The organism is Desulfatitalea tepidiphila, assembly GCF_001293685.1.
Classification (GTDB): domain Bacteria; phylum Desulfobacterota; class Desulfobacteria; order Desulfobacterales; family Desulfosarcinaceae; genus Desulfatitalea; species Desulfatitalea tepidiphila.
The window spans coordinates 1499462-1557132 of sequence record NZ_BCAG01000003.1; the positions used below are offsets into that span (position 1 = coordinate 1499462).

Consider the following 57671-nt stretch of genomic DNA (forward strand, 5'->3'; position numbering starts at 1 on the left):
ATTGGTTCTCCAATGTGTTCAAGGAGGCGGTATCCGTCGCGGAAAGGGCAGACTGTGCCAAAGACTTGGCGGAGGCGATCAGAGAGGTGATGGCTTCCACGCCGTCGTTGGCAGAAGCAATCAACTGGATCGATTCGGCCATTTCGTCTTTGCGCACGGCAAGGTCGTCGGCGCGTTGGGTGTGCTCCAGGGCGGTAAAGTAGTTGACCGGGTCGTCGACCGCCTTCTGTACACGCTGTCCAGTAGCCAGACGGGTTTGGGTGGTTTCCAGCATGTTCTGGGTTTTCTGCAGGCTGAACAGGTTTTTTCTCATGCCGGAGGTAAGGGTAATTGGATTAGCCATGGTGTTTCTCCTTTTCTAGGATGTGTTGTCGGCCTTCTGGCCTATTAAGTGAAATTAGTTATGCCAATCGAATCTTTGCTCAAATCAGGTGGCGCATGCTCTCAACTGCCGCGTCGCCTCCTTTCCCGCTCGGATTGCGCCTGACAGCATAGATATCGGCCGTCGCCAGTGGGACTTGAGTACTATTTTCACTTGAGTTGAAATTATCTGGGGTTTGTGGTTTTGAGGAGACTAAAATATGCAATATGCATATTGCAAAATTAATTGCCGTTAAGTGTCACGATTCATTTTGATAGTTCGGATGGAGCAGGCCAATATTTTGATCATTTCTCCATTAACGAACTATAAAAATATATATTTCAAATAAATAAACATAATTTTAATCGTATTATGTCAACATGGATAGTATGATTTTAAAGGGTGGAGCGCACATGGCCTAACGGGAGAATCATCTGATTTGACCGTTTTGAATTTGCAATATGCAAAACGTTTTTGGAGGGCTCCTCTCTCTTTGACTAGGAATATCAATTCGCTCGAACTGTTCTACGCATTTTTTTTCATGTCCGAAGTCTTGTTGTCATTAGAAAAATTGAATATCTAAAAAGGTGTAACCAAACCCTAATAGAATAGGCAGAGTTTGATGGCATATGCCTTGCTAAGCCTAAGCCCGTTATCCCATCCAGCATCCATAAAACCCGAACCAGATGGAGGGCGAGCGTGCAAAACGGGGCAGTTTGTCCAAATGCCGGCGCAGAGACCGGCAAATGCCATTGCGATGATTTGGCTCATGGCGGACCTGCGGAGCGAATCAGTTTTCACGGCGTTGTTGGGAAAAGCCGGTCCATGCAGAACGTGTTCAAACTGATCGAACGAGTGGCCGATAGCGACAGCACCATCTTGATCAATGGTGAAACCGGTACCGGCAAGGGGTTGGTGGCCAAGGCCATTCACGCCAGCTCCTATCGAAAAGACAAACCGTTTGTCGCCATCAACTGCGGCGCCATACCGGAAAACCTGCTGGAAAGCGAACTGTTCGGGCACGTGAAAGGGGCCTTCACCGGCGCCACTTCCGCCAAGGTCGGGAAATTTGAAGTGGCCAACGGCGGCACCATCTTTCTGGACGAGATCGGGGACATGAGTCCCGATCTGCAGGTCAAGGTGCTCAAGGTTCTTGAAGAGCGTGAATTCGAACCGGTCGGCGGGTGCAAGACGGTGAAGGTGGACGTGCGCATCATCGCCGCCACCCATCGCGACCTGGAAGAGGCGGTTCAAAAGAACAATTTCCGCGAAGATCTGTTTTACCGATTGTATGTCATCCCCATCCAGCTGCCCTCCCTGAAAGATCGCCAGATGGATATCCCCCTGCTGACCAATTTTTTCATGAGCAAGCTCAACCGCGAAAAGAGAACGCAGGTAGAGAACATCACGCCGCGCGCCATGGAAGCGCTCATGCGACATGCCTGGCCGGGCAATGTTCGGGAATTGGCCAACATGCTCGAACGCCTGGTTGTGTTGAAGGGCGAGGGCACTCTGGACGTTGAAGACCTGCCCACAAAAATCAAGCCATCAGGAGAGTTCCAGCCGATCCCGGCAATGGACATGGCGATGCCGGACCTATGCCGGGAAGGGATTTGTCTGAACACTGCGGTCAGTGAATTCGAAAAAAACCTGATTTATCAATCGCTGGAGCAGACCGACTGGGTGAAGAACAAGGCGGCCAAACTCCTGCAGGTCAAGCGAACCACCCTGGTCGAGAAGATAAAGCGCTACGACTTGCAAAAGTGCGCTTAAGCCGGATCGAACCGGATCGAACTGACGCATCGACAACGAAAGGCGGGCCGCATTTAGCATGGAAAAGGCAGACCCTCGTAAGGGCTCGGTTGGGCCGTGTGTGTTTCGCACCTTATCAACTCCAACTCGAGAGGCTTCGTTTGACAGTGCTGCTACCGGAGATGGGGACGGATCCGTTTGCTTCAGGCCCTCCTGTTGGTCTGACAGCCGCAATGAGGGTAAAGCCGACCCACTCAATGGAAAAGACCTGGCGGTGCACCTCGAGGAGGTGCAGCAGCTGGCATTCCAACGCGGCTTGGGCAGCGGCCGGGAAGAAGCCTGCCGCATGGCCCAGGCTTCTGTTTTGCCACACCTCAAATCCCTGATCCAGAGCTTGAGCGGCTTAATCCACCAGATCAAAAACGCAGAATCTCGTACCAGCGCCAACGCGGTCTCTCTGGCGGCCGACATTGTTGAACGAGTGATCGGGGTCTCATCCGGTTCGTATGATTTCCAGGGATTGAAAAACGATTTAGGTCAAGCCGTAGTGAAAGCCAATCAGTTTCGAATTCGATTGAACCAGGAGGATTGGACCTACCTGAAAGAGTTGTTGGAAAACGAACGACTTGCCTGGCCCGAGCATCCCTGTGTCGTTTTTCAGGCAGATGCCGAGATCGAAAAAGGGGATTTTCGGATTCAGGACACGGGCGACGAGCGCGAAACAATCGATAGGCATGTCGCCCGGCACTTCGCTACTTCACAGCGTCCAAACACCAGTCCAGCATGACCCAAGCACTTCACCGACCCATCAGCACCAACCTGTGTTGCGTCAACAAAGTGACAACCTTACAAGCCACCTCACTTGTTAAAGGTCGACATTCTTCGATTTTGACCCATTCTTTATCCCGTTTTGCAGCTGGCATGTTTATTGCCAAAATCCATTAATCGTCGAATCAGAAAATTATTGACGGCTATGTAAAAAGTCGGGAATTCGCTCTTCCCGTCATCCCGGCGGAAGCCGGGATCCATTATTTTCAATAGGTTCTGGATGCCGGCGTTCGCCGGCATGACGCCTCTGCGACTTTTTACGGTTTTATCATTATTGACGCCTTAAAATGGATGGCTACGTCAAAAGCTGTTGTCGGCCTTCTTGCCGTGTCGTCAAAATGGGTTTGAATCAAATTGATATCAGCCAACGATCATGAATGAAACTTGCGGCAATTTGATTGCCAGCACAGAAGGCATGCGGCGCCTGCTCGAAATGGCCAACCGTATTGCCCCCTCGTCCGCGACCGTATTGATCCAGGGCGAGAGCGGAACCGGTAAAGAGATACTGGCCCGGTATGTCCATGCCCGCAGCGGACGGGGCGATCAACCCTTCGTGGCCATGAATTGCGCCGCATTGCCCGAGAACCTGGCCGAGAGCGAGCTGTTTGGATATGAAAAAGGGGCCTTTACCGGTGCCGTATCCCAACGCTGCGGGCGCTTCGAGCGGGCCAACGGGGGGACGCTTTTGCTCGACGAGATCAGCGAGATGCCGCTGCCGCTGCAGGCCAAGCTGTTGCGCGTGCTGCAGGAAAAAGAGGTGGAGCGGATCGGCGGCAGTGGCGTGATCTCTGTCGACGTGCGCGTGATTGCCACCACCAACCGTGATCTTGCCGAAATGGTCAGGGAAGGGGCGTTCCGCAAGGACCTGTTTTACCGGCTCAGAATCGTTCCATTGACCCTTCCGCCGCTGCGGGAACGGCGCGACGATATCCCGCTGCTCATCGATCATTTCATTCAAAAATTTCAATCCGGCCGTTCAGGGGATATACCGAGATTCATCGACTCAGCGATGGAGACCCTGTTGAAGTGGCCCTGGCCGGGCAATGTCCGCGAGTTGGAAAACACCGTGGAGCGGGCGTTGCTGCTTCGCGGCGGTGATGTCATGGGGCCGGAATTGTTGTTGCTTGATACGGATATGACGGACGGCCCGAGCGAATCGACGGCTCTTCTGGTCGGCATGACCGTCAGGGAACTCGAAGAGCGGCTCATCTGCCAAACGTTGAAGCACGTCAACCAAAACCGCACCCATGCGGCTGAAATGCTCGGCATCAGCATCCGCACCCTGCGCAACAAGCTCAGGGAGTACCAGACAGAAGGCGAAGCCATGGCGCAAGACGGCAGACCTTGACCGCAGGTAGGCAAGCTTTGCCGCACCTGTCGGCTGAATGACACCGGCAGTCCTGTCGACGAATCTCTTCAAAGTTAAAATAGTCATAACAAATCAATCAGATAAGCCCATGCGGGAAGATGCCTTTGCGATTGGTACATAAATTGCTCAAGCTTGAAAAACGATTGGAGGCACATCAAATATGGACACCCATACGCTTTTCGACAAGACCATTGACCTGGCTCAGCGAGCGCTCGACTTACGTTCCCGGCGTCATGAAGTGCTCCTTTCAAACATCGCCAACGCCGACACACCAGGCTACAAGGCGTTTGACCTGATGGTGGAAGAGGCGCTCTCCAGACAAACGCCCAAACAGGGGCAGCTTCAGATGCGTCGAACAGATGAAGGCCATCTTCCGGCCGGCGGTCCTGACTCGTCAACAGCGGTTCCCCGCAAAGTGGCGCTTACTCCCCAAGTGACCTTGAGGGGCGATGGCAATACCGTGGACATGGATCGCGAGATGTCGGCCCTTGCGGCCAATCAACTCCAATACCGGATGTCCACGCAGTTGATCGCAAAGAAATTCCAGTCGCTACACAATATCATCAAGGGGGATAGGCAGTAGATATGAGTTTTCTGGATGCCCTTCAAACCAGTGCCAGCGGCCTTAGCGCCCAGCGCCTGCGAATGAATCTCATCTCCAGCAACCTGGCCAATGTCAATACCACGCGCACCGAAGACGGTGGTCCTTATCGAAGAAAAGACGCCGTTTTTCGGGCCACAGAATCGCAGGCCCCGTTCGGGGATCAATTGAACCGCAAGTTGACAGGAAATCGGCTGGAACAGGCCAATGTCGGTGTGGAGGTGACAGAGATCAGGGATGACTATCGCCCGCCGATCCTCAAGTTCGACCCCAATCATCCGGACGCCGATGAGCAGGGCTATATATCCTTGCCCAATATCAATGTGGTCGAGGAGATGGTGAATATGATTTCGGCCACCCGCAGTTATGAGGCCAACGTGACGGCGATTAAAGCCTCCAAGGACATGGCTTCGGACGCCATGGATATAGGAAGGTAATCGATGAGCTTGATAAATTCCATACATACCAGCGTACTGCCGCCATCCCAAAACGGCATCGCATCGGCGGCCCTGGAGAAGAATGATTCAAAGGCGACCTTCGGTCAATGGCTCGAGCAATCCCTTGGCGAAGTGAACCAACTCCAACAGGCATCCAACGATGCCATGCAAAAACTGGTCGCCGGCGAGACTCAGGATATCCACGGCACGATGATCGCCATGCAGAAATCGAGTATCGCCATGGAGTTGACCGTTGAAGTGCGCAACAAGATCATCAGCGCTTATGAAGAGATCAAGCGCATGCAATTCTAAATTGTACATGGTCTTCCAGCCGAAAAACGGCCGGAAAAAAATCCCCGATGGCGGATCGCTAACTGAACGCATCAACGCTACGACAAACGAGACGGTACCATGCCCAACTCCATTGCTGAAATTCTCAAGCAGTTAAGAGCCATCCTGCAAACCATGTCCGCCGGTAAGATGATGGCCCTGTTTCTTCTCGTCGCCACCACCATCGCCGGCCTGGTGGTCCTGATCAGTTGGTCGGGACGCCCGGATTATGTTCCCCTCTACAGCCATATGTCGCCCGAAGATGCCGGCGAAGTCGTTTCCCTCCTGCGGGAAAAGAAGATCGCATATCAACTGTCCCATGACGGCGGCACGATTCAAGTGCCCCGCGAAAATATCTATGATTTGCGTCTTGACCTGGCCTCCCAGGGGCTTCCCCGTGGTGGAACGGGATTCGAGGTGTTCGACAATACCAAGTTGGGCGTCACGGAATTTGTTCAGAACATCAACTACCAGCGGGCCCTGCAGGGGGAACTGAGCCGGACCATCAACGGCTTGTCGGAAGTGGAAAGTTCGCGGGTTCATATCGTGATGCCCGATCGCTCCCTTTTCATTGAAGAGGAAGAACCGGCCAGCGCATCGGTGATTCTAAAGCTGCGCCATGGCCGATATCTCAGCGAAGATCAGATTCAAGGCATCGTTCACCTGGTCTCTTCGAGCGTGCCCCGGTTGCAGCCCGGACAGGTCACCATCGTAGACCAGAATGGCAAGATGCTGGCCGGTTTGGAAGACGAACCCTCCATGGCCAAAGTCAGCGCCGATCACTTGGAGCTTCAACAACGCAAGGAACGGTCGCTCGAGAAGCGGGTCCTGACCATGCTGGAAAAAGTGTTAGGCAAGGACAAAGCGATCGTGCGGGTGGCATGCGATCTGGATTTTATTCAACAGGAACGAACCGAGGAAATGTACCTGCCCGATAACCAGGTGGTGCGCAGCGAACAGATATCCAGTGAGGCATCCTCCAAGGCAGATGCCGGCGCCATCGGCGTTCCCGGACTAGCCAGCAACATCACCCAGTCGCAGAATGAACCCGGCCAAACAGTGCGGAAATCGGGATTCGAAAAAAATGATGCCACCCGCAACTACGAAATCGGCAAGACGGTCAGCCGCAAAGTGATGCCGGTGGGAGATCTGCAGCGACTTTCCGTGGCCGTTGTCGTCGATGGCACCTACAAGACGGTGACGGTCGGCAAGGGCGACAAACAGCGCGAGGAGAGTCAGTATGTGCCGCGCACGGCCGAAGAGATGGCCGCATTTGAAAACATCATCAAAAGTGCGGTCAATTTCGATGCGAATCGGGGAGACAAAATCGAGGTGGCCAATATCGCTTTCAACAGCGAACCGCTGATGGCCGATACGGCGGATACTGCGGCTCGATGGCTCGATGGCGTCCGGGAGTACAGCGGCATTTTCAAATATCTGATCGTGGGCATTTTCGTGCTGATTACCTTCCTTTACGTGATTCGTCCCCTGATCAATTGGTTGACGGAAACCGCCTGGGAAGACGTCGATCTGCTCGAGCATCTGCCGCGAACGCTTTCAGAAATCGAAGGGCAGTATGCCAGCCAGGGCGGCATCGACTATGTTCAACAAGCGGCCAACATGATCAAATCCAACCAGAACGATACCGGCCGGTTGATGCAGCAGTGGTTGAAAGAAACATAGGCCATTAATAGGTTTTTATAACACCCGGACAGCGCGACGGCACAGGACATTTTCTCGAACGACACGAGCGAAAACAGTCACACATGGACCCCAAACAACTCAAAGGTTCTGTAAAAGTGGCCATCTTGACTATGGCGATCGGTCGCGAGGCGGCCGAGGCGGTCGTCGGCCGGTTTTCCCAAGATGAACGGGCCTTGATTTCGAGGCTGCAATCACGCTTGGGTTCGGTGCCCCAATCCTTGATCAATCACGTGGCCCAGGAGTTCATCGAAAAGTCGGGATTACCCCTACAACTCGACAATACGGCCGGCGGCGATAAAGGAGATGAAGGGGGCGACAAAGAGAGTAAAAAAATTCCCAAGACGACACTGGAGGCCGTTCAGAGCATCGACCCCAACCAGTTGATTCAACTGATCAAGGACGAACACCCCCAGACCATCGCATTGATCCTGGTTCACCTGGACCCCTCCGTGGCAAGCGCGATCCTGGGCCGTTTGCCGGAAGAGATCATTCCCGATGTCGCATACCGTATCGCCAATTTAAACAATGTGTTGGCCGGTATGGTCAAAGAGGTGGACAAGGTTTTCGAGGAGATTCTGAAAAACAAGGATCATGTCTCCACGCAGGAGGCGGGCGGTGTCGGTCGGCTGGCAGAGATTCTCAACCAGATCGACGGGACCATCGTAGAACAGATCATCGAAGAGATAGAGGAAAACGACCCTGATTTGGCCGAAGAGATCAAACAGAAGATGTTCGTCTTCGAAGACGTTGTCCTGGTAGACGACAAGGGACTGCAAAAAGTGCTGCGCAGTGTGGAGTCCCAGGAACTGGCGGTGGCATTGAAAGCGGCTTCGGAAGATGTCAAAAATAAGATTTACCGCAACATGTCCCAGCGTGCGGCGGAAATCCTCAAAGAGGAGATGGAGGTCCTCGGATCGGTGAGGATGAAAGACGTCACCGACGCCCAACAGAAGATCACCCGCATCATCCAGGATATGGAGCGCAAGGGCGAGTTGATCATCACCGGTCGCGGTGGGGAAGAGTTCGTCGGATAATGGCACGAAAGGACCCTATGGACCTTTATTGTTTTCCAAAAATAAAGGGGGCTGCCGACGGTAACGGTGAAGACCTCGATGGGCGACATGAAAGCGGCGAAAATGCCGTTGCCCAGAAAATCGCCGCCGTAGAAGCGCAGGCATTCGAAGATGGCTTCAAAAAGGGATGCAGTCAATCGCTTGGCCCTGAAAAAGAGAAGCTCAGCCATTTGAAGGAGATGCTCGATGCGGCCGCCGCTTCTATCCATGAGCGAACGGCAGCCATCAGGGACAATTGTGAAGACGATATCGTACGGGTTGCACTCGCGTTGGCCGGACACGTGATTGAGCATGAGATTGAACTGCAGCCTGAATTGACCGCAAGCATTCTGGGACGGTCCCTTGAAATGGGAATCGGCCAGGAAAAGCTGAAAATCAAGGCCAATCCCGAGGACTGCCGTCCTATCCAAAACTTTTTAAAGGCAAAGGTGCCGGATCCCGAAACCTATGGACGCATTCAGATCAACGCAGATCCCTCGATCAGCAGAGGAGGGTGCATGATCGAAACCGATTTTGGTGTGGTCGATGCCCGTATCGAGCAACAATTGGAGACTATTGCCGAGCATTTGCGTCCGGTGCTCTCAGAGAGCAAGGCCCTCTTGCGTCGGTCCAATGACGGCCATTCAAGCGTGGAAAGCTACCGCCAACGCATCAAAAGTGCGGTGCCTGTCAAAACATATGGCCATGTCACCCAGGTAGTTGGATTGGTCGTAGAGGCCAATGGGCCGGCCGTCAAGTTGGGGGCGGTCTGCGATATCCAGTCCAGTCCAAATGATCCGCCCGTGTCAGCGGAAGTGCTGGGGTTCAGGGATCGGACCGTCTTATTGATGCCGTTGGAGGAAATAAGGAGCATCGGTCCGGGCAGCAAGGTGGTGGCCCGAGGCCAAAAGGCCGCCATTGCCGTCGGGCCAGAGCTTTTGGGCCGCATTATCGACGGCCTGGGAAATCCCATCGATGGAAAAGGGGCGGTGCGCACCGATGTCGATTATCCGATCTACGCCCAACCGATCAATCCGCTGCTGCGCCAAAGAATTAAAAATCCCCTGGATCTGGGTGTTCGCGCCATCAACGGCCTGCTGACGGTGGGATGCGGCCAGCGCATGGGCATTTTTGCCGGTTCGGGGGTCGGCAAGAGCGTGCTCATGGGCATGATTGCCCGGGAAAGCAGCGCCGACGTCAACGTGATCGCTCTGATCGGTGAACGCGGCCGCGAATTGAACGATTTCATCGAGAAGGAGCTGGGGGAAGAGGGGCTTGGTAAATCCGTGGTGGTCGTTGCCACCTCCGACCACCTGCCATTGGTACGCGTCCGCGGCGCCTTCGTGGCCACGGCCATCGCCGAGTATTTTCGTGATCAAGGCAAGACGGTCAACCTGATGATGGATTCCCTGACCCGCTTCGCCATGGCCCAGAGAGAGATCGGGCTGGCCCTGGGGGAACCGCCGACGACCAAGGGCTACACGCCATCGGTGTTCACCATGCTGCCCAAACTGCTCGAACGCGCCGGCACTTCGGATCATGAGGGAAGTATCACCGGTCTCTACACGGTGCTGGTGGAAGGCGACGACATGAACGAACCCATTGCCGATGCGGCGCGCTCCATCCTGGACGGCCATATCGTTTTGAGCCGGGAACTGGCCCACCAGAACCACTACCCGGCCATCGATGTGTTGAAAAGCATCAGCCGGGTGATGGAGGATATCGCGTCGCTTCAGCACAAGCATCATGCCAAGCGCCTCAAGGAGTTGCTGGCGACCTATCGTAAATCCGAAGATTTGATCAATATCGGCGCTTACGTGAGCGGCAGTAATCCGTCCATCGATCGGGCCATCGCAAAGATCGGTCAGATCAATGCGTACTTGCGGCAGGATATCGGCGAAAGCGTGGGTTTGGAAGAGAGCCTGCAGCAACTGGAACATCTGATCAACAGCAAGTGATGAGGCCGACATGCCCTACACCTTCAAATTGGAAGCACTGCGTCAGTTCCGTGAATTTGAAGAAGAACGGGTGCAACGCGAATTTTCCCAGGCCCAGCGGATTCTCGAGGCAGCTGCATCGAAGCTGGCGGAGCAAATCGCTGTACGGGACAAAACCGAAACCGAGTTTGCCGCGCATCAAGATTCGGGGACTGCCTCGCAATGTGCCATGTATAGGGGCTTTTTGCAGCGATTGGCCGAAGAGATCGAACTGCTTAATCAACGATTGCGGGTCGCCGAAAGAGATTGTGAAAAAAAACGACAGGCGCTTTTGGCTGCCGTTAAAAATCGAAAGACCCTGGACCGATTGAAGGAGAAGGACGAGCAGGCCTATCGCCATAAGCAGGACCAGGAGGAAGGCAAGTTCATCGACGAAATGGCCATCAATCGATTCCAGCTCAACCGTGGATAAAGGAAGTCAACCATGCAGTTTGCGATGAAACTATTTGAAATTGCGCCACAAGGGCTCGCCAACGGTGCAGGCACTCAAAAAGTGGCGGTGAAAATGCCGGCCCAAGGCGCCTGCGGAGGCACCGACGTCGAAGCGCGTTTTGCTGACATCATGGCGGCACTTTTCGGCATGCCTTCGGAGCAGTTGGAAGACTCGCTGGCCCACTTGGAAACGATTTCCGCTGCGGATGCCGCCGAGGAGCGGGTGCCGGTCATCGACCTGACACAGCTGATGGGCTCAAGGGTCGCATCTTTCGCCGGTGAAGACGATACGACCCGCGTCGATCCGGAAGGTATCATGGATGCCTCCGAAATTTCGCGGCGCCTCGACGAGTGGATAGCCGCGGGCGTGGTGTCGGAGGAGAGCGCCAATGGGTTGGCTCCCTTGCTGGAAGGCGTTGGTGTTTCAACCGAGGTCGATGGCCTGGATCTCACCGCAAAGACGGTGATCGAGCAACTCCTCGACACGGCGCAACAACCAGTCGATGGGGCGATGCGGTCTGACGATTCGTCCAAATTGGCCCAACCGGGCACCGGGACATTGGCCCAGCTTTTGGCCGCAGTTCAGCGCCGCGACAAGAATGCTTTGCAGATGCCCACGGAACGCGCTGAACAGGTTCAGGCCGACACGGCTTTAGGCGCTTCCGCGGATCTCGGCGACGAGGCCGTCGAGGCCGATGCTTTTCCGCCGATGATCGATGAAGGCGCTCCGAAAAAGAATGGTATGGCCGGTCCGGCCGCAAAATCGGTCGATTCGCAAGCATCCGGAAATTTTGGCGAAATGGTATCTTCGGCTGCCAGACAAAAACCCGAATCTATGGAAAAGGCACCAACCGAGACCAAACTGAGCGAAGTCTCGTTGAAAGAGCAGATTCGGCCTCAACATGATCATCAGGCCGGCCCACAGCTCCCGAACAGTGCGTCCCAGGGGAATAGCACGGTTCAACAACAGGCGGCTCCGCAGGAGATGGTCGCCGCCAACATCTCCACCGCTACACCCGCACCTGAATCTAAATTCGACAGCGCGGTTCATGCCAGTCATCAAACCCCTGAGGCGCCGAGCGACGCCAAGGAGATGCAGAGCGATGTCATCCGCCAGATCGTTCAGCGCATGACATTGCGTTCGGACGGTCGCCAGTCTCAGATGCAGATCCGGCTCAAACCGGAATTTCTAGGCAATCTGCGCATGGATGTCATTACCGAAAACCGTCTCGTCCTGGTCCGCATGACCGCCGAGAGCCACGCGGTCAAGGAGATGATCGAACAGAACATCGGTTTGCTCAAGAATGAGCTGCAGCAGCACGGTCTTCAGATTCAAAAAATCGATGTGACGGTCTCCACGGACAACACCCCATGGCAGAGCGGGCAGCAGCAGGCGGCTTTCGATCAAGCTCGACAGCGCAATTGGCAGGGACATAACGGACGTCGTGCCGGCAGACAAGGGGTGGAGCAGGGCGGCGTCAACGCCGTCGACAGCGCCCAACCCACGACAAAGGCGCATGCAAAAACCAGCGAAGTCGATTTCTTCGCATAGCGAATAGATCCGGGAGGATTGCTCGATGACTATTTATGGACTGGAAAACGTCTCGTCGGCGGGTGCCCAGACCACGACGACTTCCAAAAACGATATAATGGGCAAGGATGACTTCCTGCGCCTGCTGGTGGCCCAGCTCGAGGCCCAGGATCCGCTAAATCCCATGGAGAGCACAGATTTCACCGCCCAATTGGCCCAGTTCAGCTCGTTGGAACAACTTCAGAACGTCAATACCGCACTGGGCAACATCGGCACCTCCCAATCGGTGATGACCAACAGTCAGGCCGTTGGTTTTATCGGGAAAACCATAACGGCACTGGGCGACACGGTGGAGGTTCAATCCGGTCAAAGCCAGGATGTCCAATTTACGCTCAATGAGCCAGCGGCCGGACTCTATGTCCGGCTCTACGACACATCCGGCAACTTCATCCGCCAAATAGAGGGCGGGGCAATGGAGGCCGGAGAAAACCAGGTGGAATGGGATGGTTTGGACTATCTGGGAGGAAGGGTCCCGGACGGCGCGTATACTTACGAGGTCGCTGCCATCGATGAGCTCGGCAACTCGGTCCGCGCCACCACCTTTGCATCCGGCATCGTCACCGGTGTCAGCTATAAAGACGGCGTTGCCTATTTGCAATGCGGCAGCCGGGAGATTCCCATGGGTAGTGTGATCGACGTGACATCGCCAGAGAATCCGGAAAGCTAAAGATAGAGAAAAGCATCGGGGAGCGCTATCGCAGCTTCAACAATAGACGATTTGTACGAGAAAAAATCAACTCACATAAAGAGGGAGTATCATCATGATCGGATCGCTTTATTCAGGTATTTCGGGCTTGAAAGCCAACACCAGCGCCATGGCGGTCATCGGCGACAACATCGCCAACGTCAATACAACCGGTTTCAAGACGTCACGGGTTGAGTTCTCCAACATCTTCAACGCGACTTTAGGCCAGAGCAAAACACAGATTGGACGCGGCGTTACCATGAGCGGCGTCTCCTCCAACTGGAACTCGGGCACCATGGAGACGACCAACACGGCCACCGACCTGGCCCTCAACGGTCCGGGCATGTTCATCGTGCGGAATACGGCCAACAACGGTCAATACTACACCCGGGCTGGGCAATTCGAATTCAATGCCGACAACCTGCTGGTCAACGCCGATGGACTGGAGGTTCAAGGGTATGCCATCGATGCCGCGGGAAACACCGGTGCCTTGGGCACCATCACTTTACCCAGCGGTATCAGCACGCCTCAACCCACCACAGAGCTCACCATGGGCATCAATTTAGATGCCGGCGCCGCCGTGGGAGATACCTTCGACACCACCATTTCGGTCTACGACTCGCTGGGCAACTCAGTGGAGCTCAATGTCAATTTCACCAACACAGCTGCGGGTGCCTGGACCTGCGCGATTACCCCTTCAGTGGGCGCGGCAACGATCACGCCTGCCAATTTCACCTTTGATGTCAATGGTGAATTAACGGCACCGGCCACCGACCCTGTCATCGCGGTCACAGGGCTGGCCGGCGATGATTTGTCAATCGATTGGCTTTTGTCGGGCGCGAGCGCCAGTCACGGTGCGGTCACAGGCTATGCCGGTACTTCGGTCAAGACCTCCCAGACCCAGGATGGCTACCCGAGCGGCATGCTGCAGGGAATTTCCGTGGATGAAGACGGCATTTTCACGGCCCTCTACTCCAACGGCACCATGTCGCCCTTCGCCCAGATCGCCGTGGCCGATTTCGCTAGTTATGCCGGGCTTTCCAAGCAGGGTTCCAACCTGTTCACTTCTTCCCTGGCTTCCGGTCAGCCGGTCATATCGGTACCCAACACCGCCGGCGTAGGGGCCATTGCACCGAGCAGCCTGGAGATGTCCAACGTGGACCTGGCCCAGGAGTTCGTCTCCCTGATTACCACGCAGCGTGCCTTTCAGGCCAACTCCAAGGTGATCACCACCAGCGACGAGGTGCTTTCCGAATTGATCAATATAAAACGATAGTAAGCCGGCTTCGGCGGTACTAAAAAAAAGGGTAAAGTGTGAAGTGTAAAGTCTTAAGTGAAGGAATTCTGTCGATTAGACGGATATTTACGTTGATCCTATAGGGTTCGATACTTTAAACTCTATCTGTAAATGATGTGATTTTGCGGGTGCCCCTGGTTATTGCAGATGGGGGCACCCCTTCTCAACCCCCCTGTCAAAGCCTTGACTCGCAGTGATGAAATTTGACGAGAAGCTTTCTATCCAACTGCGATGGTCGTTGGCGGTTTTTTTATCATCTCTCTTTGCCTCCCCGATAAATTACGAAAAGAACAAATATTTTAGATAGATATTGGCATACTCGTCATAGGCGGGCACTGTTCGCCAACGCCCTGCCTTGTGGCACACTCCATGCTAACCTCTGAAAACTGGTTGGAGATTGGTCGTATCAGCACCCCTGGAGGAAGCGTTGGATTTAGCCACATTACTCGGAATTGTCGTCGCCGTCGGCCTGGTTTTCTTCTCCATTGTCATGGACGGATCCGCCACGTGGTTCATCAACTATCCTTCCCTGATGATCGTCCTGGGCGGGACAATGGGTGCGACACTGATCAACTATCCGATTTCCGACGTGGTCAGCATGTTCAGGGTCACAAAAAACGCCTTTCGTCAGAGAACTCCCAATCCGCTGGGCATTATCCCGGTCATGGTCGATTTTGCGAAGCGCGCCAGGAAGGAAGGGGTCTTGGCCTTCGAGAAGTACATCAGGGAGATCGACGATCCGTTCTTGTCAAAGGCCATGCAGATGGCGGTCGATGGACTGGGCAACGATGCCATCGAAGAGGTGCTTAACACGGAGATCTTGTGGCTGGAAGAGCGCCATCGCCTGGGAGCCGAGATCTACGCCACCATGGGCACATTCGCACCGGCGGTGGGGATGCTGGGAACGATCATCGGACTGGTCCAGATGCTGATGCAGATGAAAGACCCCTCCGCCATCGGCGCCCCCATGGCCGTGGCCTTGTTGACCACTTTCTACGGTACGTTGCTGGCCAACTTTCTCTTCTTGCCGATCTCGGGCAAGCTCAAGGTGCGCAGCCGCCAGGAGATCCTGGCCAAACAGATGGTCGTGCAGGGTATCCTCGCCATTCAGGCCGGAGACAACCATCGTATCGTATCCGAAAAGCTCAAGGCTTTCTTGTCGCCCACGGCGCGCCTGGCCGAAGAGAAGGGGGTTTGACCGCATGGCGGCTCGCTTTCCAAAAGCAGGTCTTCAACACCCGGCGGCCGGGCAAGCCCGGGAGGGCTGGCAGATCGTCTATACCGGATTTATCCTGATCATGCTCTGCTTCTTTATCATGCTCACCTCCTTTGCTTCCCTGGACCCATCGCGCATCACCCGATTCGTTAATTCTTTCAACCACGCGGTCAACGTGCTGAGCGGCGGACAGAACATCGAAGAAGGAGACGCCATCGTCGATGAGCAGGTCAACCTGCTGGCCAGAGAGGACCTGCGCGCCAAGCTGTTTGAGAGCGTGCATCAGGCCGCCCGCGATGAGGGCATGACGCATATCGAAATCTCGCAAGTGCCCACAGGTGTCGTGCTCCGCCTGAAAGAGAAGCTGTTGTTCGATAGCGGCGAGGCGGTTCTGACGGAAGAGGCCAGGGAGCAGTTGGATCCGGTCGGTCGAATCATTCAGCGCATCGGCGCTCCTGTGGAGATTCAGGGGCATACGGACGACCGGCCGATTCGCGGCGGTCGATTCCCCTCCAACTGGGAACTGTCCACCGCGCGCGCCATCAGCGTGCTTCGCTTTTTAAGTGCCTCGGACGGGGTGGAGAGCCGGTTGCTGTCCGCGGTGGGCTATGCGGAATTCAACCCCCTGGCGGACAATTCCACGGACGAGGGCCGCGCCACCAACCGGCGGGTGGATGTCGTGTTCCAAATGGAAATCGAATAGGGGCCGAGATGATCCGACGACGGACATATGCACATATCCTGGAACAGGCCCCGGCCCACAATCGTTGGCTGACCACCTTCAACGATCTGATCACTTTGTTGATGGTCTTCTTTGTGCTGCTATTCTCCATGGGACATATGGATGCCGAGCGTTTCAGCTCGTTTCAAAATGGCATGCAGAGCGCCATGGGAATATTGAATGCCGGACGCTTCGGCGATGAGGGGCCGATGGGCGATGCGGCCTCATCGTTCCAGGCCGAATCCGAAACGGCCGGGCAGTTCCTCGAGGGGTTGCCCGATGCCACCGGTCTGGAGGCGGAGTATACCCCCAAGGGTATCAAACTCACCCTTAATGACGACCTGCTCTTTGATTCGGGTAGCGCCGACATCACCGGCAACGGCGTCGAGCTGCTCGAAACGGTTGGCCGGGTCATCAAGCCCGCACGCCGACACGTTCGGGTGGAGGGCCACACGGACGATCGGCCCATTTTCAACAACCGCTACCCATCCAATTGGGAATTGTCGGCGGCCAGGGCGGTCAATGTGGTCAAACTTTTGATCGATAGCACCGGTATCGATCCGACCCTGCTGTCGGCCGCCGGATACGGATCATTCAAACCCAAGACCGCCAATGACACCGAGGCGGGGCGTGCCGCGAACCGGCGCGTGGAAATCATACTGGGCCGGGAAGCACTCGAAGGCTCCGAAACAAAAGAATAATCATAGGGACACGACGGACTGGAGGAAATCAGCATGTCCACAAAAACGTTGGTGATCGTTCTGGCGGCAGTCGTTTTGGTAATCGCGGTGATGGGCGGCGGCTTTTTTCTCATGTGGACCAAAATGAACACCACTCTTGCCCAGATGCAGATGCAGAACGCGGCCGAAAACGAAGCCGAGGAGACCCCCAAAGAGGAAGAAGTCACCATCGGCCCCATCTACAAAATGGAGACCCTGATCGTCAACTTGGCCGATCAGGGCGGCAAACGCTACCTGAGAATCACCATGGAACTGGAGCTGAGCGCACCCGAGGTGATGGAGGAAATCAACAACAGAATGCCTCAGCTGCGCGATGCCATCCTCATGGTCCTGCCCAGCAAGCAATATTCGGATATCGGCAGCACCGAAGGCAAAATCGCCCTGCGCGACGAACTCATCGCCAAGATCAACGGCATATTGAAAAAAGGTACGGTCACCACCATCTACTTCACGGAATTCGTTGTCCAGTAACAGGAGCGATCATGGCCGAACAGATACTATCCCAGGAAGAGATCGATGCCCTGCTCAATGCCATGGACAGCGGCGAAGTGGATGTCCAAGAGGAGGTGCAACCCAAGGCCAGAGCCGAGGCGCGCGCTTACGATCTGACCTCTCAAAGCCTGATGCTGCGGGATCAGTTCGATGCCCTGGACGAAGTCTACGATAAATTCGTCAACCTGCTCAACGTGGCCCTGACCAGTTCGCTGCAGCGGGCCATCGAAGTGAAGCAGATATCGAAGGAGATCGTCAAATTCGGCGAATTCCTGCGGGCGTTTTCCAACCCGACCGGGTTCAGTATCTACACCATGGAGCCCTTGATCGGTTCGGCGCTGCTGGCGGCCGAACCCAACCTCTGCTTCGCCCTGATCGACAGCATGTTCGGCGGCGTCGGGCGACCCCTGGCCAAGGTGCGCGAATTTACCCAGATCGAACAGCGCATGCTCACCCGGTTTTACTCGGATGTGCTGACCGAACTGGAACGGGCCTGGCAAGTGGCCTACAACATCAAGGTGGTGCAAAAGAAGACGGAAACCAAGCCCGAGTTTGTCAACCTGGTCAGTCCGGCGGACCTGGTGCTGATCTTCGTCTTTTCCATCGCCGGCGAGGAGTTTGTGGGCAACATTCATATCTGTACCCCGTTTCTCATGCTCGAACCGGTAAAAGACAAGCTCTCCTCCCGGTACCTGCGCGAAAAGGATCGCGCCCACGCATTTCGCGGCCAGTTGTCAGTCCTGTTGCAGGATACAAAGGTGAAGATGGTGGCCGAGCTGGGCAAAACCGTCTACACCATCGGCAACATCCTCAAACTCGAAAAAGGGGATGTGGTGAAAATCAATTCCGGACCGCAGGACCCGGTCGTTCTCAAGGTCGAAGGCACTCCCAAGTACCTGGGGATGCCCGGCACCCTGAAAGGAAACCGGGCCGTGCAGATTTCCACGCTCATCAAGAAGGAAGAAGGAGTATAGGGTACAATGGCAGCTGATAAACCACAGGCCAAAGGCGGCACGCAACCTAATACCGGCACAGCGGGCGGACCCGCTCATCCGCCTGTGAATTCCGGCGCCCAGGCCGGTCAATCCCCCCATGCCTTCTCCGGATTGAAAGGCCAGGCCGAAGGCGGCAAACCGGCCAATTTGGACTTTATCCTCGATATCCCCCTTGAAATCACCGTAGAACTGGGGCGCACCCGCATGTTGATTCACGATCTGCTAAAGCTGGGGCAGGGCTCGGTGATCGAGTTGACCAAGCCGGCCGGCGATACCCTGGAAATTCTGGCGAACAATCGTCTGATCGCCAAGGGGGACGTCGTCGTGATGAATGACAAATATGGCATCCGCCTGACCGAGGTGATCAGCCCGGTGGAGCGACTGGAGAAGCTGAAATGAATGAAGCCCCTGATCTGACCCTGGCGGCCATCAAGATGGTGCTCTCCCTGGGCCTGGTGCTGGCTATCCTGTACCTGGCCTATCGCTGGACGCGCCGTTCTCTGCCGGCCGGCACCGTCGGCGGAAGAGGCCGTTTGATCCAGGTGTTGGGCAGCCAATACCTGGGCGTCAAAAAATCCATCGCGGTGGTCCGGGTGCCGGGCAACATCCTGGTTCTGGGCATCGGGAACGAGCAAATCAACTTGTTGACGAAGATCGATGATCCGGAAGTGATGGCCGCCTTCACCTCGGAATCGGAGCTTAATGTCAAGGGGGGCGGAGGGTTCAAGGATCAACTCCAGCGTATGTTGCGTCCCATGCAAACGCGTTGCGACCGGGGCGCTGCCAACGACGCTCCATCTGAGGTATCCCGCTGATGGTGTTTCGCATGAGACATGTGAATTGGGTTGTGGCGGCCCTGCTGATCGGATGGTTTTTTTCGGTGTGGCCCATGCTGCCGAGACCGGACCCGGCCTGCTTCAGATCGATGTGGCCCAGGGGGAAAATCCGGGCAAGATGGGCGTAGTGCTGCAGATTTTCCTGTTGCTGACCATCCTGAGCCTGGTGCCGTCGATCCTCATCATGGTCACCTGCTTTACCCGCATCGCCATCGTGCTTTCCCTTCTGCGCCAGGCTATCGGGGCGGCGCAACTGCCGCCCAACCAGATCATCATCGGTCTATCGCTCTTTTTGACTTTTTTCGTCATGACACCGGTCTGGCAAAACGTGCACCAGAACGCCCTGAAGCCTTACCTTGACAACCAGTTGTCCTCGGCCGAGGCGCTCGAACGGGCGACAACCCCCATTCGCGGTTTCATGATCAAGCAGACTCGCGAAAAAGACCTGGCCCTGCTGGTCGGTATCGCCAAGATGGAACGCCCCAAAAACATCGACGATGTGCCGACCACGGTGCTGATTCCGGCCTTCATGATCAGCGAATTGAAAACGGCGTTTCAGATCGGTTTCATGCTCTATATCCCATTTTTGATCATCGATATGGTGGTGGCCAGTGTGCTGCTCTCCATGGGCATGATGATGCTCCCGCCGGTCATGGTCTCCCTGCCGTTCAAACTGATGATCTTCGTCTTGACCGATGGGTGGTTCCTGATCGTGGGCTCGTTGATCAAGAGCTTCAAGTTTTAACCTTCAACCCTTTTACCGGACAGCATCCAGGAGGCGTAACGAATGACCCCCGAATTTATCACCGGCTTTTTCCTGCAAGCCATTAAAACGGCCATCATGCTGGCAGGTCCCATGTTGGCAGTGGGTCTGGTGGTGGGCATCCTGGTGAGCATGTTCCAGGCCGCCACCCAGATCAATGAAATGACCCTGGTTTTTGTGCCCAAGATGTTGGGCGTCGCTGTGGCCCTGCTGGTCTTTTTCCCCTGGATGCTGCGGATCATTACCGAGTTTGCCAACCGGTTGTTTACGAACATACCCATGTATTTGAATTAAAGTAGTTTTAAGTTTTAAGTGTAAAGTTTTAAGTGAAGGTTGTCTCTCTACAACTCAGGGCCATTCCCCATGCTGCTGCTCAATTTACCGCTCGATCAGATTCAGCTTTTCATGTTCGTGCTGGTGCGCGTGGGGGCCATTCTCTTTTCGATCCCTTTCCTCGAGGCACGAAATGTCCCCGTGCTGGTCAAGGCCAGCCTGACCATGGCGGTGAGCCTCATGCTCATCCCAATGCTGCCCGTGTCCGGCATGTCGCTCGTGGGTGACCCGACTCAACTGGTCCTGGGGATTGCGGGAGAGATCGCCGTCGGATTGATCATCGGATTGACGGTGCAACTTATTTTCGCAGGCGTCCAATTGGCAGGGCAATTGGCCGGATTTCAGATGGGGTTTGCCATCGCCAATGTGGTGGACCCGGCATCCAGCCTGCAAATTCCCATCCTGTCCCAATTTCTCAACCTGTTCGCCCTGATGATCTTCTTTGCGGTCAACGGCCACTACTATTTTATCAAGGCCCTGGTCGACTCGTTTACGTTGATTCCTCCTTTCGGCGTTCATATGGACGGCCAGATATTGAATTTTATCATGATGATGGCAGCCAATCTCTTCACGATCGCCGTAAAGGTCGGTGCGCCGGTCATGGTCGCCCTCCTGTTGACCCAAACCGCACTGGGGCTTACGGCACGCACCGTTCCCCAGATGCAGATATTTGTCGTCGCCATGCCGCTGCAAATCCTTCTGGGGCTTCTCTTTTTAGGGATTTCGTTGCCATTTTGCATGGTTTTTTTCGAAAAGATCTTCAAACAATTGGGCCTCAATATCATCGCTCTGATCAGCTTTTTTGGATAAACAGGACTTCGCATGGCGGAAGAAAACGACCAGGAAAAATCAGAGAAGGCAACCCCTAAGAAGCGCGAAGACGCGCGGCGCAAGGGGCAAGTCGCCAAGAGTCGTGAAATTCCGTCGGTGCTGGTGCTCCTTGGCTCGCTGTCGGTCTTTTATTTTGCGGGCAGTTGGATGTTCAATCAGCTCACCGAAATCATGCGATGGGTGTTTGACCAGACAGTTCATTTCCAACTGGGCGGAGAAAGCACCCATGAGCTGCTTTGGCAGCTGTTTCTCAAAATCGTCGTGGTGCTGGCACCCCTGGTGGCGACCGTGGCGGTGGCCGGTATTTTGGGAAACATCGCACAGACGGGCTTCATGTTGACCGGCGAAACCATGACGCCCAAACTCTCCAAGCTCAATCCGCTCAAGGGGATGAAGCGCCTCTTTTCCATCACCTCCCTTGTGGAATTGATCAAGTCCGTGCTCAAGGTGATCATCATCGCCGGCGTCTCCTACAGCATGTTGCGCGGAGAGATGGAGAGCATCCCGGCGCTGGTGGAGTTGGAGATTCCGGCAATCCTCGCCTTTTTCGGACGAGTGGCCTTGAAGCTGGGATTCTATACCTGCCTCGTATTGATTATTCTGGCCGCATTGGACCTTTTCTTTCAGACCTGGAAGCATGAACGCGATCTGCGCATGACCAAACAGGAGGTAAAGGACGAGTTCAAGCAGCGTGAAGGTGATCCGGCGGTACGCGCCCGCATCCGAGCGGCCCAGCGTGAAATGGCCATGAAACGCATGATGGAGGCTGTTCCCGGTGCCACCGTGGTCATTACCAACCCCACCCACTTGGCCATTGCCCTGAAATTCGAACGCGACATGCCGGCGCCGGTGGTTGTAGCCAAGGGCGCAGATCACATCGCCGCCAAGATCCGGGAACTGGCCGTCGCCCACGATGTTCCCATCATCGAACAAAAACCCCTGGCCAGGGCCATTTATAAGGATGTGGAGATCGGGCAGCAGATTCCGGTGGATCTCTACCAGGCCGTCGCCGAGATACTGGCCTATGTGTACCGCTTGAAAGGCTTGGTCCCCACCGCGTAATGCCGCTCCTCAAAGGGTTCCGGCGAGATTTTGACGCTCCGACGAATCGTTGGATGAATGAGCGAGGGTGCAGGGACGTCCAAGCCCTTTCCAGGAAGATAATCCTTTGAAATCCAATACGAAATAAAATTTCTAAACGCACCTGAAAGGTCACCGGCCTCAGGCATGGAAAATGCAGATCCAGCCATCGTCACGCGCAACCCCACGGAGTTCAAACAACCATATGACGGAAATCGCCGGAACCAGCACCCTGAGCAATCGACTTTCCATCGTCTCCAAAAACACGGATGTGATGATGGGGTTCGGGATCATGTGTATTCTCATGGTCATGATCATTCCGATTCCGCCCATGCTGCTCGATCTGTTTCTGACCTTCAATATCACCTTCGCCTTGATGATTCTGCTGGTCGGCATGTATGTGATCAAGCCGATCGATTTTTCCGCCTTCCCAACCGTATTGCTGCTGTCCACCCTTTTCCGGCTGGCGCTCAATATCGCTTCGACCCGCTTGATATTGCTGCATGGCGAAGGGGGAACCCAGGCGGCCGGTAAAGTGATCAGTGCCTTCGGCAGCTTTGTGGTCGGCGGCAATTACCTGGTCGGCTTGATCGTCTTCGTTATCCTGGTGGTGGTCAACTTCGTGGTCATCACCAAGGGCGCCGGGCGCATCGCCGAGGTTGCGGCCCGCTTTACCCTGGATGCCATGCCGGGCAAGCAGATGAGCATTGATGCCGATCTCAATGCCGGTTTGATCGACGACCAGGAGGCCCGTAATCGCCGTCAGCAAGTGGCCCGCGAGTCGGAGTATTATGGGGCCATGGACGGTGCCAATAAATTCGTGCGCGGCGACGCCATCGCAGGCATCATCATCACCCTTATCAATATCATCGCCGGGTTTGCCATCGGCGTGTTTCAAAACGGCATGTCCTTTGCCGATGCGGCCCAGAATTATACCTTGCTCACCGTTGGCGACGGTCTGGTCAGCCAGGTGCCGGCCCTGATCATCTCCACGGCAGCCGGCATTGTGGTCAGCCGGGCCGGTTCGGAAAACAACCTGGGCCTGGAGATTGGTTCACAACTCTTCGTCAAACCGCGCGCCCTGGCCGTAGCCGCGTTCATCCTCTTCGCCTTTGGTGCGATCCCGGGCTTGCCGACAGTTCCCTTTTTCATCCTGGCGCTCTTTGTGGGCGGCGTCGCCTATCTGTTATTCAAGGCCGAGCGTCAGAAGGCCGCCCAGCAGGTCGTGGAAAGGGAAAAGAGCGAACCCGAAGACGGTGGGGAGACCGCACAAATATTCAGGCCGTTGCCGCCCCTGGACATTCTCGCATTGGAAATCGGCTACGGGTTGATCCCGCTGGTCGACAGCCAGCAAGACGGCGAATTGCTCGATCGTATCAAGTCGATTCGTCGTCAAATCGCCCAGGAAATCGGCATCGTCGTGCCATCGATTCATATTCAGGACAATATGCAACTCAGACCCGGCGAGTATGTCATCAAGCTCAAGGGCAATGAGATCGGTCGGGGTGAGTTGATGCTGAACCAGTACCTGGCCATGAACCCCGGCAATGCGGACGATTCTATCCATGGCATTCCCACCAAGGAACCCACCTATGGCATCGACGCCATGTGGATCAAAGAGACGGTGCGCGAAGAGGCCATCGCCAAGGGATTCACGGTCGTTGATTTGTCCACGGTGATCACGACCCATCTCTCCGACATCATCCGGCGCCATGCTCAGGAATTGCTCGGCCGCCAGGAGACCCAGCAGTTGCTCGATGCCCTCAAGCAAACCCATCCCAAAGTGGTCGACGAGCTCGTGCCGGGGCATCTCTCCCTTGGCGGTGTGGTACGGGTTCTTCAGAATCTGCTGAGCGAACAGGTATCGATTCGTGACCTGCTGACCATCATCGAGGCCATGGCCGATTGGGCACCATCGGTCAAACAACTCGATGTATTGACGGAACATGTGCGCCAGGCCCTGGCACGGGCGATCACCCAGCAATATCTCTCGCCCGAAGGCGATCTGGTGGCGATCTCCCTCGGTCAAACCGCCGAACGGCGTATCGCCGAGTCGATCCAGCGAACCGACCAGGGAGATTACCTGGCGATCGAACCCCAGGCCGCCCAGCGTTTGATCCATCATCTGGCCGGACAGTTGGACCAATTTACCCAGCGTAACCTGCAGCCGTTGGTTTTGTGTTCCGGTCAGATTCGATCCCATTTCAAAAAGCTGGTCGATCGTTTCATCCCCAACCTCGTGGTGCTGGCCTATGAAGAGATTTTACCCCATATCAGAATTCAATCCATTGGAGTGGCGGAGCTGAAAGATGAAAATTAAGCGTTTCGAGGCCTCCAGCATGTCCGATGCCCTGCGCATGGTCAAAAAGGATTTCGGTGAAGAGGCGGTGATCCTGTCGGCAAAAACCGTAAGCAAATCAAGCCGGATTTTTGGCAAACGTTCTGGAGGAAAAGTGATCGTTACCGCCGCCATTGACGAGGCGTTGCCTGGAACGGAAGCGAAAAACAGTGAAACGTCGGGTCAGTGGCAACTGCCGGACCTCTCCGATGTGTTACCGGAAGCATCCCCGAAGCCTCTGGAAGCCAACCGCACGATTCTCGAACGCTTTACCCCCATCACGCGCACCGGGAAACAGAAACTCGGGCCCAAGCTGGTGCGGTTGATGACCGAATCCAAAAACATAACCGAACCATCGAAAAAGAGTGTGGACATGACCCTTTATCCATTCCTGTCGGGCCAGGGTCTCGATGAAGAGCTGGCATCGGAACTGGCGGCCTTGACTGAGGAGATGCTGTCGCCGGAAAGCTCGCAAAGCGAGCAGATCGAGGCGCTTGCCCAGGTGATCGAAACCAGGGCGTGGGTCGCTCCGACCACCCAACTTGGCATCAAAAACCGTCGCGTCGTCGTTCTGGTCGGCCCGGGCGGCGCAGGCAAAACGGCCACCGCCGCCAAACTTGCCGCCCATGCGATCCTGTCCCTGGAACAGACCGTAGCCCTTCTCAGTCTCGACAACCAACGGGTCGGCGGCACCGATGAACTGGCCCGTTTTGCCGCCGTCATGGGTCTCGATCTGGAGGTGGCCATGGATCCGGGCGAGGTGTCGACCGCCATGGAACGCATGGCTCAGGCCCAGCTCATCGTGGTCGATACGCCGGGACTGGTCCCCGATGATACGGCGGGCCGGTCACGGCTCGAGCAGATGATCGCCGCCCTGCCGGATCCGGAGGTGCATTTGCTGATCAACGCAGGCTGCCAGGAGAGGGTCATTTCCAAAGCCTTCCATTTCTATAAGGCGCTGGGGATCGACCGGCTGCTGCCGACGCATCTGGATTGGAACGAGCAGATCGGTCCTTTTGTCAACCAATTGTCGCGTTTCACGTTCCCCATGACCTATCTTGGATCAGGCATCCGGGTTCCTGAAGATCTCCATACAGCCAGCTCCCGGAATCTGGCCATGCGGCTGCTGGGGCTGGTCCCCGAAGAAGCGAAGGTTTCCGAGCCGGATCCCGAGGTGATGGTGGTGCCGCGGCGAATGGCCCTCGGTGAAGCCGGGCCGAAATATGTGGCCAATCGAAACTCCGACATTTTCCATCAGACCGACTGCAAATCGGTCCAACGCATCAGTGAAGCGAATGCTTTGATATTCAAGGATTCAAACGAAGCCCTGGCACAAGGATTCAAACCTTGCCGCATGTGTTGCAGCGAGCACATCGTTCATAAACCCATCGATCGCCTGGCACGCACCCGCTATGCCGGCAGCAGGAATTGACGCAATGATAGATAAAGAAACGACATCGAAAATCATTCGCCTCAGGGACCGTAAAAACACGACATTCGCTAGAAGCCAGGATGAGCATCGCTTTCCCAAAATCATCTCGATCACCAGCGGCAAAGGAGGCGTCGGCAAGACCAACATCGTGGCCAATCTAGGCTACACCCTGAGGCGATTCGGCAAGAAAGTTCTCATTCTGGATGCGGATCTGGGGCTTGGCAATCTGGATGTGCTGCTCGGCTTGACGCCGCAATACAACCTCTCCCACGTGATACGCGGTGAAAAGCAGGTGTCCGAGGTCGTGGTCACCGGCCCCGGCGGCATGCAAATTCTTCCGGCCGCGTCCGGCATCCAGGATCTGACGGCGCTGACCCAGCAGGAACGCTATCTGGTCTTCAGCCAACTGGATGCGTTCATGAAAGACTTCGATATCATGCTCATCGATACGGCGGCCGGCATTTCGGCCAATGTGCTCTACTTCAATATCAACTCCGACGAAATTCTTGTCGTTGCGACACCGGAACCCACCTCGATTACCGACGCCTATGCCATGATGAAGGTGCTGTCGGTCAAGCACGGCACCGACCGCTTCCACCTGGTGGTCAATGCCGCTGCCAGCATCCAGGAGGCCGAGGACGTGTTCCGCCAATTGAGTCTGGTGGCGGATCGTTTCCTCAATATTTCAATGGAATATTTCGGATGTATCCTGCTCGATGAGAATGTGCGCAAAGGGGTCCGCCAACAAAAAGCGGTCACCGAGATGGCGCCCCTGGCCAAGGCGAGTCGCAATTTCATCGATCTGGCCAAGAAAATTATCGCATCACCGAACTCGAACCGCACGACGCGGACGCCGGAGTGGCGCTTGACCGAGATGCCGAATTGATTCGAATTCAATGCCGATGGGGGAAAACAATGGCTGGACTGGAATCCCAACTCAAAAATCTGGATAAAGAAGATCACACCCTTCGCAATGAGATCATTGCCGAGTATCTGCCCTACGTGAATCGGATCGTCAATCGCATCGCGACCCATCTGCCGCCCACGGTCGAGGTCGATGACCTGGTCAATGTCGGCATCATCGGTTTGATACAAGCCATCGAGCGATACGATCCCAATCGCGACAACAAGTTCATGACCTATGCGGTTTTCCGGATCAAAGGGGCCGTGTTGAGTGAATTGCGATCCAGGGATTTTCTGGGAAGGACCACCCGCAAGAAAATCCGCAGCCTGGAGAAAGCCTACATCCGATTGGAACAGAAACTGGGCCGCGAAGTTCAGGATGAAGAGTTGGCCGAAGAAATGGACATGGACCTGGATCAACTCTACCAGGTCAAACGGATGTCCAGCATCTCTTTCGTCAGTTTCGAAGAGATCGGCGCAGGCTCGAAAAACGAAAAAGAAAACATCATCAGCTACCTGCTCAACGATGAAGACAGCGATGCGTTGTCATTGACCACCATCAAGGAGATCAAGGCGACGCTGGCCAATCACATCGAACAACTGCCCGAAAAGGAGCGTCTCGTCGTTTCCATGTATTACAGCGACGAGATGACGATGAAGGAAATCGGCATGGTCCTGGATATCACAGAATCGCGGGTTTCACAGATCCATTCCCAGGCGGTCCTGCGTCTGCGCAGCAAGCTGCGCAAGGATGGTTTTCTCGAAGAGTAAGGGGAAGGCTTCGAGCCGACAATTCGAAAAAAGGAGAGATATATGCTGAGTATCACCATACCCGTGTGGCTCTTGTTCGCCGTGGCCGGCCTGCCCACATTGCTCTTGCTTGGCCTGGGCATCCGACTGATGCGCCTTAAACGCCATCGAAACAAGCAGCAGGAGAAGCAAGTGCCGGAAGCCCGAATAGGGTTGTCGCCGGAAGGTTTCGATCGACAGATGAACCAGGCGATTCTGCAACAGCAGATCGATGCGGTGTTCCATGCGATGTTGACCATTCTCCAAACCGAACAGATCAAATTGAAGGCCCTCGTGCAGCAAGTCCACACCGCCCCCAACACCATTGAAACCACCGATGCGCAGACCCAGGTGCTATGTAAAATCGAACCGGAGCAGCGTGCCGAGAATCAACCGCGTTCCCCGGAGCCGCGTCCCAGCGTTGCGGAAATGATCAACAATGGGTTGAAGACCGAAGAGATTGGTCGGCGACTGGGCCTGTCGCAAAGCGAGATCGCGCTGGCGATGAAAATTCATGCCGGCCGAAACGGGAACGGCACGGAGCGGGTGGGGAGGGTCGCCTAGCGGCAAGATATCATCGGCAGCCGGGCAATCATTGCCGGGTAGTTGACGCGGCAGGGCGCTGCCTTTCCCTAATATTCTGAAATCATAATACATTCAAAATCAATAGAAGTGGCACGGCAGTTGCTAAATGTACAGGGGAAAGCAGAGAAAGGACGATCATGAGCGGAGCCATCTACCAAGCGGCATCCGGTGCCTTGTTACAGCAAATGCGCATGGATATGCTTTCCAATAACCTGGCCAATGTCAACACCTCGGGCTACAAGGCAGACAAGCCCATCTTTCGGCTCGAAGCGCCTGACGCTCCAGAAGGCGGTGCGGTCGAAATACCCGGTCGACTCTCTCCATATGCCCCACCCATGGAGGCCCTGACGGATTTTGGGCCGGGGCCGATGATACGAACCGAAAATCCCCTGGATATCGCCATCGTGGGAGGCGGTTTTCTGGAGGTGCAGGCTCCGGAAGGCGCGCGTTTCACGCGCAAAGGCAACCTGACCATCAATGAACGCGGGATTCTAAGCACCTCCGAGGGCTGGCCGGTGATGGGGCAGGGCGGCGAAATCGCCGTCGACGGCAGTAAAGTCGACATCAGTTCGCATGGCGAAGTGTATGTGGACGGTGAAGCTGTCGATGTGCTTCGAGTGGTGACCTTCGATCAGCCGGAACAGCTGACAAAGACGGGCAATACCCTTTTTGCGGCGCCCCAGGGCGTGGCCGGAAATGTCATGGACGAAGACCAAGTCCAGGTCGCCCAGGGTTTTCTGGAAGGATCCAACGTGGATGCCGTTCGCACTATGACCGAGGTGATCGAGACCATGCGCATCTTTGAGGCCTACCAGCGCATCATCCGCTCCGTGGACGAAACCACGTCGAAAGCTGTCAACGAAGTCGGTAAAAATGTTTGATTCGGTTTGCAGAGAACTTAACAAGGAGACCCGGCGATGATTCGCAGCCTATGGACGGCCGCTTCAGGCATGCAGGCCCAATCCACCCATATCGATGTCATTTCCAACAACCTGGCCAATGTGAACTCAACCGGTTTTAAACGCAGCCGGGCCGAGTTTCAGGATCTGTTGTACGAGACCATGCGGCCTCCCGGTGTGAATGCGGCCGGCGGCAATCAGGTGCCCACCGGCATCCAGATCGGCCACGGTACCCGGACGGCCGCCACGCACAAGATTTTTATTCAGGGCGATTTTCAACACACCCAGAATGAACTCGATATCGCCATCGAAGGGCAGGGCTTTTTTCAAATCATCCAACCCAATGGCGATGTGGCCTATTCCCGTGCCGGCAACTTCAAGATCGACAGCGATGGCCGAGTCGTCACGTCCGACGGATTTCTCATGGAACCGGAAATCACCATCCCCACCGATACCCTCGCGGTCTCCATCAGCACCGATGGCACCGTATCGATTCTGCAGCCGGGCGATGGGGCACCCACCGATATCGGTAATATCGAGCTGGCCCGCTTCGTCAATCCGGCCGGCCTGAAAAGCATCGGCCGCAATCTTTTCGTACAAAGCGATGCCTCCGGCGATCCGATAACCGGCACGCCGGGCGAAGAGGGATATGGCACCCTTGCCCAGGGATTCCTGGAAATGTCCAATGTCAGCGTCGTCGACGAGATGGTCAACATGATCACCGCCCAACGGGCCTATGAAATCAACAGCAAGGCCATTCAAACGTCGGACGAGATGCTGCAGCAAGCCAACAACCTGAAGCGTTAACCGACTGAATCATGAATCCGTACACCCGGAAAAAACGGATCGTTTGGCTCTCGCTGGGGTGGCTCGTTAGCGTGGCGCTGCTTCTGCCCACGCCGGCACCCTGCGACGCCACCGTTCGGATCCACCTGTCCCAGAAGGCCAAGGTGGACGCCGAAACCATCACCCTCGGAAATGTGGCCGACATTCTTGGCCCGGACCCGCAGCAAACCGATGCCATGGGCGGTATCGAGCTGGGCCGATCGCCGTTGCCCGGGCAATCCGCATGGGTGCATCCCGGCCAGGTCGCATCGGCGCTTAAACAGCACGGTTGGGCCCAGGATCAGTATGCAATTACCGGTTCCGGACCGGTCAAGGTCGTTCGCAGTTACGCCGCCATTTCCCCTGAAAGAATCCGCTCCGCGGTGGTCGAATTCATCGAACGCCATGCGCCCTGGGATGCCGATCAGATGAAAATCAGGCCGATTCTCTACAAGCAATCCCATCAGTTGCCGCCGGGCGATGTCGCGTTACAGGTAACGGCACCCAAACATACCGATTGGCTCGGTGCCGTTCCGTTTAAAGTCAACTTGCTGGTGGATGGGCATTTGGTCCAACGCACCAGTGTCCCGGCCTATATCGAGGTGTGGCAGGATGTGGTTCTGACGGCAAAGCCTCTGGGGCGAAACCAGCCGATCACATCCGGAGATATTCAGACCCAGAAAATGAACCTGGCGCGCGTGCCGGCCAAGGCGGTGGTACGATCGGACCAGGCCATCGGCAAAAGGGCCAATCGATCCATCGCGGTCAACAGCATCCTGCGCACCGACCAGATCGAAGATCCACTGATGGTTCGCAAGGGCGATATCGTTCAGGTGTTGGCCGAATCACAAGCACTGCGAATCGCTACCCAGGCCGTGGCCAAAGAAAATGGTGCGCTTGGGGATAATATCCAGGTGATGAATTTGCAGTCCAAAAAAAATATTTTCGCACAGGTCGTGGATGCCCAGACCGTAAAAGTGGATTTTTAAAACCGCTTTGAACAATGACGCGGCATCTTGTGCAATCCTTGAAAATATCGAGGAAACCGAAAAATGCAACAACAACGCTTATCGGCTAAAGGAAGCATCCGCATAAAGGGCCTGAGCCTTGCAATCCTGGTGCTCGCTGCGGCATGGGGCTGTGCCGGCCCCATGCCGCAACGGCCCGACCCCGCAGCGACGGCCGCCCAGGGACTGCCTTCACATCGTACCATGGTGGAACCAGCAAAGCCCACTGATGGATCTTTGTGGAGCGAAAATGGTGAGTTGGTCGAAATGTTCACCAATCCCAAGGCACGGCGGATCGGTGATATACTGACCGTCAAAATCGTAGAATCGTCCAGCGCCACCAACAAAGCCAGCACGACCACCGATCGCTCGTCGGGCATGTCCGCCAAGGTGGATGGCTTTTTCAACCTGGAAAAGGACTTTCCCGCTACCCGCTCGTTTTTCAACCCGTTTTCGGGCGTGAACGGCAATATCAGCAGCGACTTCGAGGGAACGGGCGAGACGGAGCGCAGCGGTGCCTTGAACGCCTTTATGACGGCCATGATTGTGGATGTGATGCCCAATGGCAACATGGTCATCGAGGGCAATCGTGAGGTGCGGGTCAATGCCGAAAACCAGATGATCACTCTCACCGGTCTCGTCAGGCCGAGGGACATTTCGGCCGACAACGTCATCTTGTCGACTTACATCGCCGATGCCCGCATCTCATACAGCGGCACGGGCGTTCTCAATGACCGTCAAAAACCGGGATGGTTGACGCGCGCTTTGGACAAGGTATGGCCGTTTTAAAGATAGTTTAAAGTTTAAAGTTTTAAGTTATGGAAAACCATTTTATTCAATCAGATAAAATTAAAACATTAATGTGATGGACAAACAAATGAACATGGCCGGTTGCGGAAGATACAAAGGTTTGATGGCGATGATGGTCACGGTGGCACTGTTGACATGGATCGTTTCGCCGGCCGAGGCGGTAAGGATCAAGGATATCGCCAACATCAAAGGGGTACGGACCAATCAACTGGTGGGGTATGGATTGGTGGTCGGTCTGGACGGCACGGGAGACGGGAAAAAGGCCACATTCACCATCCAATCCATGGTCAGCATGTTGGAGAAGATGGGGGTGACGGTCAATACCGATGACATCAAGGTCAAGAATGTGGCGGCGGTGATGGTGACGGCCGAACTACCGCCGTTCGCAAGGGCCGGCGCCCGCATCGATGCACTGGTCAGCTCCATCGGCGATGCCCAGAATCTGCAAGGCGGCACCTTGCTGTTGACGCCGCTCAAGGCGGCCAACGGCCAAATTTATGCGGTGGCTCAAGGGCCGGTCAATACCGGTGGCTTTGCCGCCAGCGGCAACGCGGCCAGTGTTCAAAAAAATTTTCCGACGGTTGGACGACTCATCGACGGCGCCACCGTGGAACGCGACATCAATGCCGATTTCAATTCTCGCAGTTCCCTGACACTAAGCCTCCAACAACCTGATTTTACAACGGTGACCCGTGTCACCGATGCCATTAATGCGCTTTTTCTCGATCCCATCGCCTTGGCATCGGACGCCGGCACCATTCAAGTCCAGGTGCCTGCCGCCTATTCCGGAAATCTCGTGGAACTGGTCGCCATGATTGAAAAGCTGGATGTCATGCCGGACAACTCTGCCCGGGTGGTGATCAACGAACGCACCGGCACCGTGGTTATGGGAGAGAATGTCCGCATTGCCACTATTGCCATTGCACACGGCAACCTGAGCATTCTCGTCAAAGAGAACTATGGTGTATCCCAGCCGGCGCCTTTTTCCCAAGGAGAGACCGTGGTGGTGCCGGACAGTGATCTATCGGTGCAGGAGGGGGAAAACCAGCTCGTTGTGATGCCCGCCGGTACCAGTATCGGTGAAGTGGTCAATGCGCTCAATGCTCTGGGCGTCTCACCGCGCGACCTCATTGCCATTTTCCAGGCGATAAAGGCGGCCGGCGCTTTGCAGGCCAAACTGGAGGTGATTTGATGTCCGACGATTTGATGTTTGCCATAGGGATGGCCCATTCCCTCAAGGCCAGGCCCACGGCCGCCGGGAGGATGGCACCCCTACCCCCGGATGATCCGGACAAACTGGAGGCGGCTTGCAAGGATTTCGAATCGCTGTTTATCAACCAGATGATGCAGCAAATGCGTAAAACGGTCCCCCAGGATGGATTGTTCAATGGCGGGCGGGCGGAAAAAATTTATACCGAAATGTTGGACAGTGAAATGGCCCAATCCATCTCGAACCGGGGAGGAATGGGATTGGCCGCCATGTTGTACCGGCAGTTGGCCGCCGAGGCACTGGATAAAATCGAAGAGGAGCCCAAATAAATATTAAAGTTTAATGCAGGAGAGGCGATATCGACATCAAGTGGTATTGTTTATGTTGGCGGACAGTCGATTTGGATCGACGCGTCAACAGAACCTCATTGCTCCCGCAATGGGAGCGACCTGCAGACAGCGGGCGTAAGGAAAGGGAGGTCCTCGATGAAGATAGATGGCAATCCAGGCGCAATCGAATACAGTGGCTACCTGAACAAGGTTCGGCAGCAACAACAGGCGTCGGATCAGCAGGTGCAATCCAAGGGCGGCCCGTCCGGCGGGACCGATACGGTGCATCTGTCCGATCGTGCGCGAGAGATTCAGCAGGCATCGCAGGCGTTAAAGGGCATGCCCGACGTCCAGGAGGCAAAGGTGGCGCAGACCAGGCTGGACGTGGACAGCGGCACCTATAAGGTCGTGGGCGCCCAGGTGGCCACTGACATGTTGCGCGAAACGTTTGAGAACAATTTGATTTTACAAAAAATCAACACACGGGTCTAACAATGGAACAGAAGCTCGACCAGCTGATCGCGGTACTCGAACAAACCATGGGGCTTTATGAGCGGATGCTGTCGGCCATCGGAGAGGAGTTGGCGGCCGCCACGGCTTCAGACTTCGAGCGGTTCCGCCAGGCCGGCACGGAAAAAGAGAGCCTGGTTTTTCAACTCAAAAAAACGGAACAGTGCCGCGACGATCTCCTGCGGACGATCGCCGGCACCCTTGGTATTCCGTTTCAAAAAATCAATATCAGCACCCTGGTTTCGAAAATCGACAGCCCCCGGGCACAGCATCTATCCGAGTTGGGATCGGCTTTGCAGGATTTGATCACCCGGGTGCGTGAAGCCAATCGGGAGACGTGCATGATGGTCAGCCATTGCCTAGTGCTGGTGAAGCGATCCATCGGGTTTTTCCAGCATTGGACGCGGCTCTCCACTGTTTATGGCCAGAGCGGGAACATCTGTTCCGATCGTCGTGGCGGCGGACGGTTGGTTTCCGACACGGTCTGAGGAAGCTACTACGCAGTGTCTGTCCGCAAACAGGCAAATTGGGTCGAGATCAAGGCGCATGAAAAATTTAACCGCAAGCATTTGGATGATATTCCGAGGATTAAATTTTTCGTGCAACACCGATATCGGGCCAATTGGACATTTGTGGATGGGCACTGATTAAAAAGGGTAAGTCATCATGCCAAACATCGCAGGCCTGCTCTATATCGGTCGCAATGCACTGGTCACCCAACAAAAGGCGATCGATATCACCGGCAACAACATCGCCAATGTCAATACGCCAGGCTATTCCCGCCAACGCCTGAACATGGAGCAGAGTACGCCGATCCGTGACCTGAACACGACCATGAGCACCGGTGTACGGGCCCAACAGAAAATTCAGCGGTTCTACGATCAGTTCACAACCAATCAACTCAACAGTGAAAACGAAGGGTTGGGTCGCTGGGAAGCGCAAAAGACCGCCCTGGGAAAAATCGAAGTGCTGTTCGACGAAGTGACCGGCTATGGTCTCAGTGAGGCCATGTCCGGGTATTGGACGGCGTGGCAGGATCTTTCCAACAATCCATCGGGCCACGTGGAGCGCACCAACCTGCTTTCCGCGGCCCAGTATCTGACCAGCACCTTCAACCAGTTGAGCGGCAACATCGCCGATGCCCAGGCCGACATCGATACCAACGTGGTCAACATCGTCGAGGACGTCAACCGCCTGGCCTCGCAAATTGCCGAGTTGAACACCAAAATCACCCAGGTGGAAGTGACCGGGCACAATGCGAACGATTATCGCGACCAACGCGATTCGGCCATTTTCGAGTTGTCCAAGCTGATCGATATCAACAGCTTCGAGGACGGCGACGGCAATGCGACGATCATGGTCGGTGGTGGTAAACCCCTGGTCGAAGGCGCCTTCACGTGGAACCTGTCGACCGCGGAAGACGGCGGTGTTCAAAAGGTTTACTGGGAAGACAGCAGCAGCACACCGCACGACATTACCGACCGGATCGAATCGGGGGAACTCAAGGGCTGGATGGAAACGCGCGATGTGGTGATCAATGATTATATGACCCGGCTGGATACCCTGGCCGGTGCGATCATTCAGGAAGTCAACGCTCTGCACAATGATGCGACCACCCCCTCGGGATTTGGACTCGATGGTTCTCAGAACGATTTTTTTACGGGATCCAATGCCGGTGATATCGCTGTCAACAGTGACATCCTGGCCGATGTCAATCTGATCGCTGCGGCCGGAGATGCCGCCGCGCTCCCCGGCGACAACAGCGTGGCCATTGCCATTGCCAATCTCCAGAGCGCCCTGACCATGTCGGGCGGAAGCGCATCGTTCGACGATTACTACACTTCGCTGGTGGGTGATGTGGGCAGTGATGTACAGACAGCCAATCTTAATTATGATCACCAATCCTCCATGATCCAGCACCTGGAAAATTACCGGGAGGAGGTGTCCGGTGTTTCGCTGGACGAGGAGATGGTGAACCTGGTTAAATTCCAGCACGCCTACAATGCGGCGGCCAGGCTTATCACGGTGACCGATGAAATGATGGAGACGATCATCTCCATCGCGCGATAGCAGACGTTCAAGGGGGGTTCCAATGCGGGTCAGCAATGCCATGATGGCTGAAAACATTCAGAATTATCTCTACAAACAGACCAAGGCCCTTCTCAAGACCCAGGAAAGCATTGCCAGCGGAAAACGCATCAATCGTCTTTCCGATGACCCCATCGGCATGGGGCAGGCCCTGGGCTATCGCCGGACCATTTCCAAACTCGAACAGTTCAACGAAAACATCACCTCGGCGCGGCAACATCTCGATACTGTGGAAAACATTCTGGCCGCGGTCACCGAGTTGCTGGAGGATACCAAAGATATCGCGGCCGACCAGGACCCTTCGATGCGCAGCATGATGGCCGATCAGGTGGTCACCATCCGCGATCAGATTTTTCAGCTCGCCAATTCTCGCAACAATGGCAACTATCTGTTTTCCGGAGATTTGACCGATACCCAACCGTTTGAATTGGACACCGCCACGGGCGTCTATTCCTACCAGGGGGACGGCGGTACCAAGGATCACATCATCGGGGAAGGCCTGCAGGTGAGCATTATCGCCGACGGCAGCCAGATTTTCCAGGGAGAAGGAGATGTCTTCGATGTCCTCAACGACCTTGAGGCCGCCCTGCGGGCCGACGATGGAGACGGGGTGACCGATCAACTGCCGCTGCTCTCGGAGATCGTCGAGGGGCTCAACGGTATCCGGGCGATCAACGCCGGGCAGAGCAAACGCCTCGAAGCGACCCAGAATTACAACAAGGCCTTTAACGTCAACGTCAGTGATCTTCTGTCCCAGGTGGAAGACACGGACATTGTCGAGGCAGCCATCAACCTGCAACTCCAGGAAACGGCCTACGAGACCACTTTGGCGACGGCCGCCAAGATCATTCAACCCAACCTGATGAATTTTCTCAGCTGATTTTGCCTTCAGAAAAGTCTGCTTTATCTGTTGTCGTGTGCCACCGGTGGAAGGTTGCTCAATATGATTTCGACGCGTCGATTCATTTCGCGTCCGCGTTCGGTCTGGTTGCTCTCGATGGGGCGATATTCCCCGAACCCCATGGTCGAGACACGCTTGGCGTCGATGGCCGAATGGCTCAACATGTATTCCGCCACGACGGCTGCCCGGGCGATGGAGAGCCGCAGGTTGGTCGGGTAGGGGCCGCCGCTGCGAATGGGTACATTGTCCGTGTGACCGGCAACGACGATGTCGCCGTTGTCTTTTTCCAGTACCTTGGCCACTCGCTCGAGCAAGGGCTTCAGTTTTTCCCGGATCTCCACTTTGCCGGAGTCGAACGTGCTTTCTCCCATCAATCTGATGATCACTTCGCTCTCGTTAGACTCCATGGCGATCTGATCTTTATACTCCTCCAGCTGGGTGGAGAGCATGTCATCGATCTCCTTGCCCAGATCCTCCCTGATCCGTGTTTCGATAATCTCCTGGTCAAAGTCACGGGCGATGATTTTCATGCCCTTGGGAATCTCCATGACCCGAACCTTGCGCTGGACGCCAAAGGCCTTTTCAAGAGATCCGGCCACTTGCTTGTATTTCTGACGGTCCATTTCAGAAAAGGAGAGCAGCAGAACGAAAAAACAGAGCAGCAGGCTCATCAAATCGCCGAAGGTGACGACCCATTTGGGGGCGCCCGGATCGATTTTTTTCGGCTCTTCGGCAGGCAGGCCCATCAGTTTGCCTCGGCCTCGACGCCGGCTTTCGCTTCGGGCGTTTCTTCACGGTCGCGTTGTTTGGGAGAGAGGAAGATTTTAAGGGATTCTTCCAGCACCATGGGCGAGATACCACGGTTGATCCCCACGGCCGCCTCCACGATGATGCTCTTGTTGAGTTTTTCCTGATCGCTGCGCAAGCTCAGCTTGTCGGCCAAAGGCAGGAAGATGAAATTGGCCAGCACGGCGCCGTAAAGCGTTGTCAGCAGTGCCACGGCCATGGAAGGTCCGATGCTGGCGGGATCATCCATGGAAGAGAGCATTTGCACCAGGCCGATCAGGGTGCCGATCATGCCGAAGGCCGGGGCGCTGTCGCCCATACCCTTGAAGACCGCCTGGCCGATGGCGTGGCGCTGAACGGTCAGGCGGATGTCCTTGCTGAGCATATCTTCGATCAATCCCTCGTCATATCCGTCTGAAAGATATCTCAAGGCCTTGGCGGCAAAGGGATCCGAAGCGACCTCTTTTTCCAGGGCGATCAATCCTTCCTTTTTGGCGATGCGCGTGAAATTGACCATCTCCTCGATCATCGCTTCGGGATCCGACATCTTGACCAGGAAGGCCTTCATGGCCACGGCGATGGAACCGATCACATCACTCATTTTGAATTTTATAAAGGTCACGGCAAAAGTGCCGCCCACGACGATGAGGACACTCGGGATGTTGACGAACATCAATGGACTGCCACCGAGAACGATGGCCATGACAATGAGAATCGAACCGCCGATTAAACCGATGATCGTTGCTAGATCCATGGCTATTCCTTACTTCCTGATGAAGACGCTTTCTATAATATTGCCCGATTCGTAGTAGCGCTTTAGTTTTGTTATTAATGGGGGATCCAAACGCGTGCCGGCCGACATGACGCTGGCGCCGGACTTGGTCAAAATGGTACGCGACAGCACCATGCCTTTTTTTAAATCGACGACATGACAGGAGATGTCGTTTTTCTGAACACCGGCCTGCAACAGGGACAAGTTGAGTTCAAGCAGCATGTCCACCAGGGCCGGCGAGAGTTGGTAACCACGAAATTGCTGGAGATGATGAGCGGCTTCCTTCCGATCGATATGCTCTTTAACGAGCAGGTCGTCATATAAGGAGGAGGCCCCCACAATGGCTGCTGCCAGGGGAATTTGATCTCCGGACAACTCATCGGGAAAGCCGCGGCCATTGAACTGTTCATGATGCATTCGGATCCACCCTGCCACCGGCCCAAAGCTATCGATCGGATCCAGGATCGCTGCACCGCGTTGGGGATGGGATCGATACAGCTCGTTTTCTTCACCGGTGAATTCGGTTCGGCGCTTTTCCACGAGGCTCAAGGGAAGGCCGATCATGCCGATGTCGTGTAACAAGGCACATGCCTCGACCGTTTCGTAATCATCGGGCACAATATCCGGGTGCATTTTCGCCAGGGCTACGGACAGCTCGGCGACGCGTCGGCCGTGTGCGCCCAATTTGTCGCTGAAAGATTCAATGAGCTGTCCAAAAGCTGTCACGGTTTGGGCATGATTCCGATGAATGGCCGATCGATTTCGGTCTATCTCGTTTTCCAGGTCGATAATGCGTCCCGCGTTGATCACGGCCGTCATCAAATGCAATGGATGGGACGGCCAAGCCACGACATTGTCCGCACCCTTGGCCAGGGCGGTCGTCATTTGCGCCACATCGTCCCGGTCTATCAGCATCAACATGAACACATGATGATCGAGGCTCATCTGGCGTGTTTTTTGAATCACATCGAATCCGCCCAGGTCTTGAAGGGAAGGGGTACATATGACCATGTCGATGTGGTCTTCACCGACGATATCGAGCCCCTGCCGTCCATTTTGGGTCGTGCGAAACGTGTGGCCCTGCTGCGAAACCAACCGCTCCAACAGGCTTTGTTTCTCGACCTTGTCGACCAATATCAGGATCTGCATCTGCTCAATTCCTTTTTTTGCACTATCGGCCATAACTGACTAGAACTTAAATCCTTTCTATTCATCCTGAACGGCACGTCGGCGCGCAAAGCACACTGTTTCATCATTACGCTGACATAATGGGCCATTTGCTTGCAGTCGTACTCGTACTCGTTCTTGTACTCGAAAGATGCCCCTGCTTGTGTCAACGATTCCAGGATGCATCGAGTACGAGTACCGTTGCGCTGAAGTATGTTTACTAGTGCCGTAAGAATCCATTCCATGGGCTGTCTGGGTCGACATGTATGTCGGCGTATTTACGCCTACGTGTTCTAAGGCAGGGTTCTAAAGTTGATGGACAAATGGGGCGATAGCGGCCTTATCGGGTCAATCGGCCATTTGCGGATGGACACGAGGCAACAGCTCCCCGGTATCTGGAGGCAATCTTGACAGAGATACATACGGACTCTCAATGCATGAGCGATGGCGCTTGCCAGTCGAAGCCCGCGGCAGAGCGGCTGGCAACATACCACGCGCAATTGCTGCATTCGGAAAAAATGGCCGCCATCGGGCAGCTGGCTGCAGGTGTGGCCCATGAAATCAACAACCCCACGGGATTTATCAGCAGCAATTTGAAAACCCTTCAGAATTACCAGAACAGGATGACGGAGTTGATTGGATGCTATCGTAATGTGGTCGGCATGCTCCGCGAATCCTCCTGTTTCACGCGGCTCGAGCCCGATCTCAAAAATGCCTTAAGCCATTTGGAGTCATTTGAAAAAGAACACGATATCCAATACTTGATGGAAGATAGCATCGATCTGGTGAAAGATTGCAGTGAGGGGGCCATGCGTATCAAGAAGATTGTTTCAGACCTTAAAGCGCTTGCCCATCCTGGAGACGATCGTGTTCGAATGTTGGATGTCAATAAAGGGTTGGCGTCCACCTTGAACGTGGTTCAGAAAGAACTGAAATACAAAGCGGTCGTCAGACAAGAGTTCGGGAAGATTCCAGTGATTTGGGGATATCCTCAGGAACTCAATCAGGTGTTTATGAACATTCTGATCAATGCGGCCCAGGCCATCGAGGGCAGGGGCCATATCCTTGTCAGAACCCGGGTCGCCGACGATCAGGTTGAGGTGATGGTCCAGGACGACGGTAGCGGCATTGCCCCGGAAAACATCCCCAGATTGTTTGAACCCTTTTTCACGACCAAGGCGGTGGGCAAAGGCACGGGATTGGGATTGCATATCGCCTATGACATCATCAAAAAACATCGAGGCACCATCGAGGTGCAAAGCGAGTTGGGCAAAGGAACCACCTTTTCCGTTCGTTTGCCCGTTTCATCCGAGGAGCATGGCCATGCCGCCCCCTGAAATGCCATTTCATCAAGGCTGAGGGATTCGTAAAGAGTGGTTTGCCGACTGCGCCACAAGAAGTTCAAGATCAAGGCGCACGACATTCCGTGTCCCGAGGCGTAAAGGTCGTACGCCGCAAGGACCACGGAATGAGCGCAAAGCAGATATTGGGCTTCTTGCGCCGTCATCAAGGCTGGTTGATGCAAGAGGCCATGTAGCCGGCCCCAAACCCATTGTCGATGTTGACCACGGCCACGTTGGAGCTGCAGCTGCTTAGCATGCCGAACAGGGCCGTCAGGCCGCCGAGACTGACGCCATAACCAATGCTGGTCGGTACCGCGATAACCGGGCGACGAACCATGCCCGCAACGACGCTGGGCAGGGCGCCCTCCATTCCAGCGACAACAATCAGTACGCGCGCCGCCTCCAACGCATCGCGATGGGCCATCAACCGATGGATTCCGGCCACGCCCACATCGAATACGGTTTCGACATTGTTTCCCATGGCGTCAGCGGTCAGAAACGCTTCGCGCGCCACTGGGATGTCGGAGGTTCCCGCAGACACCACCAAAATCTTGCCGAGTCCGGTCTTGGGAAGGGCTTTTCTTTGCCACACGATCATGCGGGCCGCCGGGTCATATGCGGCATCCGGCAGGCGCGCCCTTATCTCATCGGCCTTGATAGCGTCGACTCGCGTCACCAGAATAACCTGCTCCTGAACCTTCATGCGTTCCATGATGCCTGCAATATGATCCGCCGATTTGCCTTCGCCGAAAATCACCTCTGGAAAGCCCTTGCGCAGGCTGCGGTGATGATCTATATGCGCATAATCGATATCTTCCATGGCCAGATCTTCGAGGCGGGATTTGGCTTGAGCCACAGAGAGACGGCCCTTGGCAACGGCCTCGAGCAAATCGGTCAATAGGTGATGATTCATAGCAATCCGCTCCTTTCCAAGGGTGCTTTTTCACGCACGATAAGGCAAAACGTGACCTGGGTCACTCCCACCTCGATTCAATAAAGGTTGATACCATGCGCATCGTCGTCGTTATTCCATCGAGATATGGTTCTTCGCGATTCGAAGGCAAGCCACTTGCGTACATCGCCGGCAAACCCATGATTCAGCATGTCTATGAAAGCGCCTCCCGTGCCGACAAGATTTCCGAAGTCACGGTAGCCACCGACGATCGTCGCATCTTCGATGCAGTCAAAAGCTTCGGGGGCCGGGCATTGATGACCTCTCCGGCGCACCGTTCCGGAAGCGACCGTGTCGCCGAAGCGGTTGAACAAATGGGGCTCGAACCAGACGATATCGCCATCAATGTGCAAGGTGACCAGCCCATGGTGCGTCCGGAAGGTTTCGATGCGGTCGTCGAGCCACTGCTGCGCGACCCGGAGCTTGGCATGAGCACCCTGGCGTTCGAAATCACGGACCGTCAAGAATACACCAATCCGAAAGATTGTAAAGTCGTTATGGATTGCAACGGCGACGCGCTCTATTTTTCCAGAGCACCCATCCCCTGGGCCCGGGATGGCGGTGATGGTTTCACGGTGTTCAAACATCTGGGCGTCTATGCCTACACCAGAAAATTTCTACACATTTTTAATTCGTTGCCCAAAGGTCGCCTTGAACAGATCGAAAAACTGGAACAGCTCCGAGCCTTGGAATTCGGCCACCGCATCAAGGTCGTCATCTCGCCTTTCGACTCACCGGAAGTCGATCTTCCAGAGGACATCGCCCGTATCGAAAGGCTGCTCCGGATGGGTCAATGATTTCTCTGGACTTTGAAGAGGTCTGGACGATTGCGATGAGGACGAGTAGCCTGGAAGGTTGAAAGGGCAGAGGCGCCCGCCAAGATGAAAAGGCATGTCGACAGCCTCTGCTTTTGGAATCGATTTCTGCGCGATCGCCATCAGCAATGACGAGACGCGTCGTTCATTCTATTGCTGCAATGTCGGCACGACCAGAACAGGAACGGTCGTTTTTTTCAGGACCTTCTTGAGCGTTCCCTCCCCCAATCCGCTGGCGAGCAAGTGACGCTTCCGGTGCCCCAAGATGACCAGGTCGCACCCTTCTGTTTCCACCAGCCTTAAAATCTCTTCCGACACCGAACTGGCTTCGATGACCCGATCATTGATTTTCAGAGACTTGGTCGGGGATACCTTCATTTCGGCTTCACTGCGAAGGTGTTGGATGGTCTCCCTGAGCACGAGCGCTTCGCTACGTTTCCCGATGAGGATTTCCCGTGCATATTGGGCGTGTTTTTGCTCGAGTTGCTTATATGCATCGTCACCGACGGCCATCTTGACCAACTCGGTACCAAACGGTGAGGCGCCTTTTATGATGTGGACGATCAAAAGCTCCGCATGCTGCTTATCGGCAAGGGAGACGGCATATTCGAAAGCATATCTGGAAATTTTCGACAAGTCGGTGGCAAAAAGGATTTTGTTGATACTCGGCACCACGTTTCGTTCTCCATTTTAAAGAATGTAAAAATTTACATGGGCTTTGCAAGCCTTGCCCATTGGATTTGGTTTCCGTACTATAATACTTTTTCCGGCAGCCACAGGGCGATATCCGGAAAAACGATGATCAAAAAGAGCAGCAGGATCACCAGCAGAACGAAGGGCACCACCGACCAGTAGATATCCTGCATGGAGACGCCGTGGGGCTGGGCCAGCATTTTCATGTAAAAGAGATTAAAGCCGAACGGCGGCGTGATGTAACCCAACTCCATGTTGATCACAAAGAGAATGCCGAACCAGATCGGATCGAAGCCAAGGGATTCGACCAGGGGCAAGAATACTGGAATGCAGATCAAGAGAATGCCTCCCGGATCCATGAAACAGCCCAGGACCATCAGTACGGCCATCATGCCGATCAACATGATCCATCTACTGACTTCCAATCCGGTAAAAATCGAAGCCACCATTTCAGCGGCACCCATAGCGCTGTAGATATGCTGAAATAAGAGTGCCCCGAAAAAAATCCACATGATCATGGCCGTCATGCGGCAGGTATTGACCACCGAATCGTGAAAGATGCTCCAGGCAAAGCGCCGATTGACGATCAGCACGATCAACGCACCAAAGGCGCCGATGGCGGCCGCCTCCATCGCGGTACAGACCCCCATGTACATGAGGCCCAACACACAGGTGATCAACAGGATAGGAGAGATCACCGAAACCAGGCTGCGCAGTTTGGCCTCCATGGAGGAATCTTCCTCATCTGAAACCGCCGGCCCCATTTCCGGATTTTTGAGGCACCGAATGAAGATATACGCCATGAAGATCAATGACAGCAGTATGCCGGGAATCAACCCGGCCATAAATAGCTTGCCCACCGAAGCATTGGTCAAATATCCGTAAACGATCATCAGCACACTGGGCGGAATGAGAATCCCAAGGGTTCCACCTGCAGAGATGCACCCTACGGCGATCCTTTTATCGTAGCCCCGTTTGAGCATGGACGGCAGGGCGATCATCCCCATGGTAACGGTTCCCACCGCACTGATGCCGGCCATTGCCCCGAAGATGGCGCAAATGGCCACCGTTCCCATGGCCAGTCCGCCCCGGATCCGCCCGAACCAAAGATACATCATCTGGTAAAGGTCCTCGGCGATACCCGACCGCTGCAATAGATTGGCCATCAGCACAAATAGCGGAATGGCCAACAAAATCGGGCTGGTCCATCCCTGGTAGGCAGTGATCCCGACCAGGTACAAAGCATCCGGGCCCAGGTGCCAGACGGTAAAAAGAATGGCTACCGAGCCGAAACAAAATACCAGTGGGACGCCCAACGCCAGAAGGGTGATGAGGATGAGGAAAAATAAAATCGTTGTCCAGCCGAGTGCCATGGTTCAGAATCTCCTGCGGGTCTTGATTAGCGATTAGTTTTCAACTGGTTGATGATCCTTGCGGACGAGGAATGCGATATCCCGTATGAGGTTTGTCAACTGTTGCAGTAAAAATAGAAAAGCACCTATCGGGATGGCCGCCTTTGCAGGATATAAAGGTGCCGCCAGCAGACTGAACGAGGTTTCCTTCGTCTCCCAGGCCTCCCAGGCGACGGCACCGGCTTTCCAGATCAGTACGAGCAATACCGTGAAAAAACATATCGACGTGGCGATATTGACGATCGCTTTACGCCGGGGACTGAATTTCTCATATAAGATTTCGACATTCACATGGCCGTTGTTGATGGCCGTGAAGCCGCCGGCAAGTGCAACATAGATGCACAAGGCGTACTGGTTGATTTCCAGAACCCAGATGGTCGGCATATTGAACAGATAACGGACAACAACTTCATAGGTTAACGATAGCATCATGAAGATGGCCAGGTAGGAAACGATCCGCCCGGTCCATTCATTGGTCTTATCGATGAGTTTCAGGAAATTTTCAATCTGCATGGTCAGGGAAACCCCTTTTTGCCCTTGATCGGTAAGGTAAACCGATGGGGCGATCCGGCATGGGATGTTTGGTGCGCAGGGCCTCCTCCGATGATCAAGCGCCGGGGAAGGCCTGATGTTTTCAATTCGTTTCGTTGCCCCGGCAATGAGCGCCGGGGCAAGGATCGACCGAACAGGGAATGCAACCGTTATGATCCCTATTTTTCAGCCTTGTAAGCTCTGAGCATTTCGATGAGCTTGGCCGTGCCTTCGGACCGTTTGGAAACACCGTCCCAAATCTTCTGGCCCATGGCCTTGAGTTTGGCCACCTCTTCGGGTTTCATGCGATGGACCTCGATGCCAAACTTGTCCGGATTGGCGAGCATCTCCTGCTCCTGGGGATATTCTTTGGCCATGTACCATTCGTTCTGCAGACGGACATACTTGATCACGATGGGTTTGATGTCTTCCGGCAGCTTGGTCCAGGCTTTGCTGGAGACATATACATTGCTGGTGGGGGATCCAAGTATCGGCGGAAGGATGGCGTGCTTGGCCACCTCTTTGAGGTTCATCGTCTGCATGGCCAGATAGGGAAAAATCGTGCCGTCCACAGTGCCTTGCTGCAGCGCAAGATACTGATCTTCGGTGGGAAGGGATACCGGTTGGCCGCCCATCATCTGAACGATCGATCCGAAGAACCCGAACGAACGGATTTTTTTACCCTTGAAATCGGCGGTGGCGGTGGCCGGGAATGTGGTCATGTAACCATATGAGTTTCCGGCATGGATGGCGAGCAGTTCAGCGCCGCGCTTGCGGTAGGCTTCCTGCACGATTTTAAAGGCTTCGCCATCTTTGTAGGTTAACCAGAAATCGTCCAGTTCGGCTTTGTTTTCCAAGGCGAACGGCATACCGAACTCAACCAGTCCTTCGGGAATCTTGCCCGAATTGTAAATGCCGGAGCCGCCGGCCATTTCCAACACGCCGTTGACAACCGCATCGAACATTTCGACCGTACCGACGATTTCTCCCGGACCGAACAGCTTGATTTCAAGCCGGCCGTTGGATTCCTGCTTGATCATGTCGCACATTTTTTGAAATGCAGGGTGCTGACCGGTGCTGGTGGCCCAAGCCGACTGTAATCGCCAGATCATCGGCTTATCGCCTGCCGCGGCAACCCCGGAGAAGCAGATTCCCATAAGCGACACGACCGCCCAAAGGAAAACGATTCTGAACCTTTTGTTTTGCAACATCCTATCCTCCTGATTCTTTTTGACAGTTAAAAAACTTTTGAATTCTGTTTTTAATGGGCTATTATTAACGCAAGATTCAATAACGATGCAAGAAAAATAAGTTGAATAAATTTTTATAAAATACGTAATATAACGAAAATTAAGGAATTAATAATATTTTTGAGGTCCATAAAAAATAGACCAGGATTGAATTATACTTTCATTTAGATATTCTTAGTGTTAATTTCTAATCGATTCACCGGCTGTTTGGTTTCATTATAGTGTTGGATCCACAGCAACCCTCTTTAGAAAAGGCCTGAATATGGATGTGATGGGCACAAAAGAGCAGATACTCAATGCGGCGGTTCGGGTCATGGCGGCCAAAGGGCAAGATGCCTCGATCGGAGAAATCGCCGAGGCGGCAGGCGTCAACGTATCCCACATCTATCATTATTTCAGCAACAAGGAGGATTTACTGTTCCACACGGCCGGCGCCTATCTGAAGGACCGGATCCCCAATTTCAAGCGAAGGCTGGAGGGCATACGCGAACCCGTCAGTCTTTTGACCAAGTTGATTTGGGAGCAGCTGAAGTTCCATGAAAACAATGCCAATTATGCCAGATTCACCCTGTTCGAATGCCGCTCCAGAAAAGCCTTTTTTAAGCACGAGGCCTTTCGCTACTTTTTCGAATGGACCCAGATTACCAAACAAATATTGACCGACGGAAAAGAGCAAGGCGTGTTCTCGTCCGAAGTTTCCACAGCCGTTGCGCGCGATATCATTCAGGGATTGATGGATGTCGAAAACATCATGTTTTTCGCGGACAAACAAAAAAGCAGTTTTGTGGATGACTATGACGGCATCGTGGATCTGGTTCTGGCGATGATCGGCATAGAGGATCAAGCCACGGTGGACAACAAGAACAAGCAAACCAAGATCATTAATGCGGCTGAAAACCTTTTTGCGCAAAAAGGGTATGGAAAAACCACCACCTTGGAAATTGCCAAAATGGCTGAAATGGCCGAACGCACCCTCTACGAACATTTTCAGAACAAAGAAGATATTTTGTTTACGACGCTGGAACAACGCTTCAAGGGGCACCAGGAAAAGGTGGATGCGCTTTTCCGCATCGAGAAACCGCTGGACAGACTCGGACGGTTTATTTGCTATTTCTTTACCATCTACCTGAAGCAACCCGCCTTTGCCAAGACACTGATACTCGACGGCATCTTCAATCCCAGGTTCTACCATTCCAAGGCGTATGATGCCTTCGAAACCTATCTGGCCGTCATCGACGATATCCTCTATGACGGCAAGGCCAGCGGCCAGATCACCGGCGGGGTCGACCATCGCATTTTCAAAAATATGTTTCTCGGCATTTTCAGCAACACGATGCTGCGATGGCACTTCGCCGACGAGCGGAACCTGGATATCGACATGGCGAGGTGGATCAAAGAGGTGGCCTTTCTGTTGACCCGTGCGGTGAAATCTCACCAAGTTCAACCCTGACGGCGCCGTAAGAAGCCCGATATCTGCGTTGCGCTCATCCCGTTGTCCTTTCGGCGTACGACAAGTACGCCTCAGGACACGGAATTTCGCGTGCCTTGATCTTGAACTTCTTTCGGCGCCGTCAATCTACGGCTTTTGCGAATCCAAAATTATCTGGAAATGGTGTGTTCCTCGATGGCCGAAGCAGGGGGGGGGCGGGAGACTGACCAACGGAAGGGGCCTGCTGGGTGCCGGGCGTCGATGCTGCAGGGGGGGTGGCGGCTGGCTGAGCTGCCCGGCCGATCTGTTTTTTCAGAGCATCGATCGTTTGTTGCATCGCATCGAGCTTGGCTTTTACCTCACTGGACACCTTAAGCGTTTCGAGCCGAAGCGCCAGATCCATGGCAGGTTTATCGATCTTGTTCTTCTCGAGTTCCGCCAGCAACCGATTGATGTCGGCCATACGCTGCTCTGTTGCCGCCACATTCGCCGTCAATTGATCCATCTGTTTTTTGAGCTCAGTGGTGATGGCGGCCATCTGTTGGCTTGCCTGATTGGAGGCATCAACCATCCCGTTTATCTGGCGGACAAGGTCATCACGTGTCGAATCGAGTTCCTTTTTATCGATTTTATTCTTGATGCCCTGCTGCACCTGGTTCAGCGTCTCCTGGAGCTTCTGCAACCGCACGTGAACGGCCGCAGCACTCTGATCACTTTGCGCGATCATCCGGGTCATATCATCTTCGAGTTTAGCCTGGCGCACCGACAAGGAAGAGAAGCGTGATTCGAGGTCGGCGGACAGCTTTTGAAATTCGATCATGCCGGTGTCTTCGGTGCGAACCACACGCTTTTTGATATCCAGGTAGGTGATCACCAGAACGATCACGATCAATACCGGAATCATGATCGAGATGAGCGTGACCCGCTGGCTGATCTTTTCCAGCCGCAGCTCATTGATCTCCGCGGGGATTTCAGACTTTTCGGCGGTTTCGACCAGATCTTCCGAACGCAACTTGAACTGTTCGTTATCTTCGAGGCGATCGTTCATCTTTTATTTTCCTGATGGTTATTCCCATTCAATGGTGCTGGGCGGCTTCGAGCTGATGTCATAGACCACACGGTTGACGCCGCGCACTTCGTTGATGATCCGGTTGGAGATGCGGCCCATGAGGCTGTGGGGCAGTTTTGCCCAATCCGCAGTCATGGCGTCCTTACTGGTGACCGCCCGGATGGCCACAATGTTTTCGTATGTGCGGCTGTCTCCCATGATACCGACACTTTTGAGAGGTAGCAATACGGCAAAGGATTGCCAGAGCTTGCGATAAAAACCGGCCTCCCGAATCTCCTCGAGCAGGACGGCGTCCACTTCCCGGAGTACCTGCAGGCGTTTTGAGGTGACTTCACCAATGATACGAATGGCCAATCCAGGCCCCGGGAAAGGCTGGCGCCAGACCAGATCGGAACCGAGCCCAAGTTGAGCGCCCAGTTTGCGAACCTCATCCTTGAAAAGATACTGGAGCGGTTCGACCAGTTTGAGTTTCATTCGCTTGGGAAGACCGCCGACATTGTGATGGGACTTGATCACCGCGGTAGGGCCGCCGAATGCCGAGCGAGATTCGATCACGTCCGGGTAGAGCGTTCCCTGGGCCAGAAAGTTAGCCCCTTCTATCTTGCGTGCTTCGGCCTCGAAGACTTCCATAAATATTCTGCCGATGATCTTTCGCTTCTTTTCCGGGTCGGCCACCTTGGCAAGTCCATCAAGAAACTTTTTCCCTGCGTTCACATAGCGGATATTGAGCCTCAAATGCTCTTTGAACACCACCTTGAGCTTGTTGGCCTCGTCTTTGCGCAGCAAGCCGTTGTCGACGAAGATGCAGGTCAGATGGTTGCCAATGGCCTTTTGAATCAACATGGCGGTCACCGTGGAATCCACGCCGCCACTGAGGCCCAGTATGACTTTGTCGTTGCCCACCTTTTCTTTGATCTCGGCCACGGCACTTCGCGCAAAGGCTTTCATGCTCCAATTGCGCCTGCAGCCACACACATCGAACAAAAAGTTGTGCAGCATCTGCTTGCCCTTTTTGGTGTGAGCCACCTCGGGGTGAAACTGGAGAGCGAAAAATTTTTGAGTTTCGTTTGCCATTGCGGCAACGGGGGTGTTGTCGGTTTTAGCCGTCACATCAAAACCCGTTGGCAATTGAGAAATGGAATCCCCATGACTCATCCAGACCTGGCTATGATCGGGTATGGACGAAAATAGTGCATCGGACTTGCAGATATTGAGTGCCGCAAATCCATATTCACGCTTCTGCGCTCGTTTGACAGTACCGCCAAGGGTATCGACCATAAAGTGCATGCCATAGCAGATCCCCAGAACAGGCAGCCCGAGATCGAATATACGCTGGTCGATCCTGGGACTGTTTTTTTCGTATATGCTCGCCGGTCCACCGGATAGAATGATGCCCTGAAGATCCATCTCCCTGATGCGCTCGATCGGGAGTGTCGGCGGTTCGATGATACAGTAAACACCACACTCACGGACCCGGCGGGCGATCAATTGGTTGAATTGGGAACCGAAATCAATGATCAGAATCATCGTCTTCCTTTACTCAGTATATATAATGATGAAAAGCAGTTAAACGGTTTGCGAAATCAGCCTGAATATGGTAGACAGCGCGAAAAATGTCAATAATTTTGATTTATGAACCGAGTCAACAGGCTCCTTGACGGTCTGAAATGATTGTACAAATTTACGAAATCCAGACACCACGCGAAGCCGAGGAGATGATTCGATTGGAGGTGGATCACATCGGCAGTGTGATGTTGGATCCATTTCCTGAGAGCCGGTTTGACCTCAAACAGACGATAAGGACCGTGCAGCAGGCCGGATGTAAAAGCAGCCTGATTCCGCTCTTTAACGATGTGGATGCCATATCGCGGATGGTCGAGGAACTCAGTCCGGATATGTTGCACTTGTGTGAGACCCTCGGGTCTGTCGAAAAGGATCGAGATGGCGTCTTTGCTGCCTTGGATCGACAAAGAACATTGAGAGAACGATTCCCCGAAATTGAGTTGATGCGTTCCATCCCCATTGGTCAGCCCGGCAGAGCGGATCGATGGGGTACGTTGAAACTGGCGGCGCTATTCGAACCGATCAGCGATTGGTTCCTGACCGACACCATATTGTCGACCGACACGCCTGATGTAGAAATAGCGCAGCCGGTTCAGGGGTATATCGGCATCACCGGCATGACTTGCGACTGGGCCGTCGCCAATGCCCTGGTACGCAGCAGCCGTATACCCGTCGTTTTGGCCGGCGGTATTGGACCGCATAATGTCGCAGATGGTATCCGAAAGGTAAAACCCGCCGGTGTGGACAGCTGTACATTGACCAATGCGCTCGATTTGGAGAATCGTCCGATTCGGTTCCAAAAAGATCTTGAAAAGGTGAAATCCATGGTCTTGGCCGCCCGAGAGAGTGACACGGCCCATCAGGTTGCATCAATACGTCAGTAACGTCTGGACAACCGATTTGAATCCAAAAGATAACCTGTAAGGAGGATATCCCCAATATGTTAGAAAGTGGTGATCTGCGCAAAGGCACAAAATTGGAAATTGACGGCGAACCCTATGTGATTGTGCAGTTTGAATTTGTAAAGCCAGGCAAAGGACAGGCACTATACAAATGCAAACTCAAGAACATGGTGACCGGAGCCCAATTCGACAGGACCTATCGGTCGGGTGAAAAGTTTACACCTGCCGACTTGGAAGAGGTCCAGATGGAGTATCTCTATTTTGACGGCAACAGCTACTGCTTCATGAACAACACCACCTATGAGCAGGAAATGCTGACCGCGGACCAGGTCGGAGAGGGCAAGGCATTTTTAAAGGACAATACCGTATGCAACGTTCTGCTCTTTCAAGGCCGCCCCATCGGGGTCACGCTACCCAATTTTGTCGAGCTTCGGGTGACCCAGGCCGAACCGTGGGCCAAAGGAGACACAGCCAGCGGGAGCACCAAACCGGCCACCCTGGAAACCGGCCATGTGGTCCAGGTGCCGCCGTTTGTAAACGAAGGAGAGCTGCTTCGGATCGACACCCGCAGCGGTGAGTATGTAGAACGGGTTAAAGAATAGCAGGGTGCCGTTACTTCGGCAATTCGGAAGCGTGTGGCAGCAGGGCAGGGCTGTTTTCTTCCAGCTGACGCACAATATACTCTTTGATCCGGTTGCCGTCCATCGATTTGACGATCACCTCAAACCCGCGCAGGGTAAACGTTTCATTTTCCGTGGGAATACGACCGATCTGTTCGAGTACGTAGCCTGAAAAGGTGTCGTACTCGGCGGATTCGGGTATGTTCATGCCGATCACTTCGTTGACCTCTTCGATATCGGTCTTGCCCAACACAATCCACTCTTTGTTTTTTCGTTTGGTAATCAGGCGTTCTTCCTTATCGGTTTCGTCCCTGATCTCGCCGACCAGTTCTTCGAGCGCATCTTCAAGGGTGATCAAACCGGAAACCCCGCCATGCTCATCGACAACGATCGCCATATGGTTTTTCCGTTTTTTGAACTGTCTCATCAACGAATCCAGTTTTTTGTGCTCGGGAACGAAATAGGGCGGGCGCATCAGCTTTCTGACGTCCGACAGTTGATTGTTGGCCGCATAATCCGCCAGCACATCTTTGATGTTCAGGATGCCGACCACATTGTCGATGGTATCTTCAATCACCGGAATGCGGGTGAATCCCGATTCGGTAATGGTTTTTAAATCCAGCGGCTTGTCCGCTTCGATAACGAACATATCGGCTCGAGGGGTCATTATTTCAGAGGCATTGGTGTCGTCAAATTCGAAGATGCGGTGAATCAACTGCTGCTCTTCCGCCTTGATCTCGCCCTCCTCTCGCACCACCTCCACGAAGGTCATCAATTCTTCCTCGGTCACGGTGGGCGTCTTCTTGATGCGCCCCGTGAGTTTGGGAATGAAGTCGAGAATAAAGACGATGGGACGGCAGAAAAGGGAAAACCAGTATATGGGAAAAATAATCATGCGGGCGATCAGAACGTTGTTCCGAGTGGCTACGGACTTGGGGAATACCTCTCCGAAAACGAGGATCAAAAAGGTCATCACCCCGGTGGCGATACCGACCGCATACCCCGGAAAGAGCTTGAGGGCCAGTTTGGTGGCCAGAGCGGAAGCCGCCACGTTGACCACGTTGTTGCCTATCAGAATAGTGGTCAGCAAACGATGCGGATTGTCCTTCAGCTGGTTGATCAGTTCATAGGCGCGGCCGCCGGTCTTGGCGAGATAGCGCGCCTTGGTGCGGCTGATCGAAAAAAGAGCGGTTTCGGCGGATGAAAAAAAGCCGGATAGAACGAGAAGAATCACCAGTGCGACGACTTGTTCCGTCATGAGATCATGCTTCCTGAATGTGATGCGCAAAAAAACCGGGCGCAGGCTGTATGAACATGGCGTTGTACCAGGCAGATGAGGCAGGTGTGTTTTTGATACAGATGATCGATGTTATCCAGGTGGATAAGTGGGGGTCGTCCAAGACTTGCTTTTTCCTCCAGAGCAGGGCAATCTATCCTGCGATTCTTTATTCGGTACGGATGCATTTATATCAAAAGCAACTGTACTTTCAAGCAAATAATAGAAGACCCAAGGCAGATCGCCAGACACTTTTTATAGTTTTTAACTCATTGTAATCAATTGGATATCAAAAGCATCAGCGAATACATTGACGCACTCGTCAATGCACCCCGTTTCAAATCCCAGGTAAAGGCGCACCATCGCCGGCCATCCAGGCCGGGCTGCATCTGCACAGCTGACGGCGTACTGTCCAATTCGCTATACGGGCTGTTGAATCGGCTGGGCATCGAAAATCTTTATCGTCATCAATGCGAGGCCCTATCCGCCATAGACGAGGGTAAACATACGGTGGTAGCTACCGACACCGCGAGCGGCAAGAGCCTGATTTACAACCTGGCCATGTTGCGAGCGTTTGAGACCGATCCCCAGACGCGTGCGCTTTATGTTTTCCCGCTCAAGGCCCTGGCACAAGATCAGCTGGCCGCCTTTTACCGCTGGTCAGCACAGATGTCCCCATCCATACCGCGGGCGGCCATCTATGATGGAGACACGACCGACTACCAACGCAAGAAAATACGACAGCACCCGCCCAATGTCTTGATGACCAACCCCGAAATGGTGCATTTGTCACTTTTGCCGTTTCACGATCGCTGGCATGCACTTTTTGCCCATATGCGACTGGTGGTCATCGACGAAGTCCACACCTATCGCGGCATGCTGGGCAATCACATGGCACAAATTCTACGTCGATTGCTACGTGTTTGCCACCATCACGGCGCCTCTCCGCTCTTTATCTTTACTTCCGCAACGGTAAACAATCCATCCCAGCTGGCCAGTGCACTGGTCGGTATGCCGGTCCATGCCATCACCGAAAACGCCGCTCCCAGCGGCCAACGCCACATGGTTCTGATGGATCCCGAGGATCGTCCTGCACATGTGGCCATCGCTTTGCTCAAGGCCGCCTTGGCCAGGGAACTGCGAACCATTGTTTATACGCAATCCAGAAAGCTGGCCGAGCTTGTGTCGGTATGGTCCCGGGAGCAGTCGGGACGGTGGCGGGATCGCATCAGCGTTTATCGGGCCGGGTTGTCGCCCGACAATCGGCGCGATATCGAGCACCGATTGAAAAGCGGCGAACTGCTGGCCGTGGTCAGCACCAGCGCCCTGGAACTGGGTATCGACATCGGTGATCTGGATCTGTGTATTCTGATCGGCTATCCCGGCTCGATGATATCCACCTGGCAACGCAGCGGGCGTGTCGGTCGCCAGGGCCAGCCATCGGCACTGATCATGATCGCCGTGGAAAATGCGATTGACAAATTTTATATGGCGCACCCCGACGCATTTTTCCACGGAAAAGCCGAGGCGGCCGTGCTCAACCCCTACAATGGCGTCGCTTTGCGGGGACATCTGGTTTGTGCCGCCGCCGAATTGCCATTGGACGTCGACGAAAGCTGGCTCCAGGCGCCAGAGGTGGAAACCGAGGTGTTGCGACTGGAACACAGCGGGGTGTTGAAACGCTCGGCAGACGGTATCCGCTTGCACAGCCACGAAAAAAGACCCCATAGACGGATCAGCTTGCGCGGCGCCGGTGAACGCTACCAGATCATCGACGCCGAAAGGGATCGACCCATTGGTGAAATCGATGGGCATCGGGTCTATCGGGACACGCATCCCGGCGCAATCTATCTCCACCAGGGAACGACTTATCGAATCGAAACAGTGGATGACAGGGCGCATTGCGTGCATCTTCTGCCGGTGGAGGTGGACTATTACACACGTGTGCGAAGCGTCAGCGATGTGGAGATCATTCGTGTTCACGACAGCAAGGCGATCGGATGGGCGCACATGTTCCTGGGGGAAATCAGGATTACCGACACGGTCTTTGCCTATGACATGATACAGAGCGTCAACGGTCGTATTTTGAAACAGATCCCCATCGATGCCCCGCCGGTTTCCTTCGAGACCCAGGGCATCTGGATCGATATCCCCGGCCGAGCCTGCCGGGAACTCCAACGGAAGCCGTTCGACCTGCTTGGCGCCCTGCATGCGGCCGAACATGCTCTTATCAGCATGATGCCTTTACGGGTTCTGGCGGACCGCAACGATGTGGGCGGCATCTCCACTGCGTATCACCCCCAGACCACAAATGCCGCCATTTTCATCTATGACGGCGTACCCGGCGGTGCGGGATTCAGTGAGCAAGTCTTTCTGCAAGCCGCGGAGTTGATGGACATCACGATTCAGGCCATCGAACGCTGCCCTTGCGAAGCAGGATGCCCGGCCTGTGTCCATTCACCCAAATGTGGTTCGGCCAACCACCCGATCGATAAAGCCGGTGCGGCCGCACTCCTTCGAATCATCAGACGACCTGCAGGCCCCGGAACAGCGGAATCGTCCGTCCTGACCCTCCAGCCACCGATCGGTGCTAAGCCCGATGATATTTTCAGGCATCCTGAATCGTTCGGTGTTTTTGACCTCGAAACCCAACGGTCGGCCGCCGAAGTCGGTGGCTGGCATATGGCGCACCTGATGCGGATCAGTTGTGGCGTGGTGTATGACAGCCGAACGGATCAATTCTCAGTTTACACAGAGGATCAGATCGAGAACTTGATCGCGCATTTGAAACGGCTCGATCTGGTGATCGGTTTCAACAGCAAACGATTCGACTACAAGGTGCTCAGCGGTTACAGCCGTTTCGACTTCTGGCAACTGCCCGGATACGACGTTCTGGAATCGGTGAAAAACCGGTTGGGATATCGGCTATCCCTGGATCATCTCGCAGAGGCCACCCTGGGCGCACGAAAAAGTGCGAGCGGTCTCGATGCCCTCAGGTGGTGGCAGCAAGGCCGCATCGAAAAAATCATCGACTATTGCCAAGTGGATGTTCGAATCACCCGCGATTTGTATCTATTCGCCAGGGAAAACGGATACTTGATGTACCGCGATCGAGACGGGGGCAAATTCAGAGTCCCGCTTGGCGCGTCACCCTGAACGCCGATCTGCGACCACACCCACCGGAATCGCCCATTCACACCCTGCATGCCGGCGCCAGTCGCCGGTCATACATGGAGCCGACGCCATATTCCTTGCGTCGCATGAAGCGTTCTCTGGCCGGACCGATAATCTGCATCTCGGGATGCGAGTTTTGCACGTCGATAGCGATGGCCATCTCTTTGGTGCATCCTGTGCTGTAGGTGGCATCCTTGCCCACCCATTCCGGCGGTATTTTCTGGTTCATGATCTGGAAGGCGGTGACAATATCGTCATAGGTCTGAAACCGCCAGATATCGATCATGCCGCTGCGCTGTACAATTTCCCACATGAACATCAGATCGTCTGCATCCATGCCGGGTTCGTAATACTGGGAGGGGTTGATGATAAAGGTCAACGACGATTGCATTTTGAGGTGATCCACGAAAACCGACATGATTTTTTTGGCCATGGCGATTTTGCCAGGGATCGAGCCGATGATGCCGCTATAGAAAATCACGGTCATGCCCTCGTCCTTGGCATGCTTCATTTGATCGATGATTGTTTTGGCTTTAAGCTCCAGATCTTGATGAGAAAACTTAATCACATGAGGATGTCGTGGTTTGTAGAGAATCGAGACACTGCCGTCTTTTTCGGCGGCAATACTGAAAATCTCCTGGGTGAATTGAAATTGGGTATCGAAAAATCGACGGCGTTGATCCATACCCCTGGAGATGACCGCATCCACCTCCTTGAACATCCGGGCAAAGGTCGTCGACACGAGGATGAGATTGAGGTTTTCATTGGTACCGTCGGATAAAACCAGGATCGGGGTATCGCCGCGCAGGGTGCGCACCAGTTCGTTTTTGTTCAGGCTCGGATCTTGA

The 57671-nt window shown here is 54.5% G+C and carries 58 protein-coding genes (2 of these 58 running past the window's edge); 45 read left to right on the forward strand and 13 right to left on the reverse strand.

Annotated features, from left to right (window positions below):
- Positions 1-343 carry the start of a flagellin N-terminal helical domain-containing protein gene (locus DFT_RS11355; RefSeq protein WP_054031306.1) on the reverse strand. Its footprint begins 503 nt before the window's first position, so the window shows 343 of its 846 coding nt (coding positions 1-343); it begins with the start codon at positions 341-343; its stop codon lies off the left edge, out of view.
- 717 nt (positions 344-1060) lie between these two features.
- On the opposite strand from DFT_RS11355, the gene DFT_RS11360 reads away from it, so the two are divergent.
- From DFT_RS11360 to flgL, 39 genes are all read left to right on the forward strand, one after another.
- Positions 1061-2134 (forward strand): sigma-54 interaction domain-containing protein, encoded by a 1074-nt coding sequence (locus DFT_RS11360; RefSeq protein ID WP_054031307.1) that lies wholly within the window; start codon positions 1061-1063, stop codon positions 2132-2134.
- Positions 2135-2192: 58 nt separating this feature from the next.
- Positions 2193-2900: a FliH/SctL family protein gene (locus DFT_RS11365; protein ID WP_083453450.1), complete on the forward strand. Its 708-nt coding sequence runs from the start codon at positions 2193-2195 to the stop codon at positions 2898-2900.
- Between the two features lie 414 nt (positions 2901-3314).
- Positions 3315-4289: a sigma-54 interaction domain-containing protein gene (locus DFT_RS11370; RefSeq protein WP_054031309.1), complete on the forward strand. Its 975-nt coding sequence runs from the start codon at positions 3315-3317 to the stop codon at positions 4287-4289.
- Positions 4290-4470: 181 nt separating this feature from the next.
- Entirely contained in the window at positions 4471-4893 is a 423-nt protein-coding gene (flgB, locus tag DFT_RS11375) for a flagellar basal body rod protein FlgB (protein ID WP_054031310.1), read from the forward strand.
- A 2-nt stretch (positions 4894-4895) separates the two neighbouring features.
- On the forward strand, positions 4896-5348 hold the full coding sequence (gene flgC / locus DFT_RS11380; RefSeq protein ID WP_054031311.1) for a flagellar basal body rod protein FlgC: 453 nt from the start codon (positions 4896-4898) through the stop codon (positions 5346-5348).
- A gap of 3 nt (positions 5349-5351) precedes the next feature.
- Entirely contained in the window at positions 5352-5660 is a 309-nt protein-coding gene (gene fliE, locus DFT_RS11385) for a flagellar hook-basal body complex protein FliE (RefSeq protein WP_054031312.1), read from the forward strand.
- A gap of 99 nt (positions 5661-5759) precedes the next feature.
- Positions 5760-7361 carry a flagellar basal-body MS-ring/collar protein FliF gene (gene fliF, locus DFT_RS11390; RefSeq protein WP_054031313.1) on the forward strand — a complete coding sequence of 534 codons (1602 nt, stop codon included), beginning with the start codon at positions 5760-5762 and terminating at the stop codon, positions 7359-7361.
- Between the two features lie 83 nt (positions 7362-7444).
- A complete protein-coding gene (gene fliG / locus DFT_RS11395; protein WP_054031314.1) occupies positions 7445-8416 on the forward strand; it encodes a flagellar motor switch protein FliG in 972 nt (323 codons plus the stop codon).
- A 17-nt stretch (positions 8417-8433) separates the two neighbouring features.
- The gene (gene fliI / locus DFT_RS11400) at positions 8434-10392 is read left to right on the forward strand and encodes a flagellar protein export ATPase FliI (RefSeq protein WP_235506208.1); all 1959 of its coding nucleotides are present in this window, start codon (positions 8434-8436) and stop codon (positions 10390-10392) included.
- A 10-nt stretch (positions 10393-10402) separates the two neighbouring features.
- Positions 10403-10843 (forward strand): flagellar export protein FliJ, encoded by a 441-nt coding sequence (fliJ, locus tag DFT_RS11405; protein WP_054031315.1) that lies wholly within the window; start codon positions 10403-10405, stop codon positions 10841-10843.
- Between the two features lie 12 nt (positions 10844-10855).
- Positions 10856-12415, forward strand: a complete 1560-nt coding sequence (locus DFT_RS11410; protein WP_054031316.1) for a flagellar hook-length control protein FliK — start codon at positions 10856-10858, stop codon at positions 12413-12415.
- A 25-nt stretch (positions 12416-12440) separates the two neighbouring features.
- Positions 12441-13121: a flagellar hook assembly protein FlgD gene (locus DFT_RS11415; protein WP_054031317.1), complete on the forward strand. Its 681-nt coding sequence runs from the start codon at positions 12441-12443 to the stop codon at positions 13119-13121.
- 94 nt (positions 13122-13215) lie between these two features.
- Positions 13216-14415 carry a flagellar hook protein FlgE gene (locus DFT_RS11420; RefSeq protein WP_054031318.1) on the forward strand — a complete coding sequence of 400 codons (1200 nt, stop codon included), beginning with the start codon at positions 13216-13218 and terminating at the stop codon, positions 14413-14415.
- Positions 14416-14863: 448 nt separating this feature from the next.
- Positions 14864-15634, forward strand: a complete 771-nt coding sequence (locus DFT_RS11425; protein WP_054031319.1) for a motility protein A — start codon at positions 14864-14866, stop codon at positions 15632-15634.
- 4 nt (positions 15635-15638) lie between these two features.
- A complete protein-coding gene (locus DFT_RS11430; RefSeq protein ID WP_054031320.1) occupies positions 15639-16355 on the forward strand; it encodes an OmpA/MotB family protein in 717 nt (238 codons plus the stop codon).
- Positions 16356-16363: 8 nt separating this feature from the next.
- Entirely contained in the window at positions 16364-17074 is a 711-nt protein-coding gene (locus DFT_RS11435; RefSeq protein ID WP_054031321.1) for an OmpA/MotB family protein, read from the forward strand.
- Between the two features lie 33 nt (positions 17075-17107).
- On the forward strand, positions 17108-17584 hold the full coding sequence (locus DFT_RS11440; RefSeq protein WP_054031322.1) for a flagellar basal body-associated FliL family protein: 477 nt from the start codon (positions 17108-17110) through the stop codon (positions 17582-17584).
- 11 nt (positions 17585-17595) lie between these two features.
- Entirely contained in the window at positions 17596-18579 is a 984-nt protein-coding gene (gene fliM, locus DFT_RS11445) for a flagellar motor switch protein FliM (RefSeq protein WP_054031323.1), read from the forward strand.
- A gap of 6 nt (positions 18580-18585) precedes the next feature.
- Positions 18586-18999 (forward strand): flagellar motor switch protein FliN, encoded by a 414-nt coding sequence (gene fliN / locus DFT_RS11450; protein WP_083453452.1) that lies wholly within the window; start codon positions 18586-18588, stop codon positions 18997-18999.
- A complete protein-coding gene (locus DFT_RS11455; RefSeq protein ID WP_054031324.1) occupies positions 18996-19415 on the forward strand; it encodes a FliO/MopB family protein in 420 nt (139 codons plus the stop codon). The genes fliN and DFT_RS11455 overlap by 4 nt, the downstream gene beginning before the upstream one ends.
- A 52-nt stretch (positions 19416-19467) precedes the next feature.
- Entirely contained in the window at positions 19468-20181 is a 714-nt protein-coding gene (fliP, locus tag DFT_RS11460) for a flagellar type III secretion system pore protein FliP (RefSeq protein WP_054031325.1), read from the forward strand.
- Between the two features lie 42 nt (positions 20182-20223).
- Positions 20224-20493 (forward strand): flagellar biosynthesis protein FliQ, encoded by a 270-nt coding sequence (gene fliQ / locus DFT_RS11465; RefSeq protein ID WP_054031326.1) that lies wholly within the window; start codon positions 20224-20226, stop codon positions 20491-20493.
- A gap of 69 nt (positions 20494-20562) precedes the next feature.
- A complete protein-coding gene (gene fliR, locus DFT_RS11470) occupies positions 20563-21342 on the forward strand; it encodes a flagellar biosynthetic protein FliR (RefSeq protein ID WP_054031327.1) in 780 nt (259 codons plus the stop codon).
- A 12-nt stretch (positions 21343-21354) separates the two neighbouring features.
- On the forward strand, positions 21355-22425 hold the full coding sequence (gene flhB, locus DFT_RS11475; RefSeq protein WP_054031328.1) for a flagellar biosynthesis protein FlhB: 1071 nt from the start codon (positions 21355-21357) through the stop codon (positions 22423-22425).
- A 223-nt stretch (positions 22426-22648) separates the two neighbouring features.
- Positions 22649-24763, forward strand: coding sequence for a flagellar biosynthesis protein FlhA (flhA, locus tag DFT_RS11480; RefSeq protein WP_054031329.1), 2115 nt, complete (start codon positions 22649-22651; stop codon positions 24761-24763).
- A complete protein-coding gene (gene flhF, locus DFT_RS11485; RefSeq protein WP_054031330.1) occupies positions 24753-26213 on the forward strand; it encodes a flagellar biosynthesis GTPase FlhF in 1461 nt (486 codons plus the stop codon). The genes flhA and flhF overlap by 11 nt, the downstream gene beginning before the upstream one ends.
- A 4-nt stretch (positions 26214-26217) precedes the next feature.
- The gene (locus tag DFT_RS11490; protein ID WP_054031331.1) at positions 26218-27099 is read left to right on the forward strand and encodes a MinD/ParA family protein; all 882 of its coding nucleotides are present in this window, start codon (positions 26218-26220) and stop codon (positions 27097-27099) included.
- 29 nt (positions 27100-27128) lie between these two features.
- Entirely contained in the window at positions 27129-27887 is a 759-nt protein-coding gene (locus DFT_RS11495; protein WP_054031332.1) for a FliA/WhiG family RNA polymerase sigma factor, read from the forward strand.
- 42 nt (positions 27888-27929) lie between these two features.
- Positions 27930-28469 carry a hypothetical protein gene (locus DFT_RS11500; protein ID WP_054031333.1) on the forward strand — a complete coding sequence of 180 codons (540 nt, stop codon included), beginning with the start codon at positions 27930-27932 and terminating at the stop codon, positions 28467-28469.
- Between the two features lie 158 nt (positions 28470-28627).
- Positions 28628-29371 (forward strand): flagellar basal-body rod protein FlgF, encoded by a 744-nt coding sequence (flgF, locus tag DFT_RS11505; protein ID WP_054031334.1) that lies wholly within the window; start codon positions 28628-28630, stop codon positions 29369-29371.
- Between the two features lie 36 nt (positions 29372-29407).
- Positions 29408-30196 (forward strand): flagellar basal-body rod protein FlgG, encoded by a 789-nt coding sequence (gene flgG / locus DFT_RS11510; RefSeq protein WP_054031335.1) that lies wholly within the window; start codon positions 29408-29410, stop codon positions 30194-30196.
- An 11-nt stretch (positions 30197-30207) separates the two neighbouring features.
- A complete protein-coding gene (gene flgA, locus DFT_RS11515) occupies positions 30208-31203 on the forward strand; it encodes a flagellar basal body P-ring formation chaperone FlgA (RefSeq protein ID WP_054031336.1) in 996 nt (331 codons plus the stop codon).
- A gap of 63 nt (positions 31204-31266) precedes the next feature.
- Positions 31267-32010, forward strand: a complete 744-nt coding sequence (locus tag DFT_RS11520; protein ID WP_054031337.1) for a flagellar basal body L-ring protein FlgH — start codon at positions 31267-31269, stop codon at positions 32008-32010.
- A gap of 88 nt (positions 32011-32098) precedes the next feature.
- Entirely contained in the window at positions 32099-33223 is a 1125-nt protein-coding gene (locus tag DFT_RS11525) for a flagellar basal body P-ring protein FlgI (protein ID WP_235506209.1), read from the forward strand.
- Positions 33223-33570 (forward strand): rod-binding protein, encoded by a 348-nt coding sequence (locus DFT_RS11530; protein ID WP_054031338.1) that lies wholly within the window; start codon positions 33223-33225, stop codon positions 33568-33570. Before DFT_RS11525 ends, DFT_RS11530 begins: the two co-directional genes overlap by 1 nt.
- 156 nt (positions 33571-33726) lie before the next feature.
- On the forward strand, positions 33727-34062 hold the full coding sequence (flgM, locus tag DFT_RS11535) for a flagellar biosynthesis anti-sigma factor FlgM (RefSeq protein ID WP_054031339.1): 336 nt from the start codon (positions 33727-33729) through the stop codon (positions 34060-34062).
- 2 nt (positions 34063-34064) lie between these two features.
- Complete coding sequence (locus tag DFT_RS11540) at positions 34065-34568, forward strand: flagellar protein FlgN (RefSeq protein WP_054031340.1); 504 nt, start codon at positions 34065-34067, stop codon at positions 34566-34568.
- 178 nt (positions 34569-34746) lie between these two features.
- Positions 34747-36150, forward strand: coding sequence for a flagellar hook-associated protein FlgK (gene flgK / locus DFT_RS11545; RefSeq protein WP_054031341.1), 1404 nt, complete (start codon positions 34747-34749; stop codon positions 36148-36150).
- A gap of 22 nt (positions 36151-36172) precedes the next feature.
- Complete coding sequence (flgL, locus tag DFT_RS11550; protein WP_054031342.1) at positions 36173-37048, forward strand: flagellar hook-associated protein FlgL; 876 nt, start codon at positions 36173-36175, stop codon at positions 37046-37048.
- 23 nt (positions 37049-37071) lie between these two features.
- Here flgL and DFT_RS11555 read toward each other — a convergent pair whose 3' ends face one another.
- Genes DFT_RS11555 through DFT_RS11565 form a run of 3 tightly spaced genes read right to left on the reverse strand, consistent with a single transcriptional unit; the run spans position 37072 to position 39776 of the window.
- Positions 37072-37815, reverse strand: a complete 744-nt coding sequence (locus tag DFT_RS11555; RefSeq protein ID WP_054031343.1) for a flagellar motor protein MotB — start codon at positions 37813-37815, stop codon at positions 37072-37074.
- Positions 37815-38609, reverse strand: coding sequence for a MotA/TolQ/ExbB proton channel family protein (locus tag DFT_RS11560; RefSeq protein WP_054031344.1), 795 nt, complete (start codon positions 38607-38609; stop codon positions 37815-37817). Before DFT_RS11560 ends, DFT_RS11555 begins: the two co-directional genes overlap by 1 nt.
- 9 nt (positions 38610-38618) lie before the next feature.
- Complete coding sequence (locus tag DFT_RS11565) at positions 38619-39776, reverse strand: HD domain-containing phosphohydrolase (protein WP_054031345.1); 1158 nt, start codon at positions 39774-39776, stop codon at positions 38619-38621.
- Between the two features lie 425 nt (positions 39777-40201).
- On the opposite strand from DFT_RS11565, the gene DFT_RS11570 reads away from it, so the two are divergent.
- Entirely contained in the window at positions 40202-41131 is a 930-nt protein-coding gene (locus tag DFT_RS11570; RefSeq protein WP_152971957.1) for a sensor histidine kinase, read from the forward strand.
- Positions 41132-41300: 169 nt separating this feature from the next.
- Here the strand turns inward: DFT_RS11570 and larB are convergent, their stop codons facing one another.
- Positions 41301-42050, reverse strand: a complete 750-nt coding sequence (larB, locus tag DFT_RS11575; protein WP_054031347.1) for a nickel pincer cofactor biosynthesis protein LarB — start codon at positions 42048-42050, stop codon at positions 41301-41303.
- 95 nt (positions 42051-42145) lie between these two features.
- Here larB and kdsB point away from each other — a divergent pair, with 95 nt between their 5' ends.
- On the forward strand, positions 42146-42886 hold the full coding sequence (gene kdsB, locus DFT_RS11580; protein WP_054031348.1) for a 3-deoxy-manno-octulosonate cytidylyltransferase: 741 nt from the start codon (positions 42146-42148) through the stop codon (positions 42884-42886).
- Positions 42887-43054: 168 nt separating this feature from the next.
- On the opposite strand, the gene DFT_RS11585 is transcribed toward kdsB, so the two are convergent.
- The 4 genes from DFT_RS11585 to dctP all read right to left on the reverse strand — a co-directional run bounded on the left by DFT_RS11585 (position 43055) and on the right by dctP (position 46652).
- Positions 43055-43579 (reverse strand): universal stress protein, encoded by a 525-nt coding sequence (locus DFT_RS11585; protein WP_054031349.1) that lies wholly within the window; start codon positions 43577-43579, stop codon positions 43055-43057.
- 77 nt (positions 43580-43656) lie between these two features.
- On the reverse strand, positions 43657-44970 hold the full coding sequence (locus DFT_RS11590; RefSeq protein WP_054031350.1) for a TRAP transporter large permease: 1314 nt from the start codon (positions 44968-44970) through the stop codon (positions 43657-43659).
- A 33-nt stretch (positions 44971-45003) separates the two neighbouring features.
- Positions 45004-45522 (reverse strand): TRAP transporter small permease subunit, encoded by a 519-nt coding sequence (locus tag DFT_RS11595; RefSeq protein ID WP_054031351.1) that lies wholly within the window; start codon positions 45520-45522, stop codon positions 45004-45006.
- A 197-nt stretch (positions 45523-45719) separates the two neighbouring features.
- On the reverse strand, positions 45720-46652 hold the full coding sequence (gene dctP / locus DFT_RS11600; RefSeq protein WP_235506210.1) for a TRAP transporter substrate-binding protein DctP: 933 nt from the start codon (positions 46650-46652) through the stop codon (positions 45720-45722).
- Between the two features lie 409 nt (positions 46653-47061).
- Between dctP and DFT_RS11605 the strand changes: the two genes are divergently transcribed.
- Positions 47062-48240 carry a TetR/AcrR family transcriptional regulator gene (locus tag DFT_RS11605; protein ID WP_161807132.1) on the forward strand — a complete coding sequence of 393 codons (1179 nt, stop codon included), beginning with the start codon at positions 47062-47064 and terminating at the stop codon, positions 48238-48240.
- 121 nt (positions 48241-48361) lie between these two features.
- On the opposite strand, the gene DFT_RS11610 is transcribed toward DFT_RS11605, so the two are convergent.
- A complete protein-coding gene (locus DFT_RS11610; RefSeq protein ID WP_054031354.1) occupies positions 48362-49267 on the reverse strand; it encodes a hypothetical protein in 906 nt (301 codons plus the stop codon).
- Between the two features lie 18 nt (positions 49268-49285).
- A complete protein-coding gene (gene guaA / locus DFT_RS11615; RefSeq protein WP_054031355.1) occupies positions 49286-50815 on the reverse strand; it encodes a glutamine-hydrolyzing GMP synthase in 1530 nt (509 codons plus the stop codon).
- 140 nt (positions 50816-50955) lie between these two features.
- Here guaA and DFT_RS11620 point away from each other — a divergent pair, with 140 nt between their 5' ends.
- Both DFT_RS11620 and efp read left to right on the forward strand, forming a co-directional pair.
- Positions 50956-51735: a phosphoribosylanthranilate isomerase gene (locus DFT_RS11620; protein ID WP_054031356.1), complete on the forward strand. Its 780-nt coding sequence runs from the start codon at positions 50956-50958 to the stop codon at positions 51733-51735.
- A gap of 56 nt (positions 51736-51791) precedes the next feature.
- Positions 51792-52355 (forward strand): elongation factor P, encoded by a 564-nt coding sequence (gene efp, locus DFT_RS11625; RefSeq protein ID WP_054031357.1) that lies wholly within the window; start codon positions 51792-51794, stop codon positions 52353-52355.
- Positions 52356-52365: 10 nt separating this feature from the next.
- On the opposite strand, the gene DFT_RS11630 is transcribed toward efp, so the two are convergent.
- On the reverse strand, positions 52366-53631 hold the full coding sequence (locus tag DFT_RS11630) for a hemolysin family protein (RefSeq protein ID WP_054031358.1): 1266 nt from the start codon (positions 53629-53631) through the stop codon (positions 52366-52368).
- 300 nt (positions 53632-53931) lie between these two features.
- On the opposite strand from DFT_RS11630, the gene DFT_RS11640 reads away from it, so the two are divergent.
- Positions 53932-56805 carry a DEAD/DEAH box helicase gene (locus tag DFT_RS11640; RefSeq protein WP_054031360.1) on the forward strand — a complete coding sequence of 958 codons (2874 nt, stop codon included), beginning with the start codon at positions 53932-53934 and terminating at the stop codon, positions 56803-56805.
- A gap of 37 nt (positions 56806-56842) precedes the next feature.
- On the opposite strand, the gene DFT_RS11645 is transcribed toward DFT_RS11640, so the two are convergent.
- On the reverse strand, positions 56843-57671 hold the 3' end of the coding sequence (locus tag DFT_RS11645) for an ARMT1-like domain-containing protein (RefSeq protein ID WP_161807133.1). 998 nt of this gene lie beyond the right edge of the window; only the last 829 of its 1827 coding nucleotides appear in the window; its start codon lies off the right edge, out of view; it ends in the stop codon at positions 56843-56845.

Bases quoted from the DNA above. Each gene is read 5' to 3' on its own strand.
- DFT_RS11365 (WP_083453450.1), top strand. From the start codon at position 2,193: ATGGAAAAGGCAGACCCTCGTAAGGGCTCGGTTGGGCCGTGTGTGTTT.
- DFT_RS11370 (WP_054031309.1), top strand. From the start codon at position 3,315: ATGAATGAAACTTGCGGCAATTTGATTGCCAGCACAGAAGGCATGCGG.
- flgB (WP_054031310.1), top strand. From the start codon at position 4,471: ATGGACACCCATACGCTTTTCGACAAGACCATTGACCTGGCTCAGCGA.
- flgC (WP_054031311.1), top strand. From the start codon at position 4,896: ATGAGTTTTCTGGATGCCCTTCAAACCAGTGCCAGCGGCCTTAGCGCC.
- fliE (WP_054031312.1), top strand. From the start codon at position 5,352: ATGAGCTTGATAAATTCCATACATACCAGCGTACTGCCGCCATCCCAA.
- fliF (WP_054031313.1), top strand. From the start codon at position 5,760: ATGCCCAACTCCATTGCTGAAATTCTCAAGCAGTTAAGAGCCATCCTG.
- fliG (WP_054031314.1), top strand. From the start codon at position 7,445: ATGGACCCCAAACAACTCAAAGGTTCTGTAAAAGTGGCCATCTTGACT.
- fliI (WP_235506208.1), top strand. From the start codon at position 8,434: ATGGACCTTTATTGTTTTCCAAAAATAAAGGGGGCTGCCGACGGTAAC.
- fliJ (WP_054031315.1), top strand. From the start codon at position 10,403: ATGCCCTACACCTTCAAATTGGAAGCACTGCGTCAGTTCCGTGAATTT.
- DFT_RS11410 (WP_054031316.1), top strand. From the start codon at position 10,856: ATGCAGTTTGCGATGAAACTATTTGAAATTGCGCCACAAGGGCTCGCC.
- DFT_RS11415 (WP_054031317.1), top strand. From the start codon at position 12,441: ATGACTATTTATGGACTGGAAAACGTCTCGTCGGCGGGTGCCCAGACC.
- DFT_RS11420 (WP_054031318.1), top strand. From the start codon at position 13,216: ATGATCGGATCGCTTTATTCAGGTATTTCGGGCTTGAAAGCCAACACC.
- DFT_RS11430 (WP_054031320.1), top strand. From the start codon at position 15,639: ATGGCGGCTCGCTTTCCAAAAGCAGGTCTTCAACACCCGGCGGCCGGG.
- DFT_RS11435 (WP_054031321.1), top strand. From the start codon at position 16,364: ATGATCCGACGACGGACATATGCACATATCCTGGAACAGGCCCCGGCC.
- DFT_RS11440 (WP_054031322.1), top strand. From the start codon at position 17,108: ATGTCCACAAAAACGTTGGTGATCGTTCTGGCGGCAGTCGTTTTGGTA.
- fliM (WP_054031323.1), top strand. From the start codon at position 17,596: ATGGCCGAACAGATACTATCCCAGGAAGAGATCGATGCCCTGCTCAAT.
- fliN (WP_083453452.1), top strand. From the start codon at position 18,586: ATGGCAGCTGATAAACCACAGGCCAAAGGCGGCACGCAACCTAATACC.
- DFT_RS11455 (WP_054031324.1), top strand. From the start codon at position 18,996: ATGAATGAAGCCCCTGATCTGACCCTGGCGGCCATCAAGATGGTGCTC.
- fliP (WP_054031325.1), top strand. From the start codon at position 19,468: ATGGTTTTTTTCGGTGTGGCCCATGCTGCCGAGACCGGACCCGGCCTG.
- fliQ (WP_054031326.1), top strand. From the start codon at position 20,224: ATGACCCCCGAATTTATCACCGGCTTTTTCCTGCAAGCCATTAAAACG.
- fliR (WP_054031327.1), top strand. From the start codon at position 20,563: ATGCTGCTGCTCAATTTACCGCTCGATCAGATTCAGCTTTTCATGTTC.
- flhB (WP_054031328.1), top strand. From the start codon at position 21,355: ATGGCGGAAGAAAACGACCAGGAAAAATCAGAGAAGGCAACCCCTAAG.
- flhA (WP_054031329.1), top strand. From the start codon at position 22,649: ATGACGGAAATCGCCGGAACCAGCACCCTGAGCAATCGACTTTCCATC.
- flhF (WP_054031330.1), top strand. From the start codon at position 24,753: ATGAAAATTAAGCGTTTCGAGGCCTCCAGCATGTCCGATGCCCTGCGC.
- DFT_RS11490 (WP_054031331.1), top strand. From the start codon at position 26,218: ATGATAGATAAAGAAACGACATCGAAAATCATTCGCCTCAGGGACCGT.
- DFT_RS11495 (WP_054031332.1), top strand. From the start codon at position 27,129: ATGGCTGGACTGGAATCCCAACTCAAAAATCTGGATAAAGAAGATCAC.
- DFT_RS11500 (WP_054031333.1), top strand. From the start codon at position 27,930: ATGCTGAGTATCACCATACCCGTGTGGCTCTTGTTCGCCGTGGCCGGC.
- flgF (WP_054031334.1), top strand. From the start codon at position 28,628: ATGAGCGGAGCCATCTACCAAGCGGCATCCGGTGCCTTGTTACAGCAA.
- flgG (WP_054031335.1), top strand. From the start codon at position 29,408: ATGATTCGCAGCCTATGGACGGCCGCTTCAGGCATGCAGGCCCAATCC.
- flgA (WP_054031336.1), top strand. From the start codon at position 30,208: ATGAATCCGTACACCCGGAAAAAACGGATCGTTTGGCTCTCGCTGGGG.
- DFT_RS11520 (WP_054031337.1), top strand. From the start codon at position 31,267: ATGCAACAACAACGCTTATCGGCTAAAGGAAGCATCCGCATAAAGGGC.
- DFT_RS11525 (WP_235506209.1), top strand. From the start codon at position 32,099: ATGAACATGGCCGGTTGCGGAAGATACAAAGGTTTGATGGCGATGATG.
- DFT_RS11530 (WP_054031338.1), top strand. From the start codon at position 33,223: ATGTCCGACGATTTGATGTTTGCCATAGGGATGGCCCATTCCCTCAAG.
- flgM (WP_054031339.1), top strand. From the start codon at position 33,727: ATGAAGATAGATGGCAATCCAGGCGCAATCGAATACAGTGGCTACCTG.
- DFT_RS11540 (WP_054031340.1), top strand. From the start codon at position 34,065: ATGGAACAGAAGCTCGACCAGCTGATCGCGGTACTCGAACAAACCATG.
- flgK (WP_054031341.1), top strand. From the start codon at position 34,747: ATGCCAAACATCGCAGGCCTGCTCTATATCGGTCGCAATGCACTGGTC.
- flgL (WP_054031342.1), top strand. From the start codon at position 36,173: ATGCGGGTCAGCAATGCCATGATGGCTGAAAACATTCAGAATTATCTC.
- DFT_RS11555 (WP_054031343.1), bottom strand. From the start codon at position 37,815: ATGGGCCTGCCTGCCGAAGAGCCGAAAAAAATCGATCCGGGCGCCCCC.
- DFT_RS11560 (WP_054031344.1), bottom strand. From the start codon at position 38,609: ATGGATCTAGCAACGATCATCGGTTTAATCGGCGGTTCGATTCTCATT.
- DFT_RS11565 (WP_054031345.1), bottom strand. From the start codon at position 39,776: ATGCAGATCCTGATATTGGTCGACAAGGTCGAGAAACAAAGCCTGTTG.
- larB (WP_054031347.1), bottom strand. From the start codon at position 42,050: ATGAATCATCACCTATTGACCGATTTGCTCGAGGCCGTTGCCAAGGGC.
- kdsB (WP_054031348.1), top strand. From the start codon at position 42,146: ATGCGCATCGTCGTCGTTATTCCATCGAGATATGGTTCTTCGCGATTC.
- DFT_RS11590 (WP_054031350.1), bottom strand. From the start codon at position 44,970: ATGGCACTCGGCTGGACAACGATTTTATTTTTCCTCATCCTCATCACC.
- DFT_RS11595 (WP_054031351.1), bottom strand. From the start codon at position 45,522: ATGCAGATTGAAAATTTCCTGAAACTCATCGATAAGACCAATGAATGG.
- dctP (WP_235506210.1), bottom strand. From the start codon at position 46,652: ATGATCTGGCGATTACAGTCGGCTTGGGCCACCAGCACCGGTCAGCAC.
- DFT_RS11605 (WP_161807132.1), top strand. From the start codon at position 47,062: ATGGGCACAAAAGAGCAGATACTCAATGCGGCGGTTCGGGTCATGGCG.
- DFT_RS11610 (WP_054031354.1), bottom strand. From the start codon at position 49,267: ATGAACGATCGCCTCGAAGATAACGAACAGTTCAAGTTGCGTTCGGAA.
- guaA (WP_054031355.1), bottom strand. From the start codon at position 50,815: ATGATTCTGATCATTGATTTCGGTTCCCAATTCAACCAATTGATCGCC.
- DFT_RS11620 (WP_054031356.1), top strand. From the start codon at position 50,956: ATGATTGTACAAATTTACGAAATCCAGACACCACGCGAAGCCGAGGAG.
- efp (WP_054031357.1), top strand. From the start codon at position 51,792: ATGTTAGAAAGTGGTGATCTGCGCAAAGGCACAAAATTGGAAATTGAC.
- DFT_RS11630 (WP_054031358.1), bottom strand. From the start codon at position 53,631: ATGACGGAACAAGTCGTCGCACTGGTGATTCTTCTCGTTCTATCCGGC.